The organism is Pseudomonas floridensis (genome assembly GCF_002087235.1).
Taxonomy (GTDB): domain Bacteria; phylum Pseudomonadota; class Gammaproteobacteria; order Pseudomonadales; family Pseudomonadaceae; genus Aquipseudomonas; species Aquipseudomonas floridensis.
The window spans coordinates 1-48688 of the sequence record NZ_MUIO01000052.1; the positions used below are offsets into that span (position 1 = coordinate 1).

The following is a 48688-nucleotide window of genomic DNA, read 5'->3' on the forward strand; positions in this document are numbered from 1 at the left end:
CCTGTTCGACCACGGCAGGCCTTGTCGCCTCGCTCGTCATCTAAGGGAATAGAACGTCCATGCCTCCTCGCGCCCTGACTACGCTCGTGCTGATTTCCGCTGTGCAACTGGCAGGCTGTTCTGCCTTTCGCAGCTACGACAACGAGTTGAAAGAAACCAATCAGCAACTGGCCAGCGGCAATGTCGACGCGGCGATCGGCAACCTCGAAAAGAACAACACGGGCGAAGACAAGGACCTTCTCTACTACTTCGAGAAAGGCGAGTTGCTGCGGGCGAAAGGTGATTTCGCCGGCAGCCAGACAGCCTGGCGCGCGGCTGATCAAGTGGTCCTCAAGTGGGAAGAATCGGTCCGGCTCGATACCGACAAATACCTGGCCCAGTTCGGCAGCTTCCTGATCAACGACAAGGTGCGTCGCTACGAAGGCTATGACTATGAAAAAGTCATGCTGACCACCCAGATGGCGCTCAACCAGTTGGCGCGCAATGATTTCGATGGTGCCCGCACCGAAATCAAAAAGACCCACGAGCGCGAAGCCGTGATCGCCGAGCTGCGTGACAAGGAATACCTCAAGAGCGAACAGGAAGCCGAAAACCGGGGCGTGAAGACCGAGTTCAAGGACCTGCGCGGTTACCCGGTCGCCTCACTGAACGCACCGGAAGTGGTCAGCCTGAAAAACAGCTACCAGAGTGCGTTCAGCCATTACCTGTCCGGTTTCGTCTACGAAGCCCTCGGCGAAAAAGGCCTCGCAGCACCCGGCTATCGCAAGGCTGCCGAACTGCGCCCCAATACGCCGCTGCTGGAGCAGGCCCTCAAAGACCTCGACGCCGCCGCCAGCAAAGACGGCAACAGTGACGTGCTGATCGTTGTGCAAAGCGGCTTCGCCCCGGCTCGCGATTCGGTGAGCATTCCGTTGCCGCTGCCCATCAGCGGCAATCTGGTCATCACGCCGCTGTCGTTCCCCGTCATCAGACCCGACACCACGACACCGTCCTTCAACCAGATCACCCTGGACGGGAAACCGCTGAACCTGACCTTGCTCAACAGCACCACTGACATGTCCCGCCGCGCACTGCGTGATGACATGCCCGGCATCATCCTGCGCACCACCGTGCGAGCCATTACCCAAGGCGTTGCCCAGAAGCAGATCAATGACACCAACCCGCTGGCCGGGCTGGCCGTCGGTATCGCTTCGGCCATCACTGAAGGCGCGGACACCCGCACGTGGCGTACGTTGCCCGACAACACACTGGTGGCGCGCCTGCGCCTGACGCACGGTGAACACCAGGTCATTCTGCCCAACGCGCTGGGCGGCTCGCATGTACGGGTCAATGTCGATCAGCGCTATCAGGTGATCCCGTTGCGGGCGCTGGGCAGCCAGGTCTATGCGGGCAGTCTGGCCGCTCAGGTCATGCCGTCGAACGTGCCGCAAGCCCTCGCCACCGCCAAACAACCTTGATCGGAGATAGTCCATGCGCATGAAGATTCTCGGCGCGCTGACCCTGGCCGTGTTGGCCGGCTGCGCAACGCCACCACCGCCCGCTCCGGGCAGCGCCGCCAGCAAAGTGGTGGCGATGGGTGACATCAAACACATCGAAGTCGGGGCCATGCGCGTAGCGCGTGAAAACGGTTTTCTGACCGTCAAGGCGCAATTGACCAACACCAGCAGCCGCAACCGAATGATGTACTACCGCTTTGCCTGGCTGGGCAATGACGGCTTCCCTGTCGGCGATGAAGAAAGCTGGAAAAGCATGACGCTGTATGGCTCACAGAGCACCGTGCTGCAAGCCATCGCGCCGGTTCCTCGCGCCACTGATTTCCGTATCGAAATCAACACGCCTTGATCGGCCCACTCTTTCGTCCAGTTCTGGAGAACCTCCCTATGTTTACCCGCTTCTGCTCTATCGCCGCCGTCGCTCTGCTGGTCACCGGCTGTGCCAATAATTCACCGGGGCTTGGCAGCAAGAACATCAGCTACGGCGACACCAAGGCTGTCGAGACGATCACCAATGAGTTCGGCTCCACCGACCTGCAGATGATCGCCGAAAGCATGACCCGCTCCCTCGCGCAGTCCGGCGTTCTGCAAGGTCGTCCGGTGGTTCAGGTCTACGATGTGAAGAACAAGACCAGCGAGTACATCGATACCCGCGAGATCACCACCTCCATCAAGACTCAACTGATGAAAAGCGGCACCGCCCGTTTCGCCAGCGATGACAACCAGATGCAGAATCAGGTCGATCAGCTCAAGCTGCAGAACCAGAGCGGCCTGTACAAGAAGAACACCATCGCCAAGACCGGCAACATGATCGCCGCCCAATACCGTCTGGAAGGTTCAATCAGCTCTATCATCAAGCGCAGCAGCGACTACAAGGACGTCTTTTACAAATTCAGCCTGCAACTGGTCGACGTCGAAAGCGGTCTGGCCGAGTGGATGGACGAGAAAGAAATTCGCAAAACCACGGAGCGTTAACAGATGCGCGCATGGATCGGCATTATCGGCATGGTCTGCGCCTTCGGAGCGCACGCCGCGCCGAAGATCGCAGTGACAGACATGGCCTTTCAGGAGCGTGTGGAGCAGTACATCCACACCGTTTCGTCTCGCAGTAACATGCAGGCCAACTACTACAGCGCCAGCGGATCGTCGAGCTATGACGAGTACGAGTCGCGCACCAGCTATATCGAGCAGAGCGAACTGCGCAAGTTCAGCGGCGACATCAAGGGCGAGATCATCAAGTCCGGGATGTTCCAACTGGTGCAGGCCACGCCCTACACCGCCAGTGCCAAGGAAGACGTCTACGACGTCATCAAGCGCATCAAGAATGGCAACTTCAAGGGCGCGGACTATGTGCTGTTCGGCACCCTGTCGGACATCGACTTCCAGCAGGACGTCGGCGATATCGCCAACACCAATGCCTATTCGGCCACGCTGGGGCTGACCCTGGTCGCCGACTTCAGCCTGATCGACACGCGCACTTACGAAATCACCTCGGCCTTCACTGCAATGGGTGAGGGCCAGGACACCAAGCTGGTGAACAGCCGCGATATCAAAGTTTCGCTGAACCGACCTCGGGTGGTCCGCGACGTATCGAAATCGATCGGTGAAGACGTGGCGCGTCAGTTGCGTGAACAGTTGCGGGGCGAAGTGGAATACACCGGACAACACTCGCCACAGAACAGTCTGCCACGGGACGAAGCCCCGAAAATCCTGCGCTGAGTGCAGGTTTCAGGGCTTGGGAAGGGGTTGATCAGGCGCGATGCAGGGTCGCGATGAAACCGGCAGCCCCGACGAACAGACTGGCAAAGGTCCGGTTCAGACGACGCTGCTGGCGTGGCGTCTTCAAGGTACGCAGAATTTTCGACGCCAGTCCGGTGTAGCCCGCCATTACGATCAGGTCCACCACGACCATGGTCGCCGCAATGATCACGTATTGCATCAGCATCGGCGCTGCCGGATCGACGAACTGAGGCAGGATCGCCAGCATGAACACCATCGCCTTGGGGTTGCTGATATTGACCAGAAAACCCCGCAGCGCCAGTTCCATCGGAGTGCCTGCGGGACGGTCCGCCGACTCATCGGAAAGGTCCATCGGCAGCGCCCGCCACTGCTTGACGCCCAGATAGATCAGATACGCCACGCCAAACCACTTGATCAGGGTGAACGCCAGTTCGGAAGCCGCAAGCACGGCGCCCAGTCCGGCCGCGACAATCGCGATCTGCGTGACCAGCGCCACTTGCAGCCCCAGCGCATTCCAGTAGCCGCGCAGAAAACCGAAGCGCAGGCCGCAGGACATCGAGGCAATTGCGCCTGCGCCCGGAGAAAGACTGATAATCCAGCAAGCGGCAAAAAAGCCCAGCCACGTTTCAAATGTCATCACACACCTCAAGCGCCATCGAATGCTCGCTAAATTAGTGGGTAATCCGTCGCGTGACTAATGATTTCTAATCCTGCTCGTCGTGCGGGGCAGAAACCGTGGTTTGAGGATACAGTTCGCTGCCACGCCAGCGGCGTACCGACTTCTGGAAGAACTGGCTGTTGGGCACCTGCACCAGTGCGCCACCTGCTTCCGGAGTCTCGATCAGCGTGGTGAACATCAGATTGATCGCGACCACTCGACCCTTCACGCCGGGCTTGTCGAGGGTATCGACCAGCTCGACCAGGTCACCGATGCGAAACGGCCCGATGGTAAAGATCAGAATCGCGCAGAGCAGGTTGGACAGCACACTCCACATGGCGAAGAACGCCACGGCGGCAACGGCCACGAAACCGGACAAGGCTGTCCACAAGACGGTTGCCGACACACCGAGCCGGCCCAGCACGAAGACGAACGCACTGCCCATGATCAGCCAGCGCAAACCACCGCGGACCGGAACCAACAGCTCCGGTGGCAACGGATAACGTTCGCCCAGACCGGTCAGAAAACGTCCGACCACCCGCTGCAACACATAGCCGGCCAACAGGATCAGCAGGATCTGCACGCCCAGCAGAATCGGCTCGATCCAGTACGCCGAAACCGGCAAACCCAACACTTCCATCAACCTCTGACCTCACTCACGACAAGGCTTCCAGTTCTGCCTGCATCGACTCCAGCAATTCCAGCGCCTGCATCCAGGCATCTTCCAGCTCGGATTCGCGCACCTTCAGTTTCGCCTGTTCGGCCAACAGGTCGCGCAGCTTGTCCTTGTTGGCGGCGTCATAGTTGGTGCTGTCGGCCAGGGCTTCTTCAACTTTGGCGAGCTTTTCATGCAGCGTGCCCAGATCACGCTCCAGTTTGTCGGCCTCACGCTTGTGCGGGGCCAGTTGCTGACGCAACGCAGCTGCCTGCTGACGCTGGGCCTTCTTGTCAGTCTTGTCGGCATTGACCGGCGTATTGTTGACCGGCGCGTTACGCAGTCGATAGTCCGCCAGCCACCGCGTGTAATCGTCCAGATCGCCGTCGAACTCCTGAACGCGGCCGTCAGCCACCAGCAGGAAGTCGTCGGTCGTGCTCTTGAGCAAGTGCCGGTCGTGAGACACCACCAGCACCGCGCCACCGAATTCCTGCAGAGCCATGGTCAGGGCCAGGCGCATTTCCAGATCGAGGTGGTTGGTAGGTTCGTCGAGCAGCAACAGGTTGGGCTTTTCCCAAGCGATCAGGGCCAGCGCCAGACGCGCTTTCTCACCACCGGAAAAATTCAGCACCGGCTCGTCGAGACGTGCACCACGGAAGTCGAAACCGCCGAGAAAATCTCGCAGCGTCTGCTCGCGCTCGGTCGGTGCAAGGCGTTGCAAGTGCAGCAGCGGCGTGGCCTTGGCGTCCAGCGAGTCGAGTTGATGCTGGGCGAAGTAGCCCACGGTCAGGTTCTCGCCGCGCACCAGGCGCCCGCTTTGGGGTTCGAGCTCGCCAGCCAGATTCTTGATCAGCGTCGACTTGCCTGCGCCGTTGGGCCCCAACAGGCCGATACGCGCACCCGGCGTCAGTTGCAGTTTGACCTTCTCCAGGATGGTCTTGTCGCCATAGCCCAGACGCGCTTCGGACAAGTCCAGCAACGGGCTGGAAATTTTGTCGGACTCGCGGAAAACGAAGTTGAAGGGCGAGTCCACGTGCGCGGCGGACAGCTCTTCCATGCGCTCCAACGCCTTGATCCGGCTCTGAGCCTGGCGGGCCTTGGTGGCCTGGGCCTTAAAGCGCGCAATGTATTTTTCCATGTGCGCACGCTGCGCCTGCTGCTTCTCATACGCCTGTTGCTGCTGGGCGAGACGCTCGGCACGAGCACGCTCGAACGCGCTGTAGCCGCCGCGATACAGCGTGATCTTGCGTTGTTCGACATGGGCGATGTGATCGACCACGGCATCGAGAAAATCACGGTCGTGGGAAATCAGCAGCAGCGTGCCCGGATAGCTTTTCAGCCAGTCTTCGAGCCACAGGATCGCATCGAGGTCCAGGTGGTTGGTCGGTTCATCAAGCAGCAACAGGTCCGATGGACACATCAGGGCCTGAGCCAGGTTCAGGCGCATGCGCCAGCCACCGGAGAAGCTGCCAACCTGGCGCTCCATCTGCTCGTTGGTGAAGCCAAGACCTGCCAACAGCTTGCGGGCACGCGCGTCGGCGGTGTAACCGTCGGCACTGTCGAGCTCCGAATGCAGGCGAGCCTGAGCGGCACCATCCTGCGCCGTTTCGGCTTCCGTCAGCAGACGCTGAACCTCGCGCAGACGGATGTCACCGTCGAGCACATAGTCCACGGCCAGGCGCTCGAGCGTATCGACCTCCTGACGCATGTGAGCGATGCGCCAGTCCGCGGGCAACAGACAGTCACCGGCATCAGGCGTAAGCTCGCCGCGCAATAACGCGAACAGGCTGGATTTTCCGGCGCCGTTGGCACCGATCAGACCGGCTTTATGGCCGGCGTGCAGGGTCAGCTCGGCGTCTTCTAGCAGACGTTGCGGACCACGCTGTAAGGTAAGGCTTTGAAGTCGAATCATAATGGCGGCGGAGTCTACCAGCTTCGTCCCGAACAGGTAGATCACTATGCCTACAGACCTTTGGAGTTTCACCCTGGATTTTTACGCCCGGCCGGGTGTGGAACAGGCCTGTCTTGCGCTGCAAACCAACGGGGCCAACGTGTGCATGGTGCTGTGCGGGGTCTGGCTGGGGGGACGCGGGGTCAAGCGCACTGCGCAACGCCTGTCTGAAATCGGAAAGTTGGCGACGCCCTGGCATGATGAAGTGATCAGGCCGCTACGCCAATTGCGCACTCAGTGGCGAGCGGCAGCGCAAAACGACCCTGCATTGAGCGGCGTGCGGACGAAGGTAAAAGCGCTGGAACTGGAGGCTGAGCAAACGCTGCTCAACCGGCTCGACGTCCTTACCGGGCATTGGCCCGCCACGCAAATCCGAACTATCGAGGCGTGGCTGAGCGGAGTCGTGGACAGCACGGACAAAAAAAACCGCGATGCGCTGCAGGTGCTGCGCATCGCGGCTGATGTCACCGACGCTTAGGAGGCGCTGCCAGGCGTTATGCCATTGGCGGGAGTCGGCGTGGTCGAGGTTGTAGCGGCCGCAGGTGCAGACACTGGCTTGGCGGCAGCCTGTGTGGATGGCGTTGCTGGCTTGGCCGCTGCTGGCTTGGCAGCCGATTTGGCAGCAACTGGCTTGGCAGCCGCTTTCACAGGAGCCTTGGCCGGAGCTTTTACAGCGGGTTTGGCAGCAGTTGGTGCCTTGGTTGCAGCTGCTTTGGTCACAGGCGCTTTGGTTGCCGCTGGCTTGGCAGCAGCAGGTTTGGCGGCAGCGGTTTTCGCAGCGACCGGTTTAGCTGTGGCAGATGCTTTGGCAACTGGCTTGGCCGCAGCCTTCGCAGGCGCTTTGACGGCTGCGGGTTTGGCAGCGGCTTTGGCAACCGGTTTCGCAACCGCTTTGACCGGTGCCTTGGCCACAGCAGGTTTGGCAGCAGGCGCTTTCGCGGCGGTTTTAGGCGCAGGCTTGGCGGCTGCGGCAGGTTTGGCATCACGGGTGGTCAGGATCTTGCCCACCGCTTCCTTGACGCGGCCAATGCCTTGGGCAAGCTTCAGGCTTTCCTGAGCATCGCGCTTGAGGTGCTGAATGTAGGTGCGGGTTTCAGTCTGACGGTCCTTGAGTGCATCCAGCAATTCTTCCAGTTCAGACACGGCGCTCTTGGCCTTGGTCTGCGCCTTGGCCTTACCGGCCGTGGCGGCATCCTGCAATTTGGTACGGGACTTGTGCAGTTTTTCCTGCGCCTTGCCACGTTGTTTTTCCAGCTTGGCGAGCAGTTTCTCGGCATCAGCCAAAGCTTGGGAACAGGCGTCTTCCAGATGTTCGAGCAAGCTGCCCGACAGTTGTTGGAGCAAATGCAACGGAGTATTTACTGGCTTCTTTTTGGCCGACATGACTTACCTCCTGGCTGACGAAATTGCGGCTCATACTAGACTTCTGCTCGCACCGCCGCTAGCGCATCTTGACACCTCGAACAGCGCCCTGTTGCATGCTGAAAAAAATGATTATCCGGCCTGTTTCCAGGCCTTCACGAAATTCACCTTGCAAGACCCGTCACCACAGGCGCTTGCACTGGCATAATCGCTGACTTCCCAGGCCGGAGAGCATCCATGTCGCGCTATCTGTTAACGTCGTTGTTTCTCTTGCTACCGCTGGCTCAGGCCACTGAAACCCCTCCCGCGACCGACTCCCACGATCTGGCCTACAGCCTGGGCGCAAGCCTTGGCGAGCGTTTGCATCAGGAGGTACCGGACCTTGATCTGAAGGCGCTGGTCGATGGGCTCAAGCAGGCCTATCAAGGTAAGCCTCTGGCGCTCAAGCAAGAACGCATTGACCAGATTCTGCGTGAACACGATGCTGCAATGGCGCAGGCCGAGACCACGGGAACGGATGCACCGACCGAGGCTGCGCTGAGCGCCGAGAAGCGCTTCATGGAAAGCGAGAAGGCCAAACCGGGCGTGAAGGTGCTGGCCGACGGCATCCTGATGACTGAACTGACCCCCGGCACCGGGCCCAAACCGGACGTTAATGGCCGGGTCGAGGTTCGGTACGTGGGTCGGCTGCCGGACGGCACTATCTTCGACCAAAGCACGCAGCCACAGTGGTTCCGACTGGACAGTGTCATCAGTGGCTGGACCAGTGCATTGCAAGGAATGCCGACTGGAGCGAAGTGGAGGCTGGTGATTCCTTCGGATCAGGCGTATGGCGCAGAAGGCGCAGGCGACCTGATCGATCCGTTCACGCCGCTGGTATTTGAAATCGAACTCATCGCCGTATCGCAATAACCAAACGCCAAAAACGCAAAAGGGTGCAACAGCACCCTTGGCAACGACAGATCCCGACTGCGTCAGGAAGTGATCAGGCCTGAGCGGCGACCTCTTCCTTGTGGGAGTTGTGAAGCACTTCAATCAGGCAGTCTTCCAGTTCGAAGCGCTCATGCAGCAAGCATCCCAACTGGTTGAACTCCTTGGCCACGACCGTGCAGTCCGAGCAATCACCCTTGTCGCAGCGGTCATTGAAGGCCAATGCAAACTTGGTGATCACATCCAGACGTGGGTAGATGGTGTCAGCCAGTTCAAGTCCGCGCTCGTCGTTGAACGCCCTGGCTTCATCGCCAAGCTGTTCGTAGACCTCGAAGTGCCCGGCCGATACGTAATCGACCAGAATTTCGCAAAAATTCTGCAGTGCCGCACGATCAGCCGCGAGCGCTTCAGGCGTATCGCCCAACGCATCGTAGGACTTGATTAGCTCGTGGCGGTCCTGTAACCAGCGATCAATCAGCAGATTGACACCACCCCAGCGTTCCTGAGCATTCTGACAACTTTCCAGCATGATGTTCTCTCTTCCCTTCAGGGCATGCGGTCCTGTGCCGGCCTTAATGGTCGTTAAGGGCCTGGCCTCATGAAAGCGTCAGGACAGCATACTTCCAGTGACGCGTGCGGCCCAGATTATGCCCGCTCGAACAGGGCATCAAGGTACGCAGGAGATAAAGTTCATACAAGCGTTTAATACTCGGTCCGACCTTCGGCAGATATCCACAGGCTCAGCTCGCTGAGAAGCGGATACAAGGGCAGCAGCGCCAGTCCGACGAACGCCAGCAGACTCCACTCGGGAAGGCTGAGGCCGAACAGCGACCAGGTCACCTGCGCACAGAACGCGGCGTGGCCTCGCAAGCCGTCATTCAAGTGGGCCATCGAAACGCTGTCGAATGCGCGCTCCAGTGAGGCAATCAGGGGAATCAGCTCTTCGGTGGATGCAGTCTGCAGCCATACCTGTGTGCCGGCCAGCCCGGCGCCGACAAGGGCGATCAGCAGCAAGGCCACGCAATAGCGGATCCAGCCTGCCGCACCGGGCGAGTGACAAGCCGCCGCCAGCGTCAGTACGCCGCAACTGACCATCGCGGCGCGCTGAAACAGGCAAAGCAGGCAGGGCTCAAGCCCGACGGAATGCTGAAGGTAAAGAACCGCGGCAATGATCAGTGCGCATGTCAGGAATGCCAGGAAGAACAACGAACGCGTACGAGCCAGATGCATGGCAAATCCGTAACAAAAGACGAGGCGTTAACGGTAGAGGAAAGGGCCAGCCGCTTTCAAGGCAACGCCGTACAGATACGTCGCTGCAAAATGGGGAAACAACACACGTAATGGTGGGGCTTCCGGACAGCTCGGCGTAGGAATATTCCTGCACACAACAAACAGGCTTTAATCATTGCCTTTCAGGTGACAGGAGCCCTGCAAGCAAGGCTCCTGCGTTCTGTTTCAGATGCTGGTCAGTGCCGGCAATGGACGCGTGAGAATGCGTTCGTCGAGCAGCCCCAAACCTTCCTGAAACAGCTGATTACTGCGATCCGTTTCACCCAGTTGCGCCAATAGCCGCGCCAGCTCGGCGCAGGTTTCCGGATTGCGCTCCAGACGCAGGCTGCTTTCCAGATAATCACGCGCCTTGCCCCAGAGCCGACTTTGCAGACAGATGCGGCCCAGGCTCAACAGAAGGCTGGGATCACCCGGATGATGCTTGAGCCAGCCCTCGGCCGTTTGCAACTGCTTCGCCGGATCGCTGCCGCGCACCAGACCGTACAGGCGCGCCAAATGGCTGTTGTACTCGCGCTTGAGCGCCGAGCGCAGCACCTCTTCGGCCTGCGCATCGGCATCCAGACGACGCAGTTGATCGGCATAAGCCAGCACCAATTGAGGCTCCTGACGTTGCGCTGAAGAAAGCCCCTGCCAGGCCTTTTCCAGCGACGGCAGGCCGGTCAGTGCGCCTTCGCCTTCCTCTCGGTATGCCGCCAGCGTGAGGTTTTCGCCCCAGGCGCGGCGCTCCAGCTCAGCGAGTTCCTTGGGCGGCAGCACCTTGTCCTTTCGCAGCTCGGGCATCAGACGAATCAGCGCCGACCAGTCGCCGCGCTGTTGATACAGTCGCTGCAACTGACGCAACACCTGAGGATTGTGAGGGTGGCGCTCGTGCATCGCCTGCAAGGTGGTGAGTGCACCGTCAGTGTCGCCACGATCCTGCTGCAATTGCGCGTGATTCAACGCAATCGCCAGCTCGGCTTGGGGCTGACGAGTCAGGGCGCGCTCCAGCAGGCTGTCGCAATCTTCGTAACGGCCTTGCTCGTTGGCAGCGCGTGCAGCGCCAATGTAGTAGAGAAGCGGATGAGCATCGGCTTCGGCCGCTCGATGCAAATGGCGTTGCGCGCTGGACCAGCGACCTTCGGCAAGGTCCATCTGGCCCTGCTCGATCGCAATCTGGACGCGACGACGACGGTTGCGACGCGACCATGGATTGACGACGCCACCTGACGTGGTCAACAGCCTGATGACCAGACGGATCAGCAGAATCACCAGCAGGACGACGATCAGCAGTGCCAGTGTCGCCCACAGGCTCGATTCGTAGCGAAAGTTCTGGTACGCGATCAGCACGTACCCGGAATGCTCGGCAACCGCGACACCGATCAGCGCCGCAGCGGCGATGGCAATGAACAGCAGCACATAAAATCGCTTCATGGGCTGGTCCCTCGCAACGCTTCGGCAGGCTGACTCGACGCGTGACGGCGTTCGAGGTAGGCCTGCACGGCACTCAAGCTCTGTGCGAGATCAGGCGTCTTGACCGAAACCGGTCGTGCCGCCGCCGCGTCGAGGCCGTTGCCAAGCACCTTGCTTTGCGGATCATCCTGGCTGAAGTTGGCTTGCAGCACGCTTTTGGCTTCGGCCAGCGCCTTTGAATACACCTCAGGCTCGCCGTTGAGTGCAGCCCACTGTGCCTGCTCCAGCGCAAGGCTCAGGGCCAGGCGGACCTGCGACAGGCTCTGACCCGCCAATACCGGGCGGATGTCCTTGTCGGCATTGAAGTCGACACGGAAATAATGCGAAATCTGGTCCCACCAGCGCGACCACTGACTGTCCTCGGCCTTGTCGGTGCTCAGACCTGGCAGCGTATCGCCCTTGTCTTCGTACTCGGGCGCCAGTTTGTTGAGCTGCACGGCTTGATCACGCAACGCGGCCAGTTGCAGGAACAGCCCGGTGCGATCCGGCTGCTCGACACTGCGCAGCGCGCCCAGGCTCTTGGCCAGTTGTTCGCGTGCGGCAAACGAGCCCGGATCGTCCTGCTCACGCAGAATCTCGTCGGCACCCTGCACCAGCGCCTCGGCACTGTTGATGTCCTGCAACGCCGAAAGACGCAGGCTGGCCAGACGCAGCAAATGCTCGGCCTCGGCCAGACGCCAGTCCTTGCGACTGGCACCCAGGACCGTTTCAAGGCGCTGGCTCAGACGTTGCTGGTCGCCCTGCAACTGCGCCACCAGACGGCGGCTGTCTTCCAGTTGATCGGCAGGCGGAAACTGAGCCAGTCGGGCGTTGAGTTGCTGATCGCTCTGAGCAAGCGCCAGGGTCTGCACGGCAATGTCTTCAACCTGACCGCGCTGCTGCTGATGCCCGGCCTGCAACATGCGCAATTGCCAGACACCCCAACCAGCGACGGCGACGCCCGCAAGTCCCAACAGCAATGCCAGGATCACCAGCCCGCCGTTGCGGTTGCCTGAGCGCTCGGGGCGCACAGGATCAGGCTTGGATGCCGGTGTTTTCACTACCGATTCTTCGTCTTTAGGCAAGGCTGTTTCGCTCACGTATCCCATCCTTTGCATGTTGGCGTAATAGCGTAAACGACAAAGAGTCGATCAATACGCCTTGACGGCAGGCTGAGGCTGATCCCGCAACGCTGCCAGCAGTGCCCCGGCGCTGGCGCCGTGGCAATCAATAACAGTCAGAGCCCCTGCTGCGCGAGCTATCTCGGCAACCCGGGGACTGGGTACAAACAACGGCAAACCGGCCAGATCCGGCCAGCGATCACCTGCCAGCCTGAGCAGATGTTCAAAACCCTGCCCACTGCTGACCACCAGCCCGTTCAAGCGTTCCAACTCCACACGCTGTGGCAGCACCGCGGCCGGGTACTGTGGCAGATAACGCCGGTACAGCGGCAGGTAATCGACAGTGACACCCTGCTCGCGCAGACGCTCGGCCAGCAACTCGCGACCTTCGTCGCCACGCATGATCAGCACCCGGCTTCCCGGTACGGCAATCGCGGCCTGCAACTTCGGCAAGTCGAGCAGGGCTTCGCTGTCGTCGCCCTGCTCGGGCCAACTGACATCCAGACCGTAGTCGATCAGTATCTGCCCGGTGGCCGCGCCCACACTGAACCATGGCTGAATGGGCGGCTGTGGCCAGACTTCGTCAACCAGTTCGACAGCCAGGCGCGCCGCCGGTTTGCTGACCACAATCACCGCGCAGTAGTTGAGCAATTCGAAAATGATCGCCCGCTGGGCAGGCGTCAACGCCAGCGGTTCGGTTTCGAGCAAGGGCAGGCTGCTGCTGAAGATACCCGCGTCGGCCAGCACCTTGGCCAGCGCTGCCGATTCCTCGGCGGGGCGGGTCAGCAGCAGACGCCAAGTGCTCATTCCTCGGCCGCCTCACCATAGACGGCTTTGAGGATCTTCGCTGCACCCTGGGTCAGCAGCGCCTCGGCAACCTCGACGCCCAGCGCCTGGGCAGCGGTCTGAGGAGCCCGCGCTTCGGCGCGCAGCAGCAGACTGCCGGACGGATCGCCCACCAGACCGCGTAACCAGACCTGATCGCCTTCAAGCACGGCGTAGCAGGCGATCGGTACCTGGCAGCCACCGTTGAGGTGCTTGTTCAGCGAACGCTCGGCGATCACTCGCACCGCGGTGTCTTCGTGATGCAAGGGCGCAAGCAAGGCATGGATTTCCGCGTCTACGCTGCGGCACTCGATGCCGACGGCCCCCTGGCCTCCCGCGGGAAGGCTGTCATCGACGCTGATCGCGCAGGTGATACGCGCTTCAAAGCCCAGACGGATCAGGCCCGCTGCGGCCAGAATGATCGCGTCATACTCCCCCGCGTCCAGCTTGGCCAGGCGGGTATTGACGTTGCCGCGAAGAAAATGAATCGTCAGGTCGGGACGACGCGCCAGCAACTGGGCCTGCCGACGCAGGCTGGACGTACCGACCACACTACCAGCCGGCAAAGCTTCAAGACTGGAAAAGGTGTTGGACACGAATGCATCGCGTGGGTCTTCCCGCTCGCAGATGCAGAACAGACCCAGCCCTTGCGGAAAATCCATCGGCACGTCTTTCATCGAATGGACGGCGATGTCGGCGCGGTCTTCCAGAAGCGCTGTTTCAAGTTCTTTAACGAACAGGCCTTTGCCACCGATTTTCGACAACGGCGAGTCGAGCAGCTTGTCGCCACGACTGACCATCGGCACCAGCGTCACGATCAGGCCAGGATGAGCCTGTTCCAGGCGGGCTTTGACGTACTCGGCCTGCCAGAGGGCCAGCGCGCTCTTGCGGGTGGCGATGCGGATTTCGCGAGAAGACATTGAACGATCCGTACTGGGTAAATACGACGGATAATAACAGCTCAGCCGGATTGACTTCAGTGTTGACCGAAAAGTAACACCGGACCGAATACCCACGTCAGGCAATCAGCGCACGGCTTGATGAGTAGAACGGGCTGGTCGCAGAGAACCGGAAAACCCAAGGGTCTGGAACTTGACGCCAGCACCTTGGCTCGGTCTTCGCGAGCAAACCATTGCGGTGATTTCTACAACTGCTGCATCATTTTGCGCACACCCGCCACATGACGACGGCTGACGATCAGGGCATCGCCATTGAGCCCTTTAAGGAACAACTGGAAGTGCCCAAGCGGTGTGCGTTGCAGACGTTCGATCCGCTCGCGAGCGACCAGAGCATTACGGTGGATACGGACGAATCGATCACCGAATTCGTCTTCCAGCGCCTTGAGTGGCTCGTCGAGCAGCACTTCGCCGCCTTCATGACGCAGGGTGACGTACTTGTGATCCGCGATGAAATAGATCACCTGGTCCAGCGGAATCAGTTCGATACCTTTTCGGGTACGCGCACTGATGTGGCTGCGTGGTCCGTTACCGCTTTCGGCTGCCGGACGCGTCATGGCCGCCAACTGGACCCGATTGGGGCGCTCGGCCTTTCTCAGCGCCTCGATCAGATGCTCCGGCCGCACCGGCTTCACCAGATAACCGACAGCGCTGACCTGGAAAGCATCCAGGGCAAATTCGTCGTGTGCCGTGCAAAAGACCACTGCGGGCGGTGCCTCGCGCTCGCACAATTTGGCTGCGACCTGCAGGCCATCGATACCTGGCATCCGGATATCCAGCAGCACGACATCAGGTTTGAGATTATCGATCAGCGCCAATGCTTCTTCACCATTTGAGGCGCTGGGTTCTAGTACCCGGTAACCCTCGATTTCGCCGACCAATCGGCTCAGTCGCTCGCGGGCCAGGGGTTCGTCATCAACGATCAGGACATTCATATAGCTCTGGCTTCCTGCGTGAGTCTCGCACAAGGATAGCGTAGACAGGTGTAGTGACGACCGTCACGGCGCTCCACGCTCAGACTGGCGTACGGGCCAAAAAGTGCCGTAATGCGCGCACCGATGTTTGTCAGGGCCTGTTGAGTACCGTTGGAAGTCTGCCGAGTGGCAACTTCTTCATAGGGATTGCTGACACGCAATATGAACTCTCCCCCTCTATAGTCTGCTTCGACTGTTACTACACCCCCTTCGACTCGCGGGGCAATGCCATAAATCAAAGCGTTTTCAAGTAATGGCTGCAAGGTTAGCTGGGGAATCGGCAAGTCATCAGGAATTGCGCTTACCCTCCAGTCCAACTGTAGACGTTCGCCGAGACGATATTGCTCAATCGATAAATATCGTTTCGCCAAGGCCAGTTCCTCACCCCACGTCACCAGGCTGCCGGGCTTGGCCAGGCTGGCGCGGAAAAGATCGGACAAATCCAGCACCGCCTGCTCGGCCTTGGCCGGATTGCTGGCCACAAGGCTTGCGATGCTGTTGAGCGTATTGAACAAAAAATGCGGCCGGATCCGCGCCTGCAGCGATTCGATCCTGGCGCGCAATTCGCCCTGCTGCTGCTTGCGCCACTGACTCTGCAGATAAAAGTAGCGCAACATCAGCGCCGACATGATCAGGGCAATCAGCGAATAGCGGATGTAACGATCCACCATGCTGCCCACCGAAATGCGCCCGGTGAGCTGACACACATCGGTCACCGCCGTGCACAACAGCGTCAGGCCAACCACCAGCAGACAACCCAGCAGACCGGCAAGCCCCGGCGAAAGCCGCGCAAGCCAGGGCCGCAATCCGCAGAGCAGCGCGGCGGACAGCAACACGATCCATTGGACGAACAACGACATCAGCGCCAGCCTGACCCAGTTGAACCCCTCTCGCATCGGCTCGACCAGCACCAGAACCACCACCAGCAGTTCGGCCAGAACCACGAGCACAAACAAGGCCTGCGGCAGGCACAGTTCGGGAAGGAAGAATTCTTTGCCGGGCGCACGCCCGGTTTCACGCTTTACAGAATGATTTCGCATCGGCTCAGTCTCGGCTCTGGCCGGGCCAGCGGCAAGACATCCGGACATAAAAAAGTGTCAACCCTGTTATCATCGCAACCGCCCTTGTGCCACGAACCGGGCACGCCACTTTCCGCAAAGCAACGAGCGAATCCATGAGCACCGACAAGACCAATCAGTCCTGGGGCGGCCGCTTCAGTGAACCCGTCGACGCGTTCGTCGCGCGCTTCACCGCCTCCGTCACCTTCGATCAGCGACTGTACCGCCACGACATCATGGGCTCCATCGCCCACGCGACGATGCTGGCCAAGGTGGGCGTTCTGACTGACGCCGAGCGCGACACGATCATCGAAGGCCTGAACACGATTCAGACCGAGATCGAGGCAGGTACTTTCGAATGGCGCGTCGATCTTGAAGACGTGCACATGAATATCGAAGCCCGCCTGACCGACCGCATCGGCATCACCGGCAAAAAGCTGCACACCGGTCGCAGCCGAAACGATCAGGTAGCCACCGACATTCGCTTATGGCTGCGCGATGAAATCGACCTGATCCTGAGTGAGATCACTCGCCTGCAAAAAGGCCTGCTGGAACAGGCAGAGCGCGAAGCCGACACCATCATGCCGGGCTTTACCCACCTGCAGACGGCACAACCGGTTACGTTTGGCCACCATATGCTGGCCTGGTTCGAGATGCTCAGCCGTGACCACGAACGTCTGGTCGACTGCCGCAAGCGTCTGAACCGCATGCCGCTGGGCAGCGCTGCACTGGCCGGCACCACCTATCCCATCGACCGCGAACTGACCTGCAAACTGCTGGGTTTCGACGCCGTGGGCGGCAACTCGCTGGACGGTGTGTCGGACCGTGATTTCGCCATCGAATTCTGCGCCGCAGCCTCCGTGGCCATGATGCACCTGTCGCGCTTCTCCGAAGAACTGGTGCTCTGGACCAGCGCGCAGTTCCAGTTCATCGACCTGCCGGATCGTTTCTGCACCGGCAGCTCAATCATGCCGCAGAAGAAAAACCCGGATGTTCCTGAGCTGGTACGCGGCAAGAGCGGGCGGGTCTTCGGCGCGCTGATGGGTCTGCTGACCTTGATGAAGGGCCAGCCGCTGGCTTACAACAAGGACAATCAGGAAGACAAGGAGCCGCTGTTCGACGCCGCCGACACTCTGCGCGACTCTCTGCGTGCATTTGCCGACATGATTCCTGCAATCAAACCAAAGCACGCGATCATGCGTGAAGCGGCGTTGCGCGGTTTCTCGACTGCCACCGACCTGGCGGACTATCTGGTGCGCCGTGGCCTGCCGTTCCGTGACTGCCACGAAATCGTCGGTCATGCCGTGAAATATGGCGTAGAAACCGGGAAGGATCTGGCTGAAATGAGCCTGGACGAGCTGCGCCAGTTCAGCGACCAGATCGAACAGGACGTGTTTGCCGTGCTGACGCTTGAAGGTTCGGTCAATGCACGCAACCACATCGGCGGCACCGCGCCAGCGCAAGTGCGCGCAGCGGTGGTGCGTGGTCAGGAACTGCTGGCGGGACGCTGATAACGCCGCCAGGATCGTGCCCACGCTGTGGGCACGACACTCGGTTATCCGGCCGCACGCCCCGTCGGCCGGACCCTCGCCATGAACGCCGGCCTGTCGGCTTCCCTGTCGGCTGCCACCTGCTGAACATTCGGATTCGCTGCCAATTGCTCCAGCAGCGCTCGCGCCTCGGGCATATCGCCCAGAAAGTCCAGATCGAACAGTCGCTCGCCCACTTCCTGCGCGAGGTCGATGCTGTACAGAAAATAGATATCCGCCACGCTGAATCGCTCGCCTGCCACGTAAGGCGCAAAACGCGCACGCTGGGTTAAAGCGGCGATGCCCTTGATCAGATCGCGTCGGGCCTTGGCCTTGAGGTCCGGTGGGGTTGGCCTGCCACCGAATATCACCTCGGCATAGCAGACCCGCGCAGGCAATTCGATGTACAACTCGATTTCCTTGGCAATCGTCCAGGCCTGGGCACGAGAAAACGGATCGGCGGGTAATAGCGGCCGCTGCGGGTAGATGTCCTCGATATAGCGCAGGATGACATCGGTCTCGCTGATGAAGCCGTCCGCCGTTCCCAGCACCGGCACCTTGCCGCGCGCGCTGACCGCCAGCACCTCGGGATTCTGACACCCGAACAGCGGCACCACTTCGAATGGCAACTGCTTCTCCAACAGCGCCAGTTTGACCATATTGAAATAATTGCTTGAGGCAAATCCGTAAAGCTTCAGCATCGCTGGTCTCCTTGACCCGGTCTGTACACGCTAATCACTGGTGACGCAGAGGCTATCCATTTAGCCTTTTGAATCAATGATTTATATCAATTATCAGGAATTATCAGACCGCTCCTACGTCCGATCTCTGTAAGTCACACAAATGCCCCGATCAGCGGAATCCGGTTTAAACTGCGTGCCTTACTCGAGGAATTACCATGACCGACGCCATCGACAACGATGAAGAAGAATTCACCGCTTCGACCCTGATAGAAGCCATCGAGAACCAGATCGAAGCCGACAATCCGGCCGCAGCCAAGGCAACGTTCAACAAGCTGACGCTAGTGGGTTACGAGCGCGAGGACATCCTCGAATTGATGGCTCATGTGCTGGCCATCGAGATCGACGCCATGCTTGATCAGGATCGTCCGTTCGATACCCAATGGTACGAAACGGCCTTGCGCGCACTGCCCGAACTGCCGCCGGAGAAATAACCGCCGGGCCGATTCAAACCGCTCAGATATATGCTGCACAGTCACCAGACGCTGGACTACACTGCAAAAGCCCCGCTGCCGCTCAATCCTCCGGGGCTCTCACGCCAAGCCGGCTTCAGCGGTCATCCAGAACCGACGAGCGCAGCACGGACACGTCGATTCCAGAGCACACCCGCAGCCTGCGAGGTCGTATTACTACAAAAGTCTGGAGCACCTATGTCGTATACCCCTGAGCTGGTTGCCGAACTGGAAATCCTTGCACTGTTCAACCTGGCCAACACCCAGGAAGGCCTGAAAGTGCACCATGTGGCGGCACCGACAGCCATTGCAGCTGCAAAAAGACTCTTTGAAAAAGGCCTGACGACCCAGGTCGATGGCGGTTATCTCACAAGCCTGGGGCTTGAAGCCGCCGAGCATGCACAATCGTTGCTGACCATCCTGAACGTATCTAAAGAAGCCGCCTGAGTAACCCGAGGGCTTGCGCACAAAAATAGCGTGGCAAGCCCTTTATTTATCGCAGTACAGGTCGATATAAAAAATTGGCGCCAGAATAACAACCCGACCGAACCTGCATTCTTTCGGCTGCAAACCTTCTTCGCCATCTTGCTCATTCAATCCACGCCTGCCCGGCCAGATGCCTTGAGTTGCGATGACGCGTAATCTTGAAATTCGCCCCGATCTGGATGAGGGCATTGACCGTAAGGTTCTCAGCCAGTTACGTAACCGCTTCCTGACTCTCAATGACGGGCGGTATGCGCGTGCCATGGAAGGAATGTCGACGCGTCAGCAGACCGTGCTGACCTTGCTGCCGCTGTTCTTTCACGTCAACCATCCGCTGTTGCCGGGTTACGTCTCCAGCACGACGCCTGCCGGTGTCTCTCACTACGAACCCGATGCCTTGGCGCTGGCTGAAGCGCAGCGCCTGACGCGCTCGTTCTCGTACAAAGTCCGACACGGCAATCCGCCTCAACCGATTCACGGCCTGTTTCTGATGGGCAGCCTCGGCACCCTGGCCCAGGCCGACCAGAGCGACATGGATGTGTGGGTCTGCCATGACAGCGACCTGAGCGAAGACGCCATCGCCGAGTTGCGCAGAAAATGTCAGGCGCTCGAAGCCTGGGCCGCCACCATGGGGGCCGAAGCGCACTTTTTTCTGATCGACCCGCTCCGCTTCAGGAACGGCGAGCGCGACACGCAACTGAGTTCCGACGACTGCGGCACGACCCAGCATTATCTGCTGCTGGACGAGTTCTACCGCACCGCCATCTGGCTCGCCGGACGTACGCCCATGTGGTGGCTGGTGCCGGTCTACGAAGAACAGGGTTACGAGGAATACACCCACACGCTGCTGTCCAAGCGATTCATTCGCGCCGATGAGGTCATCGATCTGGGGCGCATGGCGCAGATTCCACCGGCCGAGTTCGTGGGTGCCGGGCTCTGGCAGTTGTTCAAGGGCATCGAATCGCCCTACAAATCGGTACTCAAGCTGTTGCTGATCGAGGTGTATTCCAGCGAACACCCTCGCGTTCAGTGCCTGAGCCTGCGGTTCAAGCAGGCGGTGTTCGCCAACCGGCTGGATCTGGATGAGCTCGATCCCTATATGGTGGTATATCGCCGTATCGAAGAGCACCTGCAGGCGCGCAATGAGGCAGAACGCCTGGAGCTGGTCAGACGCAGCCTGTACCTGAAGGTCAACAAGAAGCTCACCGGCCCGGCGCGTCAGCGTAGCAACAGTTGGCAGCGGCAGTTGCTGGAACGCCTGACCAGAGAATGGGGCTGGGATGATCGTCAATTGGCGCTGCTCGACAGTCGTAGCCAGTGGAAGGTGCGTCAAGTGGCTCACGAGCGTCGCGCACTGGTCAACGAACTCAATTACAGCTATCGCTTCCAGACCCAGTTCGCCCGGCTGCAAAGCACTGCCGATGCGCTCGATCCCCGTGACCTGACGATTCTGGGCCGCCGCCTGTATGCCGCCTTCGAACGTAAGGCCGGCAAGGTGGAGTTCATCAATCCCGGCATCGCTCCGGACCTGGCCGAGGACACGCTGACCCTGGTGCATTCGCTGGACAAGCGCGAGCCCGGCAAGCATCAGTGGGCGCTGTACAACGGCAACCTCGGGATTCATGAGCTGGACAATTTTTCACCCATCAAACGCAGCCGCGAGTTGCTCGAACTGTTGGCATGGTGTCATCGCAACAATGTGATCGACACCACCACTCGCCTGGCGCTGCACCCCGGCACTAGCGACCTGAGCGAATTCGAGCTGTTCAACCTGATGGGCGCCTTGCAGCAAACCATCGCCCTGCCGCTGCCCGACGTCAGCGATGAGGCGTTGCTTCAGCCCAGCGAGCCCAAGGAAATACTGCTGCTGGTCAATGTCGGCGTCGATCCGCTCAGGCATCACCGCGACCTGAACATCCTGATGACCACGGAGCGAACCGACTCGCTCAGCTACGCGGGAGTGCGGGAAAACCTGGTGCTCACGCTGGACCAGATCACGCTCAATACCTGGAATGAAACACTGGTCAGTCGCTACGACGGCCCGCATGCCCTGCTTGATTGCCTGAGCGAACTGCTCGGCGGCCTGCCGCATGGCGCCCGTCAGCCCAGCATCCATGTGCGCTGCTTCTGTCACAACCGCGCGCCGGCCATCGCGCAGCGGGTCGAAGAACTGGTCAGCACTGCACGCCTGCTGCTCGCCCGGCAGTTGAATCATCGCTACCTGATTCAGGTGCAGCAGCAATATCACGTTCTGGAAATCGTGCCGGGCCAGGTAGGTCATGTGGTGGTCAACAGCCTGCCCGGACTATTCAAGTACCTGGGCGAAGAACTTCCCCGGTACAGCCCGCTGCACTTGGACCCGCACGCGCTGGATGATCACGATCTGGCGCTGATTCTGCCGTTCGGCCAGCCTGAATGCATTCAGGTGTTTTACCGTGTCAATGATGCGGACGCGGACGTGTATGTGCTGGACGAGCACAACTCGCTCTGGCATCAGCGCCTGCCCTATCACGATGAACAAAGCCTGCTGATGCCGCTGCAGCGCTTCTTTCACTCACTGGTCTATCGTCGCGGGGCATCGCTGCCGCTGGACAATCCCAGCGAGCCGGTGCAACTGGAAACCCTCTACTACCAAGTGATGCCGTCCGGCACCTCACGCGCCCGCCGCATCGAACCACGCCTGGCGCCTACTACCGCGGACAAGCCATTCTATGACGTGCAGGCAATCATCGAAGAAACGTCACCGGGTCAGCTGAACGTCACGCTCTACTGCGACAACAGCGAGTTTTCCGAGCTGGAATACGGTGATCAACTGTACACCGCCGTCGCCCGACAGATTCTCGGTAAGCGCCTCGAGCCCCAGCGCTACCGCTGCTACATCACCGACCTGGACCTGTCAGGCCTGCTCAATGACGGGCATGGCCAAAGTATCCTGTTCCTGCGCCACAAGGTCGAGCTGGAAAAGCTGCTCAACGACGCAATGGATGAAGCCTGACGCCGTGGGAGCCACTCCTGCGCGAAGGTAGTGTTTGCACCGCTGCATCTTCTTAGGGAGCATTGGCCTCTTCGTGGACAAGTCCACTCCTACGGTGAGATCCAGATTTCCTGTGGGAGACCTGTGGGAGCCAGACTTCTGTGGGAGATTTCCTGTGGGAGCGGACTCGTCCGCGAAGGCCGTGCTTCAGCCGCTGCATCTTCATGGAGAACATCGGCCTCTTCGTGGACAAGTCCACTCCCACGGTGCTAGCCAGACTTCTGTGGCAGCGGGCTCGTCCGCGAAATCACGCGCACGATTGCGGGCGCTCACTGAACCCTACTGATACTCGCCCGCTGCTTCAGGTTGATATTCGACCGCCAGCAGTGTCAGTTTGAGGGTCTTGCCACCGGGGGCGGGCCAGTCGATATGTTGGCCGACCTGCAGGCCGAGCAATGCGGAACCCATCGGCGCCAACACCGAAACCGTACCTTCGACACCCGCGTCCTGCGGGTAGACCAGCGTCAGGTGGTAATCCTTGCCGCTGCTTTCTTCGCGGCAGTGGACACGGGAGTTCATGGTCACGACACCTGCGGGCACTTCATCGTGGCCGACCACCTGCTCGGCGCGGTCCAGTTCAGCCTGCAGCGCCTGAACGCCCGGTGCGGCGTCGTCGAGACTGTCGATCAGGTTCTCGAGACGCTGTACGTCCAGGCGGGTGAGGATGAGTGAAGGGGCAGTGTTCATGGTCTGGGCAGACTCCTTTTTGCGCGCTGTATAAAAGCAAAACCCCGCCGAGCCTGGCGGGGTTTTGAGAGGCCTCTCCATCAAGAGAAGCAGGTTCTGACACTAACACAGACCGATAAATACACAACCCGACAGGACGTCAGCCCACGGACTGTGGCGCTTGGGCGTGTTTACGGCGCTGATCGGCCTGATGGCGGATCTCGCGGCGGCGATCATCATCGGCCGACCGCCATTCGCGAATGTCTTCGACATGACGAAAGCACCCCAGACAAACCTTCTGCTCATCCAGTCGGCAGGTGCTGATGCACGGCGATGGCACGGCCGGGCTGACGTTGCTGAACAGCGGCTTGGGCGGTCTGGCTGCTGCGGGCCGGGTGGTCTGGCTCACGATCAGATCTCGTCGAAGTCCAGCTCGACGCCGGCCTGTTCCAGGGTGATGCGCTTGAGCATTTCACTCAGCAACTCGTCACTGGTGTCGCAGGCCCAGCGGCTGTTCTCTTCGTCGTAGTCGAAATGAAAACCGCCTGAACGGGCGGCCAGCCAGAGCTGACGCAGCGGCTCCTGACGGCTGAAGATCAATTGCGAGCCGTTTTCGAACTTGACGGTCAACACACCGGCCGAATTTTCCAGATCCACATCCAGATCGCTGTCATCGAACACATCTTCCAGATTTTGCTGGGTGGCATCGACCAGATCGTGAAAGCGGGCTTCGGTCAAACTCATTGCAATGAACCTCGAAAATGTCTGCTGAAAGCGCAGTGGGGCAAGATACGGATGCCACCTGCCAAATGCAAAGCATACCCGTGATTGACCACGGCGGAACGCAATAATCCGGCGTAACCGGCCATTGCCCGCACAATCGCGGCAAAACCCCGCTGGACGGGAGGACCCTCGCATAGGCAAGCCGCCGGGTGGTCGGTATACTCGGGCGCAATTAATGCTTTTACAAAGGATTTCGCCATGAAGCGCCTGATCTCTTCGCTTGCTGCGCTCGTCGCGGTCGCTTGCCTCGTTACAGCCTGTGGCCAGAAAGGCCCGTTGTACCTGCCGGATGACACCAAGTCCGCCGACGAACAAGCCAAATCGCACTCGCACAAGCATCTTTAAGGGAATCCCATGGACGCCTTCAACTACCGCGACGGCGAGCTGTTCGCGGAAGGAGTAGCCTTGTCTGCCATTGCCGAGCGTTTCGGCACGCCGACTTACGTCTACTCGCGCGCTCACATCGAAGCGCAATACCGCGCCTACACCGACGCCCTGAACGGCATGCCGCATCTGGTGTGCTTCGCAGTCAAAGCCAACTCCAACCTGGGCGTGCTGAATGTTCTGGCCCGCCTCGGCGCCGGCTTCGACATCGTCTCGCGTGGCGAACTGGAACGCGTGCTGGCGGCAGGCGGCAAGGCCGACAAGATCGTGTTTTCCGGCGTCGGCAAGACCCGTGAAGACATGCGCCGCGCTCTGGAAGTGGGCGTCCATTGCTTTAACGTGGAATCCACCGACGAACTCGAACGCCTGCAGACCGTGGCGGCCGAACTGAACGTTCGCGCACCGATCTCGCTGCGTGTAAACCCGGACGTGGACGCGGGTACTCACCCGTACATTTCTACGGGCCTCAAGGAAAACAAGTTCGGCATCGCCATCGCCGACGCCGAAGACGTCTACGTGCGCGCATCGCAACTGCCGAACCTTGAAGTGATCGGCGTCGACTGCCACATCGGCTCGCAACTGACCACGCTCGAACCGTTCATCGATGCGCTGGACCGCCTGCTGGATCTGGTCGATCGTCTGGGCGATTGCGGCATTCATCTGCACCACATCGATCTGGGTGGCGGTCTGGGTGTTCGTTACCGTGATGAAGAGCCGCCGCTGGCGGGTGACTACATCAAGGCCGTGCGTGAACGCCTCGCCGGTCGTGATCTGGGCCTGCTGTTCGAACCGGGCCGTTTCATCGTCGCCAACGCAGGCGTGCTGCTGACCCGCGTGGAATACCTCAAGCACACCGAGCACAAAGACTTCGCCATTGTCGATGCGGCCATGAACGATCTGATTCGTCCAGCGCTGTATCAGGCCTGGATGGACGTCACCGCCGTGCGCCCGCGCGACGGCGCAGCACGCCCTTATGACATCGTCGGCCCGATCTGCGAAACCGGGGACTTCCTGGCCAAGGGTCGTGAACTGGCACTCGCCGAAGGCGATCTGCTGGCCGTGCACTCGGCCGGGGCCTATGGTTTCGTCATGAGTTCGAATTACAACACGCGTGGTCGTGCCGCCGAAGTACTGGTAGACGATACACAGGCCTTTGAAGTGCGTCGTCGCGAAACCGTGGCCGAGCTGTTCGCTGGCGAAAGCCTGCTGCCGGAGTAATCCCATGCTGCTGCGTTTTACCAAAATGCACGGGCTGGGTAACGACTTCATGGTCCTGGACCTTGTGAGTCAGCACGCGCATATCCTGCCCAAGCACGCCAAACAGTGGGGCGACAGACACACAGGTATCGGTTTCGATCAGTTGTTGCTGGTCGAAGCACCGAACAACCCGGACGTGGACTTTCGCTACCGCATCTTCAATTCCGACGGTTCGGAAGTCGAACAGTGCGGCAATGGCGCGCGCTGCTTCGCCCGCTTCGTGCTCGACAAGCGCCTGACGGCCAAGAAGCAGATCCGTGTCGAGACCAAGGGCGGCATCATCGAGCTGGATATTCGTAACGACGGGCAGATCAGCGTCAACATGGGTCCGCCGCGTCTGGTTCCAGCCGACATCCCTTTTCAGGCTGAAGTCCAGGCCACGAGCTACACCGTCGATGTGGACGGGCAGAGCGTCGAGCTGGCCGCAGTCTCGATGGGCAATCCGCACGCCGTGCTGCGCGTGGACGACATCAACAACGCGCCGGTTCACGAACTGGGGCCGAAAATCGAACATCACCCGCGCTTTCCGGCTCGGGTTAACGTAGGGTTCCTGCACGTCGTGGATCGTCAGCGCGCGCAACTGCGTGTCTGGGAACGCGGCGCGGGAGAAACACAGGCGTGCGGTACCGGCGCTTGTGCCGCTGCAGTGGCCGCCATCACCCAGGGCTGGATGATGTCGCCATTGTTGATCGACTTGCCCGGCGGGCGGCTGTCCATTGAATGGGCAGGCCCAGGGCACCCTGTGATGATGACAGGCCCGGCCGTCAGGGTTTACGAAGGCCAGGTTCGTCTTTGAGTGAGCATATGCGATGACCGATCAGCCTCCGGCTTCAACCGGCACACCCGGCGAATCGCCTGCCGATAGCGCAGCGCCAAACCTTGAAGCAGAGGCGGTCATCGCCTTTCTGCTGCAGCATCCGGACTTCTTCGCCGAGCATGACGAACTGCTGGTGTCGATGCGCATTCCGCACCAGCGCGGCGACACCGTTTCTCTGGTCGAGCGTCAGCTCAAGCTGCTGCGCGAGCGCAACATCGAGATGCGCCATCGCCTGTCGCAACTGATGGACGTGGCCCGCGACAATGATCGGCTGTTCGAGAAAACCCGCCGCCTGAACCTTGCACTGATGGATGCCACCAGCCTGGACGAGATCGTCATTGCGGTGGAAGACAGCCTGCGTCAGGAATTCCAGGTGCCCTTCGTCAGCCTTATCCTGTTCAGCGACAACCCCATGCCGGTCGGGCGCTGGGTGAGTGTTGCCGAAGCGCAGAAGAACATTGGCGGACTGCTGGGGGAAAAGGTCGTGTGCGGCGCGCTGCGCGAGCATGAGCTGACCTTCCTGTTCGGCGCCGAGCAGAGCAAAGAAGTCGGCTCCACCGCCATCGCCAGCCTGAACCACCTTGGTCTGCACGGCGTACTGGCCATCGGCAGTCGCGACCCGCAGCACTATAAAAGCTCGGTCGGCACGCTGTTCCTCAGTTATATCGTCGATGTGCTGAGCCGCCTGCTGCCGCGCTTCGCGCATTCGCTGCGCTCGGTCCGCTAGCCATGGAACAACATCTGGACGCCTACTGCACACACCTGCGCAGTGAGCGACAGGTGTCTGCCCATACCCTGGAAGCCTATCGGCGCGACCTGGAAAAAGTCCTGGCCTTCTGCAAAAAGGCGCAGGTTTCAAGCTGGACCGCGCTGGACATTCAGCACCTGCGCAGCTTTACCGCCCGCCAGCACCAGCAGGGTCTATCGTCGCGCAGCCTGGCCCGCATGCTTTCGGCAGTGCGTGGCTTCTACAAATACCTGAACCGCGAAGGCGTGTGCGAACACGACCCGGCGAACGGCCTGTCGCCGCCCAAAGGCGAGCGCCGCCTACCCAAGACGCTGGACACCGACCGGACGTCGCAGCTGCTGGATGGCGGCGTCGAGGACGATTTCCTGGCCCGGCGCGATCAGGCAATTCTCGAGCTGCTCTACTCTTCCGGCCTGCGCCTGTCCGAACTGACCGGGCTGAATCTGGATCAGCTGGATCTGCGTGACGGCCTGGTGCAAGTGCTCGGCAAGGGCAGCAAGACCCGTGTCCTGCCGGTGGGCAGCAAGGCCCGTCAGGCACTGGAAGCCTGGCTGTCTCTGCGCGCACTTGCCAACCCGAAGGACGATGCGGTATTCATCAGCCACAAGGGCACTCGCCTGAGCCCGCGTGCAGTGCAGAGTCGGGTCAAGGCCTTCGGCGAACGCGAGCTGGGACAGAACCTGCACCCCCACATGCTCCGCCACTCGTTCGCCAGTCATTTGCTGGAGTCCTCACAGGATCTGCGCGCCGTGCAAGAACTGCTCGGCCACGCCGACATCAAGACCACGCAGATTTATACTCACCTGGACTTTCAGCATTTGGCTACTGTTTATGACAGCGCCCACCCACGAGCCAAACGCAAAGGATCTGTAAATGATTAAGCTGGTGACTTTCGACCTGGACGATACCCTTTGGGATACGGCGCCTGCGATTGCCGGCGCGGAGGAAACCCTGCGCGACTGGCTGGCCGAACATGCCCCTAAGCTGGGTACGGTGTCGGTAGAACATCTGTGGGAAATTCGTTCGCGCCTGGTAGAAGCGGATCCTTCGCTCAAGCACCGTATCAGCGCGCTGCGTCGGCGCGTACTGTTTCATGCCCTGGAAGATGCCGGCTATGAAGCAGACGAAGCACAGGACCTGGCCGATCAGAGCTTTGAGGTGTTTTTACAGGGACGCCATCAAGTGCACATTTTCCCCGATGTGCAGCCGACACTGGAAATCCTGGCCAAGACCTTCACCCTGGGCGTTATCACCAACGGCAACGCCGATGTGCGCCGTCTGGGTCTGGCCGACTATTTCTCCTTCGCGCTGTGCGCAGAGGATCTGGGCATTGGCAAACCTGATCCTGCCCCCTTTCTGGAGGCTCTCAGACGCGGCAACGTGGATGCCAGCGCGGCTGTGCACGTCGGCGATCATCCCAACGATGACATCGCGGGTGCCCAGCGCGCGGGCATGCGCGCCATCTGGTACAACCCGCAGGGCAAAGTCTGGGACGCCGATCAGTTTCCGGACGCGGAGATCCACAACCTGTCGCAACTGCCGGAAGTCCTCGCCCGCTGGGCCTGAGACCGACCCTCCTCACAAAACCCGGTCAAGAAAAAGCCCGCAGCGACGGCGGGCTTGTTCTCATACGACGTCTGCTGCCTTAGATAGGGCGGCTGCCGTATTTATTGTCGGGCTTCTTGGGCGGATCGGCGACCACGTTGGCCTCCACTTCCTGCACCTTGCCGCCACGCGCCAGGAATTCTTCCATGGCACGCGCCAGAGCATCGCGCTCCTTGTTCTTGGCTTCTACGCTGGGCAGTTCATCGACCGAGACTGCCGCCTTGGCCTTGCCTTTGGCAGGTGTCGCCGAAACCTCGGCATCATCTACCTCGGTAACGTCGTCTTCGGGCGCAGCGGCAAGTTCCTCACCGTCGTCCTCGCCTTCCAGGTCCTCTACCAGATCGTCGTTGTCGTTGTCGTCGTCGCTCATGTTCTACCTCATGACTTGCGAAAGCAGATTAGTTATAGCCCAACAGCCCCAAGAGTCTAAGGCTGTCGGAAAAAATTCAATAACCACTGACCCCAGCGGTTATATCCATTCACCCTGAAGAGTGGCCAGGACGTTACGAGAACCACCAGCATCTCGATGTTCGCCCAGGTAAACACCTTGCCAGGTGCCCAGCGCCAGTCGCCCCGCCGTGACCGGCAACAGCAACTGGCAGCCCAGCAGACTGGCCTTGAAGTGCGCAGGCAAGTCATCAGGCCCTTCGTCGTTATGCTCATAACCGTCCACACCCTGAGGCACGAGCCGGTTGAAGAAACGCTCGAAGTCACGACGCACCGCCGGATCGGCATTCTCGTTGACGGTCAACGAAGCCGAGGTATGTTGCAACCATAAATGCAGCAGACCGACTCGACAATCCCGCAGCTCGGGCAAGCCTGCCAGTATCTCGTCGGTGACCAGATGAAACCCGCGAGGCCTGGCCCGCAGGGTAATTCTGGATTGATGCCACATACCGTTCTCCGCACCTTCGGCGCGCATTCTAACTCGACTGAGAAAAAAGCAAAGCGCGCAATAAACCGGCTTCCCTGCAAGTGAACGAAGACAATCGTGACAACGTTACAAGCGCTGCGTCACGGTGCCGAAATCATTGACGCGGGCACATCAGTGACAGCAGAAATTCGCGGTTTATCCGCAAACGCCAGACAAAAAAAATGCCCGGAAACCGGGCATTCTTTTTTAGCGCAGCGGCTTGTTACAAGTTGTAGCCACGCTCGTTGTGTTGTGCAAGGTCCAGACCGACAGACTCTTCCTCTTCGGTGACACGCAGGCCCATGACCGCGTCCAGCACCTTGAGGATGATGAAGGTCACGATCGCGGTGTAGACCACGGTGAACGCAACACCTTTGAACTGAATCCAGACCTGAGCGCCGATGTCAGTCACGGTGCCGAAGCCGCCCAGTGCAGGGGCTGCGAACACACCGGTCAGGATCGCGCCGACGATACCGCCGATACCGTGAACACCGAAAGCGTCCAGGGAGTCGTCGTAGCCCATCTTGCGCTTCAGGCTGGTGGCGCAGAAGAAGCAGATCACGCCTGCCGCCAGACCAATGATCAGTGCGCCCATCGGGCCGACTGTACCGGCAGCCGGTGTCACCGCCACCAGACCTGCAACCACACCCGAAGCGATACCCAGAGCACTTGGCTTACCGTGAGTCATCCACTCGGCGAACATCCAGCCCAGTGCAGCGGCAGCGGTTGCGATCTGAGTCACCAGCATCGCCATACCGGCAGTGCCGTTGGCCGCAGCAGCGGAACCTGCGTTGAAGCCGAACCAGCCTACCCACAGCATCGCGGCGCCAATCAGGGTGTAACCGAGATTGTGCGGAGCCATCGGGGTGGTCGGGAAGCCCTTACGCTTGCCCAGCACCAGACACGCCACCAGACCGGCGACACCGGCGTTGATGTGCACGACAGTGCCGCCTGCGAAGTCCAGAACGCCCCAGTCCCACATCAGGCCACCAACGCCGCCCCAGACCATGTGGGCGATTGGCGCGTAGACCAGGGTGAACCAGATACCCATGAAGATCAGCATCGCGGAGAACTTCATGCGTTCTGCGAAAGCACCGACGATCAGGGCAGGTGTGATGATTGCAAAGGTCATCTGGAAGGTGACGAACACCGCCTCAGGGAACAATGCCGCAGCACCGGTAATGCTCGATGGCGTAATGCCCGCCAGGAACGCTTTACCCATGCCGCCGAAGAAGGAATTGAAGTTGACGACGCCAGCTTCCATACCGGTAGTGTCAAACGCAATGCTGTAGCCGTAAACGACCCACAGAATGCTGATCAGGCCGGTGATGGCGAAACACTGCATCATCACGGACAGGATATTTTTCGAGCGAACCATGCCGCCGTAGAACAGCGCAAGGCCCGGAATGGTCATGAACAGGACCAGTGCGGTCGCCGTTAGCATCCATGCGGTGTCACCGGAATTCAGCACGGGCTCGGCCACTGGATCAGCCGCCAGGGCCAGACCAGGTACTGCAAGGGACAACAGGGCTCCTAGCCCTGCGAATTGACGCAGAGTCATATTGTTTTCTCCTGGGGCGTTGGGGTTTGGCGGCTTAAATAGCGTCTGTATCGGTCTCGCCGGTACGGATGCGGATAGCCTGTTCCAGATTGACCACGAAGATCTTGCCGTCACCGATCTTGCCGGTGTTGGCGGCCTTGGTTATGGCTTCGATGACGCGATCCAGATCCTTGTCATCGATGGCAACATCGATCTTCACTTTTGGAAGGAAGTCGACGACGTATTCAGCACCGCGGTACAGCTCAGTGTGACCCTTCTGACGCCCGAAGCCTTTGACTTCAGTGACGGTGATGCCCTGCACGCCGATTTCAGACAACGACTCGCGCACGTCATCCAGTTTGAACGGCTTGATGATGGCAGTGACTAGCTTCATGAAACTTTCTCCCGAATTGGTGGACTTGCCCCAGGAAAACAAACCCGACTCAAGTCTAAGCGCAGTGTCTGGCTTTGTAACGCGTCGGTCGCCTGATCGGGCCTGACCAACACCAGAAAACCGCTTCTGACGAAACACTTCCCCGCTCCGCCTGCCGCACTGCATTCGTCACAGCGACTGCATCAGTGCATGGGTCACAAGCCACTAAGCAGAAAGCTTGCCATCTCATGAATATTCATCAAATACAGGTCCTTGAGCTGCTCAAGGGGTGCCAATCCCCGGTATTGCCAAGCAGAACGCACAGACGTGGTGCACGCGTGCACGCCGGATTGCTCCATAAACGTGCACTTGCAACCCTTGGAAATGACTATAGACGCTGCGTGCTACACTGCCGCGCATCTGATTCAGGAAAACCATCATGCTCGCGCCCAAAGCTTTCCTCGACGCCCTCAGCGGCCACGCCACCCGCCTCTTCAACGGCGAAACCCCTGTGCCCCGCAGCGAATTCGAGACCCAATTCAAAGCCCTGCTGCAAAGCGGCTTCGCCAAACTGGATCTGGTCAGCCGCGAAGAGTTCGACAGCCAGATGGCCGTCCTCGCCCGCACCCGTGCCCGCCTGGAAGCGCTCGAGGCCAAGATGGCCGAGCTGGAAGAGAAGATGGGGCCGACGGACAAGGCTGAGTGAGTGCTCTCTGCTGAGATCCCGATCCAATCGCGCGAACGCGGGATCGCACGGACGTTCTTCCTGCACTGTGAGTCCGGACGGAATAAACGATCCGTAAGACCTGCCAACCGATCGCGGGGCCCCGAGAGATCTGTGGTCCGGCCAGCGTCCGACATGCAGCACACTGGTTACAACCTCACCGTTGAAAGACCCTTCGACCGTGAGCGAACAACGTGATTGAAGCCTCATGATAATTGCGCGGAAAACAAGGCACTTCGATGACCCTGAAACATTTTCGTGCGGCAGGTTAATGTGCGAAGCCGGGTTGAGTCTTTTGATTTCGACGCTATAAAAGAATACATCCAAGTGATCCGCACACGCGGCGAAAGCCCTCTGACTTTACCCCTCTAACGTCCTTCTATATCATCACAGCTTTAGTGGAGCGAGTCGCATGCAACAAAAAGACCGACTGAAAAAAACATGCACCGATATTGGCAACAAAATCAAAAGCCTGCGCAATATAAGAGGGCTTTCGCTCGGTGAACTATCCAAGTTGTCCGGCGTATCAAAAGCGGCACTTTCACAGTTGGAATCTGGAAATTCCAACCCCAGAATCGACACGCTTGATTCGGTTGCCATTGCGCTTCGCCTGCCATTGGGCGATCTTCTATTAAGTCAGGATAATATATATCCCTGCCTTGAACGCTTCACGCAGAAAACCGGAACATTTTCTCAGGACATGCTGTTTCGAATCGGCCTGGGCAACATATCCGAGATCTGGAACCTGCGCATGGATCCGTCCGTCACTATTAAAAGTCCCGCGCACAACAAAGGCACCAAAGAACATATATTTGTTCATGAAGGTGTGTTGACGCTGGACATTTCTGGCGTCAAAGAGCGATTGAACGAGGGTGATTTCTATGCGTTTTCGGGCGACGTCGATCACACCTACGAAAGCGGCGAATCGTCCGTCAGCGCTACCGTTGTCATGTCTTACGCCGCCAGTTAAGTACCTTGTATGCCTGCCGCATGTCCGTGTTCATGAAACTCGATCAGCTCATTGAAAACGCGCCTTGAGTGAGACTCAAGGACGAAATGTCCTCCCGATACACTCAGCAGCGTTGTCGTGGCATCGCTGAGCTGTGGCCACTCCGTCATATTCGATGTCAGCAACGGATCGTCCCGCCCGTAAACGACCAGCATCGAGACGTTGCTTATTGCAGGCAAGTCGAACGGTATCTGGTCTGCGATCAGCAGATCCTCGGCGAGTTTCTTGAATAGCTGAGCGCTTAGCCAGTTATCCGCCATTATACTTTCCGGGACGCCCCCCATCTGCACACAGAAATCCCTTAAAAAGCCGGGGTGTCGCTCTTCAGGAAGGCCTCGCAGATAATAACGACGCTTGTGGATCGGCTCGTTCGCCAGCAGGACAAGCGAAACCACTCGTTGCGCATCAGCCTCCCGCAGACGATGTGCAGCCAATAAACCCAGGTACGCGCCAAAGCTGTAGCCGATTATTACAATGGGGCCCACATCCGGAATACGGCTCATCAGATCGGCTAACACATCTTCAAGCGCGGTCAAAGAAGGCTCACTGCGCCTGCGTCCACGGCCAGGTAATTCATAGCTGATCACATCGAACCGCTCTTGAAGCATCCCTGAAAACTCGCGTAACTCCGCAGCACTGCCTCCGGCATGAGGAATCAGTACAGCGCTAATTCGGTCGTTTTTGTAACACATCCCTGTTTTCCTCTGCCCATCGGCCAAGCAACGCGGCCGACACGATCATCACACCGCCCAGCATCTGCACGATATTGAAGCTGTCCTTCACGATCAGGACGGCGAAGAGTGCGGCAAAAAACGGCTCAAGAGACAAAATCAATCCGACCCGCGTGGAGCTTGAGACCTTGGCTGCATACAACTGCATGATAAAAGCGAACGCGGTGGCGAAGATGCTCAGAAACAGTATGTAAATCCATATCTCAGCAGTGAGTGCTTCAAACTGCGATGCCTCGAAATTACCGAAAACCAAGACGTTGAGGGCCCCCAGTAACGCGACGACAACGAGTTCGATCAGTGTGATATTGGTCAGGGAGAACTTCTCACCAGGGCTTTTCCTTCCGAACATGTAAATCTGGTAGCCACGCACCAGTGCCGCCAGAAGTATCAATGCATCGCCTGAGTTGGCCCCCGAGAAGCCAGCTTTCCCAAAACATAACAGCGCACAGCCCAAGATCGAGATGCCGCCTGCGATGAACACCGCTTTATGCTGTTTACGCCCGCCAAGCACACGCTCGAAAAAGGGTACCAGTACCACCGAGACGACGATGAGAAACCCTGCGTTCGAGGCAGTGGTGTATTTAACACCCAAGGTCTCAAACGTCAGAATAACGTACAGTAAGACACCGAAGAACACCCCGCTGACAAGCTCTCCTCTCTGTATGTTAAAAATGGATTTTCGAGCACCAAGCGCCATGAAAGGAACGGCCAACGCAAACCTGAGCATGAGAAACAAGGGCACGCCCACGCCGGCATGAACGATCATCTGCATCAACGAGTAGCTGGCACCCCAGGCAATCGCCACGACGAGCAACCCAAGGTCAATCAGATAAATCGTTGACCTGGGAAGTCTTGCGCTGACTTCAGTCATGACACAGCTCCCGTTATTGATGGCTGACTTCATAGCTGACCCTCAACACCCCTTTTTTCAACTTCAGGGCTTTGATCTGAAACCCGACCAGCCTGTCGGTCGCATCAATATGGGTGCCTGCACATTGCATCGCTTCGAAACCTTCTATCTGGCAATAACGCATGCCCTCTGCATCCCAGGTCTTTACCGGTTTCGAGGATGAGATCAGCTCATTGATTCGCAGCTCCGCTTTTTGCTTCAGCTCTTCGTCGGCCGGCAGCGCACCGCGTCCGGCCAGAAATTCCACCCTCGACTCGCCCGGGAAGTGGTGCCCCGACTTTGCAACCCATCCCATTTCACCTAAAACCCAGTTGAGGATGTGCCCGCCACTGTGCAGGGCGGCATGGCGCTTCCTGAGTTCTGCGTCGACGGAACACTCCACCTTTTCGCCGACCGTGAAAACGTGATCAGTGTCCACATGGAGCACCACCTGTCCGTCCTGATAGCGTGACCCTGAAATCGCACGGTCGTTTATCCAGCCGCAATCAGAAGGCTGACCGCCGCCCTGCGGATGGAAAATATTGTCCTCCAGCGCAATCCACTGCCCTCTATCATCAGTGCCGACACCGCAGACAGGCGTTGATACTTGAAAATGATAGGTATCATTCAGATAGGTTTGGTGCTGCTCCATGATGGCGCTCCCGGTTAGATAATCAACTTGTTGAATGGCTTGTCGCGCAAGGTTTTCTCAGCGATAGCATTCTTGGGATTCAGGCTCTGCCCAGCGACCACCACGCTGCCAAATTTTTCCAGCGACGTTTCACCGCCGTATTCATGAACGGTCTCGGTGTCCGGGTAGATATCGACGAAGCTGGGGGCATAGCGAGTCGCGAATCCCATCCTGGCGTCTTTCCTGGAGGTGTTGGGGTACGAGGCGTGCATCAACGTCGACCAGAAGATTACGCACTGCCCTGCCTTCATCACCAAGGGCACCGCCATGCTTTCGTCCGGCTTCCAGTCCGGATCGACCTGAAGTTCTCGATAGTCATAGCCAAAGAACCCGCGCTTCTTGCCTTCCTTTTCCAGCGTATTGACGCTCTCGCCGTCGTACTCCATACGCTTGGTTTCGTCATAGTTCATCTTTAGATGCGTGCCCGGCATGATTTCCAGGCAGCCGTTTTCAATCGTCGAATCGGTGAAGGCCGTCCAGACGGTCAACGTGCCTTTACCAAATGCAGACTCGGTTTCGCCTGGCCACAATATCTGCGGTTTACCACTGGCGTTGGCAAACGTATCGGCCTGGTGCCAATCAGTACCTTCATCGCCTGGGTACTTGGGAAAAAACTCCGTGCGCCAGCAAATCACGTCGGGCCCCAGAATATCGGTAACCGGCGAAACAATTTTAAGATGGGTGACGTGCTCGGCCAGCTTGTCGATATCCAGGTGCCGATCATAGTTGGATATATTGGTCCCGCTGCCAAACGAGTCCGCCGGATACGCGGCACGGCTACGGTCAGGCAGTGCACGCCTCACTTCATTCCAGAGGGCATGCATGTCTTCAGGCGTATAAATAGTCAGCGGCCCGATGAAACCGTTCTTTTCAAACGAGGCAATTTGCGCCGGGGTCAGGAAATAACTTTTATCCATGTCAATGCTCCTGTCAATGATTCAACGAGTGGCCAAGGGCGTCCGTGATGCTTTTATTGAATAATTTTTCAATTGAAACTTCGATGTTGTATTTTTTGCGAAGGCGTTTGTTGAGCGCCAGCGCAATCATTGAGTTGCCTCCCACATCGAGAAAATTTTCGTGTTGAGCAACCGGGCTTTCAACGGCTTCTGCAACCCAGCCCACGTAATCTGCCGTGATCTCGGCTTTTATAGTTTCGTCCAACATTCAGAGCCCCTCCAGCGTGCTGTAGATAATGTGCTTGTCAATCTTGCCGTTCACCGTTTTTGGAAACACAGGTACTTTTTTGTAACGCAGCGGATGCATGTAGCCCGGAAGCACAGCCCTGGCCTGTTTCTTCAGTTGTTGAATGGTGTCCGCTTCATTCTGCCTGGACGAAAAACAACAGAACAAATAGTCGCCCCACTGGGCATCATTAAAAGCAAGCACACACACTTCAAGCACATCAACCACCTGACCCAGCGCAGATTCGATATCACCCAGCTCAACCCGGTAACCGTTAATTTTTACTTGTTGATCAATGCGCCCGATATAAAGCAGATCTCCGTTATCCGCCTGCTCAACCAGATCACCCGAACGGTAATATGTTTCCGTGCCGCCTTCCGGGGTGATGAATTTATCCGCGGTCAGTGCCTGTCTGTTCAAGTAGCCTTCCGCTACCTGGGGACCGCCCAGAATCAACTCGCCCTCTGTCGCACCCGGAATTTCTCGATGTAGCCAATACGAAAAGCCTGGTAAGGGTCTGCCTATATTGGAGGTACCTTGCGCGGCTTCTTGTCGGGTGACGACATGTACCGTGGCATGTACGGTAACTTCAGTAATGCCATACATATTAATCAAGCGGGGCCGTGCATCGCCAAACACATCGAACCAGGTCTGTAGCCTGCCTGGATTGAGTCGCTCGCCCCCAAAGACAATACAGCGCAACGCCAACTCTTCGGCAGGCACCCGGGCCAATGACACCGCATTAATTGCAAAGGCTGACGGCGTCTGATTAAGGATGGTCACCTGCTCGGACCTGATGAAGTCTGCAAATTGATCCGGAGACAACCTCACATCCAGGGGCGGTATTAACAGCTTGCCGCCAAACCCCAGTGCGCTCCAGATTTCCCATACGGAGAAATCAAAAGCATACGAATGATACAAAACGATAATGTCTTCATTACTGAACTCGAACATGGGCTGCGTGCCTTCAAACAACGCAGCCACATTACCGTGTGTGATAGGAACGCCTTTGGGGCGACCTGTCGTGCCGGATGTATAAATTACGTAGGCGCGCTGATCCCGAGCGATAGGCTCAAAGGTAAAACCGTCGGGGTCGGCGTAGATCAACTGGCTGGCCGGTGTGAACGTTTCTTCCTGCCTTAGCGAGCTGTCGGATTCCCCGATGATGAGTTTGGGATTAGCGTCAGAAAGAATGGCAACGTTTCGTTGCATCGGAGCCGATTTGTCGAGCGGAATATACGCTGCACCGCACAGTTGTACCGCCAGTAAAACAGCGATCAGGTCAGTGGAGGGGGCCATTTCTACAGCAATGAAGTCAGACCGCATCACACCCCGTGCGCGCAATCCGCAGGCAAGCTGTCTGACCCGAGCTGCCAATTGACCGTAAGTGAGTTCACAGACAGAGTCTTTAACAGCCGACGCATTGGGAGCGGTGGCGACTACGCTGAAAAAGCGTTCAATAATCAACGGGCTTGCGGCGCTTTGCGCACCACTTCCTACAGAGAGAGAATCCATTTTCTCCAGAGCATTCATCCTGCATACCCGTTCCGTTTAAAAGACGAACGGACACTATAGCGAACAAAAGACTAAGTCAAGCAGGACTCGTGAAAGCGTTCAGCCGACGATTTCGTCGCTCCCAAACGTTAAGATTTTCAATGAAGATGTAGGTCAGGTCGCCGCGCAGGCGGTCAAGCAGGCCACGTAAGAGCTCATCGACCGAGGCTGACAGCGGTTTGAATCACAGTGGGCAGCGTGACGATGAGACCACACCTCACCGCCCGCTCACTGTCGTCAGCCTGGTGCCGATCAGGCTATCTGTTCGCGGGAAACGCCAAGCCCGAAGCGTTCGCGGTAGGCGGAAGGCGGCAGACCGATCGCATTGCGAAACGCCACGCGAAAACTTTCTACCGAACGATAACCACACACTCTCGCCACACTGGCAGTGCTCTGGTCGGTGCTTTCCAGTAGATCCCGCGCACGGCTCAGTCGCTCTTGCTGCAACCAGGCCTTTGGCGAAAGGCCGGTGGTTTCAACAAAGCGCCTGAGAAACGTACGTTCGCTCATGGCGACCTGGCTGGCCATCTCGCAGACACTCAAAGGTTTGTCCAGATTTTCCCGTGCCCACTGCAATACACGGGTTAGCTCATTGCGCGGCGATTTGCTCACTGGCGTCACGATGAATTGTGACTGCCCCCCCGTACGCTGAGGCGCCATGACCAGTCGCCGAGCCACCGAGTTTGCGACGTGGGCACCAAAGTCACGCAGGATCAGATGTAAACAGGCATCAATGCCGGCAGCACTGCCGGCCGAAGTAATGATCTGCCCGGCATCGACATACAGCACGTTCGGATCAACCGTGACAGACGGAAATCGTTCGGCCAGTTCTTCGCTCAGTTGCCAGTGAGTGGTCACCGTCTTGCCGTCGAGCAAACCGGTCGCGGCAAGAACGAATACGCCCGAACAGATCGACAGCAGGCGCGCGCCTCGCGCATGAGCATTACGCAACGCGGTCAGCAATGCTTCAGGAGGCGCTTCATGACGACTGCGCCACCCCGGAATAATGATCGTCCGGGCGCTATCAAGCAGTTCCAGGCTGGCATCAATACTGATTTGAATCCCGCCCAACGTCTGCATGGGACCTTGGTCAACCGCAACAATCTGACAGTCGTACCACAGAACTTCGATTTCCGGACGCGGCAAACCAAAAATCTCCAGTGCAATACCGAATTCAAAAACACAAAGACCTTTGTAGGCGAGGATGGCCACAGTTCCAGGATGATCAGACATTGGCGTAAATTTACCGTTTATTGGCGGGTGTCCTACTGTAGCCGACTGATCGAGTCCCCTACAATCGCCACGGACAATCACGAAAACAATAGACGACCACGCTTTATCCAAGCGACTGTCGCAGTGCCGACGCCCACTTGATACGTCGACAGAAGATTGTCCACTGTCCATACAATGAACAGCCTGGATGCCACGCGAATAGATTCAGCTTCTCTTGAACAGTTATCCGCGTTGCCGTGCGTCCATCACTTATTCCTGCCATTAAATTCCATACCCTCATTTCATGACCGTCACCTATCGGCGACCGGGTAATGATGGAGGTCGGCGATAGCGAGCGGGCGCTCGTTAATGCCGCTTGCTGCATGAGCGTTATCAGGACGCGTGAGGACAGGGACATGTTATTCGTACAGATTTTATTTGTGATGCTGACGGCCAAGTTACTCGGTGCCTTGCTGGCGCGCTTTGGCCAGCCTCAAGTGGTGGGTGAAATGATCGCCGGATTCGTATTGGGCCCGGTTATTCTTGGTCAGTTATTTCCAGGTTTCCATCAGCAACTATTCGATGCCGAGGCGACACGCCAGTTGAAAGTTCTCAGTGAATTGGGGCTGCTGCTGTTTACCTTCGTCATTGGTGCTGAATTCCGGTTCCCGGCAAAAGGCAGCAAGACCGGACTCAAGGCCTTGGCGATTGGCGGGTTCAGCATTGTCATTCCTTTTAGTTTGGGGATGGCAATCGCGCCTTGGCTTTTCGAACGCTTTTCCCACCCAGACGTTTCTCGACTGAGCTTCACTCTTTTCATAGGCACCGTGTTCTCGGTCACCGCTTTTCCGGTTCTCGCCCGGATTCTCAAGGAGCGCGGCCTGCTCGGCAGTGAGGCTGGAACAATTGCCCTGGTGGCAGCAGCCATGACCGATGTGGTTGCGTGGCTGCTGATTGCGCTGGTAGCCGTTGTCAGCGGCCATGACGGTAGCTGGCTGGTGCTCGGCGGGCGACTCCTCGGATTGCTATTGCTGGTCGCTGTGTCCTTTGCCCTGCTCAAGCCGCTGTTGCGCAAATGGCTGTCCGCCAAAGATCGTGTTGCTCAACCCAAGGTGCTGATCGTGATGGTCGCCGGAGCGCTGATCTACGGAAGCCTCACCCATGCTCTCGGGGTACATGCAGTGTTTGGGGCCTTCCTGTTCGGACTGTGCCTGCCACGGGAACAGCACTTGCTGGAGATGATCATTGAGCGCCTGGAACATGTCTCGCTGATCATTCTGATGCCGTGCTTCTTCGCCTTGACCGGGCTGAGTACCAGCAGCTCCGCATTTTCCAGCCTGGGCCTGCCCGTTCTGGCGGTCATTCTGACGGTGGCCATTATTGGCAAAGTAGCGGGCAGCGCTCTTGGCGCCCGAATGATGGCCTATCCATGGTCGATGTCCTGGACGCTTGGCGTGTTGATGAACACCCGCGGCTTGATGGAGCTGGTCGTACTCAAGATAGGTCTGGACCTGGGCATCATCGGTACCGAACTGTTTACCGCGCTGGTGGTAATGACCATTGTCACCACCTTGATGACCGGGCCGTTGCTGAGTTTGAAAACCCACCGATGGTTAACCGCGGGGGTTATCCATCAATCACGAAACTGACGACGTGCCGTTGATAAATCGATCAAAAAAAGAAAAGGGAGCCATTATGAAACATCAGAAACCCGGTCTGGCCATGGACGTGCTTGAACAACAACTCGAGAAGCACTTTCAGACCATTCTCTGTGACGAAACCCGGATGAAAAAAATTCGCAATGAGTTTCGTCGCGATGGTTATTTCAACTTCAAGGATTTTACCTTTCTACCGCGCAAGGTATTGGAAAGTGTTCACGAAGAGGTTCATGAATTGCTCAATGAGTATTCGGTGCGTCGCGACGTGACGGTTCCGTCCACCGGCAATACCTACCGTAAAATGTATAACGTCAATCAGCCGGAAATTGCCGAAGGCGGCACCTTGATTCCAGCACTGTACGAATCCAGAGCGCTGCGCAACTTTCTCGGCAATATTGCCGGCGATGATCTGGCCTCATGCTGGGAGCAGGAACAGTATCTGGTCACCAAGCTCAGCCACCCGGGCGATACTCATGGCTGGCACTGGGGCGACTACCCCTACACCATGATCTGGATTATCGAAGCGCCCGAGGATCCTGCGATCGGTGGCGTTCTGCAATGTGTGCCACACAGCGAATGGGACAAGCAGAACCCGCAGATCTGGCAGTACATCCTCAACAATCAAATCAAGTCCTATCACCACCTCAAGGGTGACGTGTACTTCCTCAAGTCCGACACCACCTTGCACCACGTTGTACCGATCCAGCAAGAAACCACTCGCATCATTCTCAATACCTGCTGGGCGAGCGCCCATGACCGCCGCACCGATGTCGCCCACGAAAGTATCGATGTGATCTGGGGCACCGAAGCGCGCACAGCCGAAGCTTCATAAGCCTGACGCCCGTACAGCCATCGAGTGAGCACGATCATCCACAGTGCCTGCGGTAGGCCGTTGCCTTTTTATCTTCAAGGAGAACTACCATGTCCATCAGTCAAGAAACGTTCCAGTCCGAAACCGCCTACGTTGTACGTGACAACGGGGTCGATCTCGAACTTAAGTTGTTCATGGATGAGCAGATTGACTACATCCTCAAACATCGCGCCACCGAGCACCCGTTCCTCAATGCTTATGCTCAGAAAGGCCTGCGTCCCGAACAGAGCAAGGTGCTGTACCTGGAAACCTTGCACTACTTCAAGTTCCTGCCGTTCTACGTCTGCGGTATTTCAACCATTACCCGGGACGAAGCCGTTTTGCGCACAATCGCCTTCAATGCTCGCGACGAATTGGGAGAAACCCAGTCGCACTCGGACCTGTATCGCAAATTTCTTCACGATAAGGGGATCGATGAGGCGCAGATCCAGGCTTATAAATGCCTGCCCAGCACTCAGGCATTGAACGACGGCATCTGCGCGCTTTACAACACCCCGCCGTTGCAGAAAGCCTTGGGCGGTTTGTTTGCAGATGAAGCGATGTCGGCATCGATGGTATCCAAATACAACGATGGCCTGATACATGAAGGTGTGGACGAGCGCGGTCGGTTTTTCTGGACGTTACACATGGAAGTGGAGGTCGGCCATTCCAATGCCGTGTTCAACGTCATGGAAAAACACCTGCAGACCCAAGAAGAACGTCGCCTGTTCGCCGAAGGTATTGAACAGTATCTGCACTTGATGGAAGTGTTCTGGGACGGTATCGAACGTAAACTCAATGCCGAGGCACTGCAATGACTGCAAAAAACGAGTCTGGCAACGGCGTAGCGTTTGGTCTCGGCGCCACCCTGCTGTGGGGATCGTACCCGCTGTGGTACAAGCCGCTGGCGGGGCTGGATGCCTACCACCTGCTATCGTGGCGAGTGGTGTTCGCGGAACTGTTTCTCGTGGCTCTGTTGCTACTGACCGGACGCTTGCCAGTGCTGCGCTCAACGTTGCGCACAGTAAGCCCGAAAAGCGTGCTGACGATCGCGGGCGTCCTCGGACTGTGGTGGCTGATGTACATCTACGGAATCATGACGGGCCGGGTGCTGGAGGTAGCTTTCGGCTACTTCCTAAGTCCTGTCATGAGCATGCTGGTGTCGCGGATTATCTTCAAGGAGCCACTGACGACGTTGCAGACCTGGGCGATTTTCCTCGCAGTGACCGGCGTGACCCTGATGGCGTTCGAGCTGCTCAACCTGCGTTCGTTTCCCTGGATCGCATTGGTCATCGGCTTCTGCTACTCGTTCTACGGCATATTCAAGAAGAAGGTTCCGGGGGATCCGGTAGTGGTGCAGACACTGGAAATCGGCGTGCTGCTGCCATTTGCCGCAGTATTTCTGACGCTGGCACATACCGCCGGGCAAGGGCATCAGTTCCTGCTTTCGCCCCCCCATGACCTACTGCTGGTCGCTACGGGGCTGATCACCGTATTACCGTTGTGGTGGTACAGTCTGGCGGCCAAACGTCTATCAATGATTACGCTTGGTTTCCTGCAATTCATCCCTCCGATCTGCAATTTCGTGTTGGCCGCCTTCGTTTATGGTGAGCCGGTCTCGTCGCTGAAACTGGCCGCGTTCGCGTTCATCTGGATGGCGCTGACACTGTTTACCTGGAACTCGATTCGGGTACAAAGAGCCAGCGCTGTCGCCAAACCGGCCGTACAACTGCGTACTGCGTGAGGACTCGTGCGCCACTCCTGTGGAGTGGCGCACGGGCTATAAGGAGATTCGAAATGAAAAAAATCGCTGTGGTCGGATGCACCGGCGCCGTGGGCATGACCATGCTCGAGCTGCTTGAAAATACCGGCTATGAAGTGGTGTGCATGGCCTCGAAACGCTCGGCAGGCAAAACGCTGAGGATTGGTGATAGCGAGCACTTGATAGAACCTTTCTCAGTGGAAGGCTGTGCTACCTGCGACATTGTTTTTCTGTGCGTATCAGGATCCTTCGCCCTTGAACATGGTGAGCGCCTTGCCCAGTCATCCTATGTAATTGATAACTCTTCGGCCTTTCGCTACGCAGACCACGTGCCATTGCTGGTCCCGCCCATCAACGGCCAACGCTATGCCGGTGAGAAACTCATCGCCAACCCTAACTGCTCATCGGCTATCGCCTTGATGGTGCTGGGCCCTTTGCATAACGAATATCATCTGGAAAGCGCGATCATCTCCACTTATCAGGCTGCCAGCGGAGCCGGTCAACCAGCAATGGAAGAACTACGGGAGCGAGCCAGGTCCTTCATTGATTATGGCGAAAACGATACTGCAGAACACTTCGCGCACAATCTGGCTTTCAATGTCATCCCTCAAGTGGACTCATTTGAAGCCAATGGTTATACACGCGAAGAGATGAAAGTGGTGTGGGAATTGCGAAAGGTACTGGGCGAGCCAGACCTGGCAATCAGCACAACCGCTGTACGCGTACCGACCCTGCGCTCTCATGCTGAAGCGCTGAGCCTGCAATTCAGGCAACCGATCGTTTCACTGGACCGCGTCCGTCAACTGCTCAGTGCCGCGCCCGGCGTCGAAGTCGTTGATGTGCCCGAGTCGGGACGCTATCCGATGCCAATGACCTCGACCTACAAACACGCGGTCGAGGTCGGGCGAATCCGTTACAACCTGATCTACAAGGAATACGGTCTGGACATCTTCGTTAGCGGAGATCAACTGCTGCGAGGTGCCGCCTTGAACGCATTCGAGATCATGCAGTTGCTGCCCGACTAACCGCTGCGGTTGACGGTCAGCGAGCCAATGCTGACGACTCGGCCGTCGGCACTTTTACATAGAGCTGTGTCCATCGAGCACGTTGGACACGGATTTCAACGCTTCATATCGGACGGCATCCACCACACCGCAGAACGCGGTTCTACATACTGGGTTTGTCGGCCCGGTTGTGCTCAATACACATGACGCCATCGCATACGCGGGGGCCGGGTGCAGATTCACTGCAGCTTCTTTCTGAGAGGCGGTATACCCAGCTTCATGAGATTGAGGGCATTGATGGCAGCAGACTCGAATGCCACTCCGTTATTTATGGAAGAGCGATGCTTGAATAGGGCGTGGGGTATCGGCAATCCTTTGAGCTTCTTGAAGTTACCTTTGTGCTCGGCAATACCCGCGTCAAGGGTGGCTACCAGATCCAGCGCCTGCTTCAACGTCTTGATCTCACAAATCAATCCGGAGCGATTCTCCTCTCCGATACTTCCGTCTTCCTGCTTTTCCTTTTTGCGTTGAAACTCCACTACGAGAAATACCCGCCCCCTCACCTCAATGCGCATCAACAACATGCCACGGCGGGCGTTGCCTCCCATGTCCAACCATTTTTCTGCCTTGGAAGACACGGGTTCGGGTGTGGAGAGCTGCACGCAAAGTGGATTGTCATCAGTACCCCGGCTGTCTGGAGGAACGAACCATTCCAGACTGTCGATATCCCCTCTTTCCTTTAACTGCAGAAACGCTTTCCACATGCTCAACAGTGCGCCTTCAGCGTTAATCGTTACCGGCTTCCCCTTTACGGACAATTTCCCGACCTGAGCGCTACCGCTGCCCGTTATCTCGCCTGTCGCATACACCTCTGGCTCGTCGGTAACGAGCGGAAGCGGCGTATTGTAGACGTGCTCTTTTATCTGCCTGGTTCTACCAATTTTCCGATCAGACGAAGAAATCTCGAACTCATCAGTCTCGATCTCTTCGTAAGGAGCCCTGCTGCCTGGCTGACGTTGATCAGTCATCCTCAGCTCGTCCGCCTCCTCGCCCGTGACACGCGGCCGGGACTGCGGGTAGAACTTATCGCTTCGAGTCTCTCCTTTCTGCTCAGACTGTTCCCGCACACTGTCGAAATCGACACCGTCTGGCAGCTTCCTTCCGGTCAACACAATGCATAAGAAATCTTTACCGTCATTGACCGGTATGACCCTGCACTTCAGGCGGGCAGTACCCTTTGTCCACGGTTTTACCTGAAGTGAGCAGGGCTCGTGATTGACGAATTCCGGCGTATCAAGCTGTTCGTACAGGTATTTGCAGGCGCGCTGAGTTGTCACATCGTGCCGGACATGGGCGAGAAAGGTTTCATCGATTTGGATCATGTCATTTCGTGGGTAGATCACCCACCGGGCAGACGATTTATTTTGCTTGTAAAAAAACCGGTTGAGCACCTCTGGCCAGGTATAGGTCGTCAGAATGCGAGGAATTTCAGATCCCAGGGAATACCCTCGCGCAAGAAGCTCCACACAGTTGATGAATAACCGCGACTGATCCTTTTGGTCAAACGCCAGTGACCAGTCTGAACTGGACTGTGGGGGTAGCTCAAAATCCTTGTCGGAGAATGGCAGCACACCGTTAATCAGTTCCCGATTAACGAAGTTCCAGCCCTTGTGATCCAGGTTGACGGTAAACCACCGCTCCTCGCACTGCGCACGGGCCACAGCGTTTCCATCCACGAAAATGGTTCCTGGCTGGTAAAGTCCGAGTCGGCTGAGCGCGATCTGTTGGGTTTTGAATGCCTGAGGTACATCATTGACAAGTTCTCTGAATACCACGTCAACCAGCGGTACAGTATTATCCGCCCTATTTTTACGCAAAGGACCGTACCACCAGACAATCCAGTCTCCGGGAAGATTCAGATCCAAGTCTTTACTGCTGCGACTAGAGGCATAAGGTAGGCGAGTAATGTGATCCAGCAAAGCAAGTTCTCCGTTCTAATGCCTTGAAAGAATACGTGGCGCTTCGTTGATAATACGGGGTTCCGGCCTTTCAACGAAAGGACGGGTAAAGGTCTGTCCGCAGCGAGCCAGAAATTGCGATACCACACCCAAGTGTGAGAATTGACGATTGGCTGGCGACGTTCGGTCGTGATGAAGCGTTTTAACCTCAATGGAATTAAAAGCATGACACGCCGATTCTATCCATCCCGCTGGCTGTCTGCCGGCCTGGTATCTTTCTGTGTCGGCACATCCGCGCTCGCCGAAGGCCTGACGCTGCACTCCGGCAAATACGAACAACTGATGCTGGCTGTGACACCAGAAGGTCAGATCGAAGGGTTCTATTCAGAGGAACGCGGCGTAGACACCACCTTCAGTTGCGCCTTCTACCTGCAAGGCAAGACCGAAGCCGGAAAGGCCAGCGCAGTTTCCACCTGGCTGGATGAGGTGTACCCGGGAACCTTAGAACCTTCGATTGACGGCGTGGTTCTGACGGTTGAAAAAGGTCAGCAACATCCAGGCTGCATGAACGTGCTCATGCCGGACATCTCGACAGGACTCGACCTGAGCAAGACCGAGGGCAAGAAGTGGATCGGCCTGGTCACCATTGCAGCCGACAAGGCCTGGCTGCAGAAAACACCGGAAGCCCATTCCGCTCATGGCGCCTATATCGTCAAGGATGATGTGGTTGGCGTATTGGCATTCAAGAATGGGGCAGCGAAAGTCGAGTTCATCAACGACAAGGGGCGATCGTTCACGGGCTGGATCGGCCAGGATCAATATGCTCGGGTGAAGGTGCCTGGGGGCTGAAACGGCCTCGGACGCTGCCTACACCTTTATCGGATGGGTCTCCAGACACTTCGCAAAGAGGGCTGACAGCCCCAATTCGATCAACCGTCTAACCTCCCTCCCAGCTGAATACCCAGCTACCGGATTTGGCGATCTGGCTAGGAGGCATACCGTTGACCATAGAAAGCAGGCATATTTACGCCTGTGTTTTGTTATGGCCGCTGTATGCGGGAGACCTTAGGGTCTGCCGGTGTCTCCTACCGGTTCGCCAACCTGCATGCAGCTGTCACCTTATTCGTTTGGCGACGGGAAGTGGCAGCTCCGAACTAGGAGAAGCTTTCTTTGAATACCAGCACAAATACGCCCCACATCCCCACCCTCTTCACCCGCCACAAATCCCACCTGCACGCCATTCGCCTGCAAGACCAGACCTGGTTCTGCGCCCGCGATCTGGGCATTCTAATGGGGATGTTTCTCGACGAGTTCCGGGCACGCAAGCTCGCGCCCGATCAGCGCAAGACCTTGTGCCTGGTGCGTTATGGCAAAGCGCAGGAGACGTTGATGGTGAGTGAGTCGGGCGCTTACGCCTTGCTGGTCTACCATCATGCTCCGCATAACGGCCCGTTACGTGAGTGGCTGGAGCATCATGTTGTGTCGACCTTGCGCGACATGCAGCAGACACCTGAATCGCAGCGTCCTACGCTGGGCTTGCTGCAGTGGCCGGGCGTGTCGTTGAGTTTGCTGAACTGGCAGGACGAGTCATGGATTCGCGTGCGGGACATGCCGGAGATTCTGTTGGAGCAATCGCGCCAAGGCGGTGGAAAGACGGCTTCTTGGTGGCGGCGGCTGCGAGCGCTCTGACGCAGTGCCG

At 58.0% G+C, this 48688-nt stretch carries 53 protein-coding genes; 25 read left to right on the forward strand and 28 right to left on the reverse strand.

Features of this window, described 5'->3' with window-relative positions; all coding sequences use genetic code 11:
- Window positions 1-59: 59 nt before the first annotated feature.
- From BZK31_RS13785 to BZK31_RS13800, 4 genes are read left to right on the forward strand one after another with little or no spacing between them, the layout of a single operon-like run.
- Complete coding sequence (locus tag BZK31_RS13785; protein ID WP_083183527.1) at window positions 60-1457, forward strand: COG3014 family protein; 1398 nt, start codon at window positions 60-62, stop codon at window positions 1455-1457.
- A gap of 13 nt (window positions 1458-1470) precedes the next feature.
- Window positions 1471-1842, forward strand: coding sequence for a YcfL family putative periplasmic lipoprotein (locus BZK31_RS13790; RefSeq protein WP_083183528.1), 372 nt, complete (start codon window positions 1471-1473; stop codon window positions 1840-1842).
- A 38-nt stretch (window positions 1843-1880) separates the two neighbouring features.
- On the forward strand, window positions 1881-2468 hold the full coding sequence (gene lpoB, locus BZK31_RS13795) for a penicillin-binding protein activator LpoB (RefSeq protein ID WP_083183529.1): 588 nt from the start codon (window positions 1881-1883) through the stop codon (window positions 2466-2468).
- A gap of 3 nt (window positions 2469-2471) precedes the next feature.
- Complete coding sequence (locus BZK31_RS13800) at window positions 2472-3212, forward strand: penicillin-binding protein activator LpoB (RefSeq protein ID WP_083183530.1); 741 nt, start codon at window positions 2472-2474, stop codon at window positions 3210-3212.
- Between the two features lie 31 nt (window positions 3213-3243).
- Here the strand turns inward: BZK31_RS13800 and BZK31_RS13805 are convergent, their stop codons facing one another.
- The 3 genes from BZK31_RS13805 to BZK31_RS13815 form a co-directional block, all read right to left on the reverse strand.
- Window positions 3244-3870 (reverse strand): LysE family transporter, encoded by a 627-nt coding sequence (locus BZK31_RS13805; protein ID WP_083183531.1) that lies wholly within the window; start codon window positions 3868-3870, stop codon window positions 3244-3246.
- 67 nt (window positions 3871-3937) lie between these two features.
- Window positions 3938-4531: a mechanosensitive ion channel family protein gene (locus BZK31_RS13810; RefSeq protein WP_083183532.1), complete on the reverse strand. Its 594-nt coding sequence runs from the start codon at window positions 4529-4531 to the stop codon at window positions 3938-3940.
- 16 nt (window positions 4532-4547) lie between these two features.
- On the reverse strand, window positions 4548-6458 hold the full coding sequence (locus BZK31_RS13815) for an ATP-binding cassette domain-containing protein (protein ID WP_083183574.1): 1911 nt from the start codon (window positions 6456-6458) through the stop codon (window positions 4548-4550).
- Window positions 6459-6504: 46 nt separating this feature from the next.
- On the opposite strand from BZK31_RS13815, the gene BZK31_RS13820 reads away from it, so the two are divergent.
- Entirely contained in the window at window positions 6505-6975 is a 471-nt protein-coding gene (locus BZK31_RS13820; protein ID WP_083183533.1) for a TIGR02444 family protein, read from the forward strand.
- Here the strand turns inward: BZK31_RS13820 and BZK31_RS13825 are convergent.
- Window positions 6972-7880 carry an AlgP family protein gene (locus tag BZK31_RS13825; protein WP_083183534.1) on the reverse strand — a complete coding sequence of 303 codons (909 nt, stop codon included), beginning with the start codon at window positions 7878-7880 and terminating at the stop codon, window positions 6972-6974. The two genes, BZK31_RS13820 and BZK31_RS13825, sit on opposite strands and share 4 nt — an antisense overlap.
- Window positions 7881-8096: 216 nt before the next feature.
- Between BZK31_RS13825 and BZK31_RS13835 the strand changes: the two genes are divergently transcribed.
- Complete coding sequence (locus BZK31_RS13835) at window positions 8097-8771, forward strand: FKBP-type peptidyl-prolyl cis-trans isomerase (protein WP_083183536.1); 675 nt, start codon at window positions 8097-8099, stop codon at window positions 8769-8771.
- A 73-nt stretch (window positions 8772-8844) separates the two neighbouring features.
- Here BZK31_RS13835 and rsd read toward each other — a convergent pair whose 3' ends face one another.
- The 8 genes from rsd to BZK31_RS13870 all read right to left on the reverse strand — a co-directional run bounded on the left by rsd (window position 8845) and on the right by BZK31_RS13870 (window position 16423).
- Window positions 8845-9318, reverse strand: coding sequence for a sigma D regulator (gene rsd, locus BZK31_RS13840; protein ID WP_083183537.1), 474 nt, complete (start codon window positions 9316-9318; stop codon window positions 8845-8847).
- Window positions 9319-9491: 173 nt separating this feature from the next.
- Window positions 9492-10019: a disulfide bond formation protein B gene (locus BZK31_RS13845; protein WP_083183538.1), complete on the reverse strand. Its 528-nt coding sequence runs from the start codon at window positions 10017-10019 to the stop codon at window positions 9492-9494.
- A 225-nt stretch (window positions 10020-10244) separates the two neighbouring features.
- Window positions 10245-11489 carry a heme biosynthesis protein HemY gene (locus BZK31_RS13850; RefSeq protein ID WP_083183539.1) on the reverse strand — a complete coding sequence of 415 codons (1245 nt, stop codon included), beginning with the start codon at window positions 11487-11489 and terminating at the stop codon, window positions 10245-10247.
- Complete coding sequence (locus BZK31_RS29855) at window positions 11486-12607, reverse strand: uroporphyrinogen-III C-methyltransferase (protein ID WP_208617204.1); 1122 nt, start codon at window positions 12605-12607, stop codon at window positions 11486-11488. The genes BZK31_RS13850 and BZK31_RS29855 overlap by 4 nt, the downstream gene beginning before the upstream one ends.
- Window positions 12608-12658: 51 nt before the next feature.
- Window positions 12659-13435: a uroporphyrinogen-III synthase gene (locus BZK31_RS29860; RefSeq protein ID WP_087881663.1), complete on the reverse strand. Its 777-nt coding sequence runs from the start codon at window positions 13433-13435 to the stop codon at window positions 12659-12661.
- The gene (hemC, locus tag BZK31_RS13860; protein ID WP_083183540.1) at window positions 13432-14373 is read right to left on the reverse strand and encodes a hydroxymethylbilane synthase; all 942 of its coding nucleotides are present in this window, start codon (window positions 14371-14373) and stop codon (window positions 13432-13434) included. Before hemC ends, BZK31_RS29860 begins: the two co-directional genes overlap by 4 nt.
- Before the next feature lie 224 nt (window positions 14374-14597).
- Window positions 14598-15344, reverse strand: a complete 747-nt coding sequence (locus tag BZK31_RS13865) for a LytR/AlgR family response regulator transcription factor (RefSeq protein WP_083183541.1) — start codon at window positions 15342-15344, stop codon at window positions 14598-14600.
- Entirely contained in the window at window positions 15341-16423 is a 1083-nt protein-coding gene (locus BZK31_RS13870) for a sensor histidine kinase (protein ID WP_083183542.1), read from the reverse strand. The genes BZK31_RS13865 and BZK31_RS13870 overlap by 4 nt, the downstream gene beginning before the upstream one ends.
- Before the next feature lie 134 nt (window positions 16424-16557).
- On the opposite strand from BZK31_RS13870, the gene argH reads away from it, so the two are divergent.
- On the forward strand, window positions 16558-17952 hold the full coding sequence (argH, locus tag BZK31_RS13875) for an argininosuccinate lyase (RefSeq protein WP_083183543.1): 1395 nt from the start codon (window positions 16558-16560) through the stop codon (window positions 17950-17952).
- Between the two features lie 44 nt (window positions 17953-17996).
- On the opposite strand, the gene BZK31_RS13880 is transcribed toward argH, so the two are convergent.
- The gene (locus BZK31_RS13880; protein WP_083183544.1) at window positions 17997-18671 is read right to left on the reverse strand and encodes a glutathione S-transferase family protein; all 675 of its coding nucleotides are present in this window, start codon (window positions 18669-18671) and stop codon (window positions 17997-17999) included.
- 197 nt (window positions 18672-18868) lie between these two features.
- Here BZK31_RS13880 and BZK31_RS13885 point away from each other — a divergent pair, with 197 nt between their 5' ends.
- The 3 genes from BZK31_RS13885 (at window position 18869) to BZK31_RS13895 (ending at window position 22640) form a co-directional block, all read left to right on the forward strand.
- The gene (locus tag BZK31_RS13885; protein ID WP_083183545.1) at window positions 18869-19144 is read left to right on the forward strand and encodes a hypothetical protein; all 276 of its coding nucleotides are present in this window, start codon (window positions 18869-18871) and stop codon (window positions 19142-19144) included.
- 216 nt (window positions 19145-19360) lie between these two features.
- A complete protein-coding gene (locus tag BZK31_RS13890) occupies window positions 19361-19609 on the forward strand; it encodes a TIGR02647 family protein (protein ID WP_083183546.1) in 249 nt (82 codons plus the stop codon).
- A gap of 184 nt (window positions 19610-19793) precedes the next feature.
- A complete protein-coding gene (locus tag BZK31_RS13895; protein WP_083183547.1) occupies window positions 19794-22640 on the forward strand; it encodes a class I adenylate cyclase in 2847 nt (948 codons plus the stop codon).
- A 318-nt stretch (window positions 22641-22958) separates the two neighbouring features.
- Here BZK31_RS13895 and rnk read toward each other — a convergent pair whose 3' ends face one another.
- The 3 genes from rnk to cyaY all read right to left on the reverse strand — a co-directional run bounded on the left by rnk (window position 22959) and on the right by cyaY (window position 24089).
- Entirely contained in the window at window positions 22959-23366 is a 408-nt protein-coding gene (gene rnk, locus BZK31_RS13900; protein WP_083183548.1) for a nucleoside diphosphate kinase regulator, read from the reverse strand.
- A 139-nt stretch (window positions 23367-23505) separates the two neighbouring features.
- Window positions 23506-23757, reverse strand: coding sequence for a DUF1289 domain-containing protein (locus BZK31_RS13905; protein ID WP_087881664.1), 252 nt, complete (start codon window positions 23755-23757; stop codon window positions 23506-23508).
- On the reverse strand, window positions 23757-24089 hold the full coding sequence (cyaY, locus tag BZK31_RS13910) for an iron donor protein CyaY (RefSeq protein WP_083183575.1): 333 nt from the start codon (window positions 24087-24089) through the stop codon (window positions 23757-23759). Before cyaY ends, BZK31_RS13905 begins: the two co-directional genes overlap by 1 nt.
- Before the next feature lie 237 nt (window positions 24090-24326).
- Here cyaY and lptM point away from each other — a divergent pair, with 237 nt between their 5' ends.
- The 6 genes from lptM to BZK31_RS13945 are packed head-to-tail and all read left to right on the forward strand — an operon-like array spanning window position 24327 to window position 28900.
- On the forward strand, window positions 24327-24473 hold the full coding sequence (lptM, locus tag BZK31_RS13920; RefSeq protein WP_083183576.1) for an LPS translocon maturation chaperone LptM: 147 nt from the start codon (window positions 24327-24329) through the stop codon (window positions 24471-24473).
- 9 nt (window positions 24474-24482) lie between these two features.
- Window positions 24483-25730: a diaminopimelate decarboxylase gene (gene lysA / locus BZK31_RS13925; RefSeq protein WP_083183550.1), complete on the forward strand. Its 1248-nt coding sequence runs from the start codon at window positions 24483-24485 to the stop codon at window positions 25728-25730.
- A gap of 4 nt (window positions 25731-25734) precedes the next feature.
- Entirely contained in the window at window positions 25735-26565 is an 831-nt protein-coding gene (gene dapF / locus BZK31_RS13930) for a diaminopimelate epimerase (protein ID WP_083183551.1), read from the forward strand.
- Window positions 26566-26578: 13 nt separating this feature from the next.
- A complete protein-coding gene (locus tag BZK31_RS13935; protein WP_083183552.1) occupies window positions 26579-27313 on the forward strand; it encodes a DUF484 family protein in 735 nt (244 codons plus the stop codon).
- Window positions 27314-27315: 2 nt separating this feature from the next.
- A complete protein-coding gene (xerC, locus tag BZK31_RS13940) occupies window positions 27316-28215 on the forward strand; it encodes a tyrosine recombinase XerC (protein WP_083183553.1) in 900 nt (299 codons plus the stop codon).
- On the forward strand, window positions 28208-28900 hold the full coding sequence (locus BZK31_RS13945; RefSeq protein ID WP_083183554.1) for an HAD family hydrolase: 693 nt from the start codon (window positions 28208-28210) through the stop codon (window positions 28898-28900). The genes xerC and BZK31_RS13945 overlap by 8 nt, the downstream gene beginning before the upstream one ends.
- A 79-nt stretch (window positions 28901-28979) precedes the next feature.
- Here the strand turns inward: BZK31_RS13945 and sutA are convergent, their stop codons facing one another.
- The 4 genes from sutA to glnK form a co-directional block, all read right to left on the reverse strand.
- Entirely contained in the window at window positions 28980-29309 is a 330-nt protein-coding gene (gene sutA / locus BZK31_RS13950) for a transcriptional regulator SutA (RefSeq protein ID WP_083183555.1), read from the reverse strand.
- A 99-nt stretch (window positions 29310-29408) separates the two neighbouring features.
- Window positions 29409-29834, reverse strand: coding sequence for a secondary thiamine-phosphate synthase enzyme YjbQ (locus BZK31_RS13955; protein ID WP_083183577.1), 426 nt, complete (start codon window positions 29832-29834; stop codon window positions 29409-29411).
- 241 nt (window positions 29835-30075) lie between these two features.
- Window positions 30076-31413 carry an ammonium transporter gene (locus BZK31_RS13965; protein ID WP_083183556.1) on the reverse strand — a complete coding sequence of 446 codons (1338 nt, stop codon included), beginning with the start codon at window positions 31411-31413 and terminating at the stop codon, window positions 30076-30078.
- A 34-nt stretch (window positions 31414-31447) separates the two neighbouring features.
- Window positions 31448-31786 (reverse strand): P-II family nitrogen regulator, encoded by a 339-nt coding sequence (gene glnK / locus BZK31_RS13970; protein WP_002555808.1) that lies wholly within the window; start codon window positions 31784-31786, stop codon window positions 31448-31450.
- A gap of 418 nt (window positions 31787-32204) precedes the next feature.
- Here glnK and BZK31_RS13975 point away from each other — a divergent pair, with 418 nt between their 5' ends.
- A complete protein-coding gene (locus BZK31_RS13975; protein WP_083183557.1) occupies window positions 32205-32471 on the forward strand; it encodes an accessory factor UbiK family protein in 267 nt (88 codons plus the stop codon).
- A gap of 430 nt (window positions 32472-32901) precedes the next feature.
- Window positions 32902-33459, forward strand: a complete 558-nt coding sequence (locus tag BZK31_RS13980; RefSeq protein WP_083183558.1) for a helix-turn-helix domain-containing protein — start codon at window positions 32902-32904, stop codon at window positions 33457-33459.
- On the opposite strand, the gene BZK31_RS13985 is transcribed toward BZK31_RS13980, so the two are convergent.
- The 7 genes from BZK31_RS13985 to ftrA form a co-directional block, all read right to left on the reverse strand.
- Window positions 33456-34190: a thioesterase II family protein gene (locus tag BZK31_RS13985; protein ID WP_083183559.1), complete on the reverse strand. Its 735-nt coding sequence runs from the start codon at window positions 34188-34190 to the stop codon at window positions 33456-33458. The two genes, BZK31_RS13980 and BZK31_RS13985, sit on opposite strands and share 4 nt — an antisense overlap.
- Window positions 34165-35100, reverse strand: coding sequence for a DMT family transporter (locus tag BZK31_RS13990; protein ID WP_083183560.1), 936 nt, complete (start codon window positions 35098-35100; stop codon window positions 34165-34167). The genes BZK31_RS13985 and BZK31_RS13990 overlap by 26 nt, the downstream gene beginning before the upstream one ends.
- A 13-nt stretch (window positions 35101-35113) precedes the next feature.
- Window positions 35114-35770: an alanyl-tRNA editing protein gene (locus BZK31_RS13995; protein ID WP_083183561.1), complete on the reverse strand. Its 657-nt coding sequence runs from the start codon at window positions 35768-35770 to the stop codon at window positions 35114-35116.
- Window positions 35771-35784: 14 nt separating this feature from the next.
- Complete coding sequence (locus tag BZK31_RS14000; RefSeq protein ID WP_083183562.1) at window positions 35785-36726, reverse strand: chlorinating enzyme; 942 nt, start codon at window positions 36724-36726, stop codon at window positions 35785-35787.
- Window positions 36727-36739: 13 nt separating this feature from the next.
- Window positions 36740-36973, reverse strand: a complete 234-nt coding sequence (locus tag BZK31_RS14005; RefSeq protein WP_083183563.1) for an acyl carrier protein — start codon at window positions 36971-36973, stop codon at window positions 36740-36742.
- Window positions 36974-38524: an amino acid adenylation domain-containing protein gene (locus BZK31_RS14010; protein WP_083183564.1), complete on the reverse strand. Its 1551-nt coding sequence runs from the start codon at window positions 38522-38524 to the stop codon at window positions 36974-36976.
- Window positions 38525-38797: 273 nt separating this feature from the next.
- Window positions 38798-39778 carry a transcriptional regulator FtrA gene (gene ftrA / locus BZK31_RS14015; RefSeq protein ID WP_083183565.1) on the reverse strand — a complete coding sequence of 327 codons (981 nt, stop codon included), beginning with the start codon at window positions 39776-39778 and terminating at the stop codon, window positions 38798-38800.
- 311 nt (window positions 39779-40089) lie between these two features.
- On the opposite strand from ftrA, the gene BZK31_RS14020 reads away from it, so the two are divergent.
- The 5 genes from BZK31_RS14020 to BZK31_RS14040 all read left to right on the forward strand — a co-directional run bounded on the left by BZK31_RS14020 (window position 40090) and on the right by BZK31_RS14040 (window position 45052).
- The gene (locus BZK31_RS14020) at window positions 40090-41406 is read left to right on the forward strand and encodes a cation:proton antiporter (protein WP_083183566.1); all 1317 of its coding nucleotides are present in this window, start codon (window positions 40090-40092) and stop codon (window positions 41404-41406) included.
- Between the two features lie 46 nt (window positions 41407-41452).
- Complete coding sequence (locus BZK31_RS14025) at window positions 41453-42247, forward strand: HalD/BesD family halogenase (protein WP_083183567.1); 795 nt, start codon at window positions 41453-41455, stop codon at window positions 42245-42247.
- An 89-nt stretch (window positions 42248-42336) separates the two neighbouring features.
- On the forward strand, window positions 42337-43083 hold the full coding sequence (locus tag BZK31_RS14030) for an iron-containing redox enzyme family protein (RefSeq protein WP_083183568.1): 747 nt from the start codon (window positions 42337-42339) through the stop codon (window positions 43081-43083).
- Complete coding sequence (gene rarD / locus BZK31_RS14035; RefSeq protein ID WP_083183569.1) at window positions 43080-44009, forward strand: EamA family transporter RarD; 930 nt, start codon at window positions 43080-43082, stop codon at window positions 44007-44009. Before BZK31_RS14030 ends, rarD begins: the two co-directional genes overlap by 4 nt.
- Before the next feature lie 53 nt (window positions 44010-44062).
- A complete protein-coding gene (locus BZK31_RS14040) occupies window positions 44063-45052 on the forward strand; it encodes an aspartate-semialdehyde dehydrogenase (protein WP_083183570.1) in 990 nt (329 codons plus the stop codon).
- Between the two features lie 218 nt (window positions 45053-45270).
- Here the strand turns inward: BZK31_RS14040 and BZK31_RS14045 are convergent, their stop codons facing one another.
- The gene (locus tag BZK31_RS14045) at window positions 45271-46956 is read right to left on the reverse strand and encodes a hypothetical protein (RefSeq protein WP_157900735.1); all 1686 of its coding nucleotides are present in this window, start codon (window positions 46954-46956) and stop codon (window positions 45271-45273) included.
- A 258-nt stretch (window positions 46957-47214) separates the two neighbouring features.
- Here BZK31_RS14045 and BZK31_RS14050 point away from each other — a divergent pair, with 258 nt between their 5' ends.
- Together BZK31_RS14050 and BZK31_RS14055 are read left to right on the forward strand one after the other, a co-directional pair.
- Window positions 47215-47838 carry a hypothetical protein gene (locus tag BZK31_RS14050; RefSeq protein ID WP_083183572.1) on the forward strand — a complete coding sequence of 208 codons (624 nt, stop codon included), beginning with the start codon at window positions 47215-47217 and terminating at the stop codon, window positions 47836-47838.
- A 321-nt stretch (window positions 47839-48159) separates the two neighbouring features.
- Window positions 48160-48678, forward strand: coding sequence for a BRO-N domain-containing protein (locus tag BZK31_RS14055; RefSeq protein WP_083183573.1), 519 nt, complete (start codon window positions 48160-48162; stop codon window positions 48676-48678).
- The last annotated feature ends 10 nt before the right edge of the window (window positions 48679-48688 follow it).

Excerpts from the sequence above, each read along its gene's own strand:
- BZK31_RS13785 (WP_083183527.1), top strand. The coding sequence starts at position 60 with ATGCCTCCTCGCGCCCTGACTACGCTCGTGCTGATTTCCGCTGTGCAA.
- BZK31_RS13790 (WP_083183528.1), top strand. The coding sequence starts at position 1,471 with ATGCGCATGAAGATTCTCGGCGCGCTGACCCTGGCCGTGTTGGCCGGC.
- lpoB (WP_083183529.1), top strand. The coding sequence starts at position 1,881 with ATGTTTACCCGCTTCTGCTCTATCGCCGCCGTCGCTCTGCTGGTCACC.
- BZK31_RS13800 (WP_083183530.1), top strand. The coding sequence starts at position 2,472 with ATGCGCGCATGGATCGGCATTATCGGCATGGTCTGCGCCTTCGGAGCG.
- BZK31_RS13805 (WP_083183531.1), bottom strand. The coding sequence starts at position 3,870 with ATGACATTTGAAACGTGGCTGGGCTTTTTTGCCGCTTGCTGGATTATC.
- BZK31_RS13810 (WP_083183532.1), bottom strand. The coding sequence starts at position 4,531 with ATGGAAGTGTTGGGTTTGCCGGTTTCGGCGTACTGGATCGAGCCGATT.
- BZK31_RS13815 (WP_083183574.1), bottom strand. The coding sequence starts at position 6,458 with ATGATTCGACTTCAAAGCCTTACCTTACAGCGTGGTCCGCAACGTCTG.
- BZK31_RS13820 (WP_083183533.1), top strand. The coding sequence starts at position 6,505 with ATGCCTACAGACCTTTGGAGTTTCACCCTGGATTTTTACGCCCGGCCG.
- BZK31_RS13825 (WP_083183534.1), bottom strand. The coding sequence starts at position 7,880 with ATGTCGGCCAAAAAGAAGCCAGTAAATACTCCGTTGCATTTGCTCCAA.
- BZK31_RS13835 (WP_083183536.1), top strand. The coding sequence starts at position 8,097 with ATGTCGCGCTATCTGTTAACGTCGTTGTTTCTCTTGCTACCGCTGGCT.
- rsd (WP_083183537.1), bottom strand. The coding sequence starts at position 9,318 with ATGCTGGAAAGTTGTCAGAATGCTCAGGAACGCTGGGGTGGTGTCAAT.
- BZK31_RS13845 (WP_083183538.1), bottom strand. The coding sequence starts at position 10,019 with ATGCATCTGGCTCGTACGCGTTCGTTGTTCTTCCTGGCATTCCTGACA.
- BZK31_RS13850 (WP_083183539.1), bottom strand. The coding sequence starts at position 11,489 with ATGAAGCGATTTTATGTGCTGCTGTTCATTGCCATCGCCGCTGCGGCG.
- BZK31_RS29860 (WP_087881663.1), bottom strand. The coding sequence starts at position 13,435 with ATGAGCACTTGGCGTCTGCTGCTGACCCGCCCCGCCGAGGAATCGGCA.
- hemC (WP_083183540.1), bottom strand. The coding sequence starts at position 14,373 with ATGTCTTCTCGCGAAATCCGCATCGCCACCCGCAAGAGCGCGCTGGCC.
- BZK31_RS13865 (WP_083183541.1), bottom strand. The coding sequence starts at position 15,344 with ATGAATGTCCTGATCGTTGATGACGAACCCCTGGCCCGCGAGCGACTG.
- BZK31_RS13870 (WP_083183542.1), bottom strand. The coding sequence starts at position 16,423 with ATGCGAAATCATTCTGTAAAGCGTGAAACCGGGCGTGCGCCCGGCAAA.
- argH (WP_083183543.1), top strand. The coding sequence starts at position 16,558 with ATGAGCACCGACAAGACCAATCAGTCCTGGGGCGGCCGCTTCAGTGAA.
- BZK31_RS13880 (WP_083183544.1), bottom strand. The coding sequence starts at position 18,671 with ATGCTGAAGCTTTACGGATTTGCCTCAAGCAATTATTTCAATATGGTC.
- BZK31_RS13885 (WP_083183545.1), top strand. The coding sequence starts at position 18,869 with ATGACCGACGCCATCGACAACGATGAAGAAGAATTCACCGCTTCGACC.
- BZK31_RS13890 (WP_083183546.1), top strand. The coding sequence starts at position 19,361 with ATGTCGTATACCCCTGAGCTGGTTGCCGAACTGGAAATCCTTGCACTG.
- BZK31_RS13895 (WP_083183547.1), top strand. The coding sequence starts at position 19,794 with ATGACGCGTAATCTTGAAATTCGCCCCGATCTGGATGAGGGCATTGAC.
- rnk (WP_083183548.1), bottom strand. The coding sequence starts at position 23,366 with ATGAACACTGCCCCTTCACTCATCCTCACCCGCCTGGACGTACAGCGT.
- cyaY (WP_083183575.1), bottom strand. The coding sequence starts at position 24,089 with ATGAGTTTGACCGAAGCCCGCTTTCACGATCTGGTCGATGCCACCCAG.
- lptM (WP_083183576.1), top strand. The coding sequence starts at position 24,327 with ATGAAGCGCCTGATCTCTTCGCTTGCTGCGCTCGTCGCGGTCGCTTGC.
- lysA (WP_083183550.1), top strand. The coding sequence starts at position 24,483 with ATGGACGCCTTCAACTACCGCGACGGCGAGCTGTTCGCGGAAGGAGTA.
- dapF (WP_083183551.1), top strand. The coding sequence starts at position 25,735 with ATGCTGCTGCGTTTTACCAAAATGCACGGGCTGGGTAACGACTTCATG.
- BZK31_RS13935 (WP_083183552.1), top strand. The coding sequence starts at position 26,579 with ATGACCGATCAGCCTCCGGCTTCAACCGGCACACCCGGCGAATCGCCT.
- xerC (WP_083183553.1), top strand. The coding sequence starts at position 27,316 with ATGGAACAACATCTGGACGCCTACTGCACACACCTGCGCAGTGAGCGA.
- BZK31_RS13945 (WP_083183554.1), top strand. The coding sequence starts at position 28,208 with ATGATTAAGCTGGTGACTTTCGACCTGGACGATACCCTTTGGGATACG.
- sutA (WP_083183555.1), bottom strand. The coding sequence starts at position 29,309 with ATGAGCGACGACGACAACGACAACGACGATCTGGTAGAGGACCTGGAA.
- BZK31_RS13955 (WP_083183577.1), bottom strand. The coding sequence starts at position 29,834 with ATGTGGCATCAATCCAGAATTACCCTGCGGGCCAGGCCTCGCGGGTTT.
- BZK31_RS13965 (WP_083183556.1), bottom strand. The coding sequence starts at position 31,413 with ATGACTCTGCGTCAATTCGCAGGGCTAGGAGCCCTGTTGTCCCTTGCA.
- glnK (WP_002555808.1), bottom strand. The coding sequence starts at position 31,786 with ATGAAGCTAGTCACTGCCATCATCAAGCCGTTCAAACTGGATGACGTG.
- BZK31_RS13975 (WP_083183557.1), top strand. The coding sequence starts at position 32,205 with ATGCTCGCGCCCAAAGCTTTCCTCGACGCCCTCAGCGGCCACGCCACC.
- BZK31_RS13980 (WP_083183558.1), top strand. The coding sequence starts at position 32,902 with ATGCAACAAAAAGACCGACTGAAAAAAACATGCACCGATATTGGCAAC.
- BZK31_RS13985 (WP_083183559.1), bottom strand. The coding sequence starts at position 34,190 with ATGTGTTACAAAAACGACCGAATTAGCGCTGTACTGATTCCTCATGCC.
- BZK31_RS13990 (WP_083183560.1), bottom strand. The coding sequence starts at position 35,100 with ATGACTGAAGTCAGCGCAAGACTTCCCAGGTCAACGATTTATCTGATT.
- BZK31_RS13995 (WP_083183561.1), bottom strand. The coding sequence starts at position 35,770 with ATGGAGCAGCACCAAACCTATCTGAATGATACCTATCATTTTCAAGTA.
- BZK31_RS14000 (WP_083183562.1), bottom strand. The coding sequence starts at position 36,726 with ATGGATAAAAGTTATTTCCTGACCCCGGCGCAAATTGCCTCGTTTGAA.
- BZK31_RS14005 (WP_083183563.1), bottom strand. The coding sequence starts at position 36,973 with ATGTTGGACGAAACTATAAAAGCCGAGATCACGGCAGATTACGTGGGC.
- BZK31_RS14010 (WP_083183564.1), bottom strand. The coding sequence starts at position 38,524 with ATGAATGCTCTGGAGAAAATGGATTCTCTCTCTGTAGGAAGTGGTGCG.
- ftrA (WP_083183565.1), bottom strand. The coding sequence starts at position 39,778 with ATGTCTGATCATCCTGGAACTGTGGCCATCCTCGCCTACAAAGGTCTT.
- BZK31_RS14020 (WP_083183566.1), top strand. The coding sequence starts at position 40,090 with ATGATGGAGGTCGGCGATAGCGAGCGGGCGCTCGTTAATGCCGCTTGC.
- BZK31_RS14025 (WP_083183567.1), top strand. The coding sequence starts at position 41,453 with ATGAAACATCAGAAACCCGGTCTGGCCATGGACGTGCTTGAACAACAA.
- BZK31_RS14030 (WP_083183568.1), top strand. The coding sequence starts at position 42,337 with ATGTCCATCAGTCAAGAAACGTTCCAGTCCGAAACCGCCTACGTTGTA.
- rarD (WP_083183569.1), top strand. The coding sequence starts at position 43,080 with ATGACTGCAAAAAACGAGTCTGGCAACGGCGTAGCGTTTGGTCTCGGC.
- BZK31_RS14040 (WP_083183570.1), top strand. The coding sequence starts at position 44,063 with ATGAAAAAAATCGCTGTGGTCGGATGCACCGGCGCCGTGGGCATGACC.
- BZK31_RS14050 (WP_083183572.1), top strand. The coding sequence starts at position 47,215 with ATGACACGCCGATTCTATCCATCCCGCTGGCTGTCTGCCGGCCTGGTA.